Source organism: Mycobacterium yunnanensis (genome assembly GCF_025823185.1).
Lineage (GTDB): Bacteria > Actinomycetota > Actinomycetes > Mycobacteriales > Mycobacteriaceae > Mycobacterium > Mycobacterium yunnanensis.
In genome coordinates, this window is the sequence record NZ_JACKVK010000010.1 from 1 (window position 1) to 41,324 (window position 41,324).

The 41,324-nt window shown below is 68.4% G+C and carries 38 protein-coding genes and 1 pseudogene; 22 read left to right on the forward strand and 17 right to left on the reverse strand.

All coding sequences use genetic code 11. The annotated features are described in order from the left end of the window. Positions 1–233: 233 nt before the first annotated feature. The gene (locus tag H7K45_RS19360) at positions 234–1,085 is read right to left on the reverse strand and encodes a Bax inhibitor-1/YccA family protein (RefSeq protein WP_263997578.1); all 852 of its coding nucleotides are present in this window, start codon (positions 1,083–1,085) and stop codon (positions 234–236) included. A gap of 172 nt (positions 1,086–1,257) precedes the next feature. Between H7K45_RS19360 and H7K45_RS19365 the strand changes: the two genes are divergently transcribed. The 3 genes from H7K45_RS19365 to H7K45_RS19375 are packed head-to-tail and all read left to right on the forward strand — an operon-like array spanning position 1,258 to position 4,781. Beyond that, the gene (locus tag H7K45_RS19365; RefSeq protein WP_263997579.1) at positions 1,258–2,310 is read left to right on the forward strand and encodes an enoyl-CoA hydratase/isomerase family protein; all 1,053 of its coding nucleotides are present in this window, start codon (positions 1,258–1,260) and stop codon (positions 2,308–2,310) included. Next, positions 2,307–3,080: an enoyl-CoA hydratase gene (locus H7K45_RS19370; protein ID WP_263997580.1), complete on the forward strand. Its 774-nt coding sequence runs from the start codon at positions 2,307–2,309 to the stop codon at positions 3,078–3,080. The genes H7K45_RS19365 and H7K45_RS19370 overlap by 4 nt, the downstream gene beginning before the upstream one ends. A gap of 9 nt (positions 3,081–3,089) precedes the next feature. Beyond that, on the forward strand, positions 3,090–4,781 hold the full coding sequence (locus H7K45_RS19375) for an alpha/beta hydrolase (protein ID WP_263997581.1): 1,692 nt from the start codon (positions 3,090–3,092) through the stop codon (positions 4,779–4,781). Here the strand turns inward: H7K45_RS19375 and H7K45_RS19380 are convergent. Both H7K45_RS19380 and H7K45_RS19385 read right to left on the reverse strand, forming a co-directional pair. Beyond that, positions 4,752–5,165 (reverse strand): rhodanese-like domain-containing protein, encoded by a 414-nt coding sequence (locus H7K45_RS19380; protein ID WP_263997582.1) that lies wholly within the window; start codon positions 5,163–5,165, stop codon positions 4,752–4,754. The two genes, H7K45_RS19375 and H7K45_RS19380, sit on opposite strands and share 30 nt — an antisense overlap. Continuing rightward, positions 5,165–5,704, reverse strand: a complete 540-nt coding sequence (locus tag H7K45_RS19385; protein WP_263997583.1) for a cysteine dioxygenase — start codon at positions 5,702–5,704, stop codon at positions 5,165–5,167. Before H7K45_RS19385 ends, H7K45_RS19380 begins: the two co-directional genes overlap by 1 nt. A gap of 117 nt (positions 5,705–5,821) precedes the next feature. Here H7K45_RS19385 and H7K45_RS19390 point away from each other — a divergent pair, with 117 nt between their 5' ends. Together H7K45_RS19390 and H7K45_RS19395 are read left to right on the forward strand one after the other, a co-directional pair. Further along, on the forward strand, positions 5,822–6,262 hold the full coding sequence (locus H7K45_RS19390) for a lipoprotein LpqV (protein ID WP_263997584.1): 441 nt from the start codon (positions 5,822–5,824) through the stop codon (positions 6,260–6,262). Positions 6,263–6,413: 151 nt separating this feature from the next. Further along, the gene (locus tag H7K45_RS19395; protein ID WP_263997585.1) at positions 6,414–6,629 is read left to right on the forward strand and encodes a hypothetical protein; all 216 of its coding nucleotides are present in this window, start codon (positions 6,414–6,416) and stop codon (positions 6,627–6,629) included. 7 nt (positions 6,630–6,636) lie between these two features. Here the strand turns inward: H7K45_RS19395 and H7K45_RS19400 are convergent, their stop codons facing one another. Beyond that, positions 6,637–6,993, reverse strand: a complete 357-nt coding sequence (locus tag H7K45_RS19400) for a VOC family protein (RefSeq protein ID WP_263997586.1) — start codon at positions 6,991–6,993, stop codon at positions 6,637–6,639. A 50-nt stretch (positions 6,994–7,043) separates the two neighbouring features. Here H7K45_RS19400 and H7K45_RS19405 point away from each other — a divergent pair, with 50 nt between their 5' ends. Beyond that, positions 7,044–8,018 (forward strand): patatin-like phospholipase family protein, encoded by a 975-nt coding sequence (locus H7K45_RS19405; RefSeq protein ID WP_263997587.1) that lies wholly within the window; start codon positions 7,044–7,046, stop codon positions 8,016–8,018. Here the strand turns inward: H7K45_RS19405 and H7K45_RS19410 are convergent. Continuing rightward, entirely contained in the window at positions 8,007–8,861 is an 855-nt protein-coding gene (locus H7K45_RS19410; RefSeq protein WP_263997588.1) for a patatin-like phospholipase family protein, read from the reverse strand. The genes H7K45_RS19405 and H7K45_RS19410 overlap by 12 nt on opposite strands. Before the next feature lie 117 nt (positions 8,862–8,978). Between H7K45_RS19410 and H7K45_RS19415 the strand changes: the two genes are divergently transcribed. After that, the gene (locus H7K45_RS19415) at positions 8,979–10,022 is read left to right on the forward strand and encodes a zinc-binding dehydrogenase (protein ID WP_263997589.1); all 1,044 of its coding nucleotides are present in this window, start codon (positions 8,979–8,981) and stop codon (positions 10,020–10,022) included. Between the two features lie 6 nt (positions 10,023–10,028). Here H7K45_RS19415 and H7K45_RS19420 read toward each other — a convergent pair whose 3' ends face one another. Further along, positions 10,029–11,084 carry an NAD(P)H-dependent amine dehydrogenase family protein gene (locus tag H7K45_RS19420; RefSeq protein WP_263997590.1) on the reverse strand — a complete coding sequence of 352 codons (1,056 nt, stop codon included), beginning with the start codon at positions 11,082–11,084 and terminating at the stop codon, positions 10,029–10,031. Positions 11,085–11,265: 181 nt separating this feature from the next. Here H7K45_RS19420 and H7K45_RS19425 point away from each other — a divergent pair, with 181 nt between their 5' ends. Both H7K45_RS19425 and H7K45_RS19430 read left to right on the forward strand, forming a co-directional pair. Next, on the forward strand, positions 11,266–13,014 hold the full coding sequence (locus tag H7K45_RS19425) for a serine/threonine-protein kinase (protein WP_263997591.1): 1,749 nt from the start codon (positions 11,266–11,268) through the stop codon (positions 13,012–13,014). 45 nt (positions 13,015–13,059) lie between these two features. Continuing rightward, the gene (locus H7K45_RS19430) at positions 13,060–14,259 is read left to right on the forward strand and encodes a lipid-transfer protein (RefSeq protein WP_263997592.1); all 1,200 of its coding nucleotides are present in this window, start codon (positions 13,060–13,062) and stop codon (positions 14,257–14,259) included. On the opposite strand, the gene H7K45_RS19435 is transcribed toward H7K45_RS19430, so the two are convergent. Beyond that, entirely contained in the window at positions 14,256–15,890 is a 1,635-nt protein-coding gene (locus H7K45_RS19435) for a fatty acid--CoA ligase (RefSeq protein ID WP_263997593.1), read from the reverse strand. The two genes, H7K45_RS19430 and H7K45_RS19435, sit on opposite strands and share 4 nt — an antisense overlap. Before the next feature lie 123 nt (positions 15,891–16,013). On the opposite strand from H7K45_RS19435, the gene H7K45_RS19440 reads away from it, so the two are divergent. Beyond that, positions 16,014–16,316, forward strand: a complete 303-nt coding sequence (locus H7K45_RS19440; RefSeq protein ID WP_263997594.1) for a hypothetical protein — start codon at positions 16,014–16,016, stop codon at positions 16,314–16,316. 38 nt (positions 16,317–16,354) lie between these two features. Beyond that, positions 16,355–16,663 (forward strand): hypothetical protein, encoded by a 309-nt coding sequence (locus tag H7K45_RS19445; protein ID WP_263997596.1) that lies wholly within the window; start codon positions 16,355–16,357, stop codon positions 16,661–16,663. A gap of 65 nt (positions 16,664–16,728) precedes the next feature. Here H7K45_RS19445 and H7K45_RS19450 read toward each other — a convergent pair whose 3' ends face one another. After that, a complete protein-coding gene (locus H7K45_RS19450; protein WP_263997597.1) occupies positions 16,729–18,096 on the reverse strand; it encodes a cation:dicarboxylate symporter family transporter in 1,368 nt (455 codons plus the stop codon). A gap of 118 nt (positions 18,097–18,214) precedes the next feature. Between H7K45_RS19450 and H7K45_RS19455 the strand changes: the two genes are divergently transcribed. Both H7K45_RS19455 and H7K45_RS19460 read left to right on the forward strand, forming a co-directional pair. Further along, positions 18,215–19,774, forward strand: a complete 1,560-nt coding sequence (locus tag H7K45_RS19455) for a sensor histidine kinase (RefSeq protein WP_263997598.1) — start codon at positions 18,215–18,217, stop codon at positions 19,772–19,774. Continuing rightward, on the forward strand, positions 19,771–20,460 hold the full coding sequence (locus H7K45_RS19460; protein ID WP_263997599.1) for a response regulator: 690 nt from the start codon (positions 19,771–19,773) through the stop codon (positions 20,458–20,460). Before H7K45_RS19455 ends, H7K45_RS19460 begins: the two co-directional genes overlap by 4 nt. A 7-nt stretch (positions 20,461–20,467) precedes the next feature. On the opposite strand, the gene H7K45_RS19465 is transcribed toward H7K45_RS19460, so the two are convergent. The 4 genes from H7K45_RS19465 to H7K45_RS19480 form a co-directional block, all read right to left on the reverse strand. Then, on the reverse strand, positions 20,468–21,478 hold the full coding sequence (locus H7K45_RS19465) for an MmpL3/TtfA transport complex stabilizer (protein ID WP_263997600.1): 1,011 nt from the start codon (positions 21,476–21,478) through the stop codon (positions 20,468–20,470). A 450-nt stretch (positions 21,479–21,928) separates the two neighbouring features. Next, entirely contained in the window at positions 21,929–22,906 is a 978-nt protein-coding gene (locus tag H7K45_RS19470; RefSeq protein ID WP_263997601.1) for a linear amide C-N hydrolase, read from the reverse strand. A 32-nt stretch (positions 22,907–22,938) separates the two neighbouring features. After that, positions 22,939–24,192 carry a sensor domain-containing diguanylate cyclase gene (locus tag H7K45_RS19475; RefSeq protein ID WP_263997602.1) on the reverse strand — a complete coding sequence of 418 codons (1,254 nt, stop codon included), beginning with the start codon at positions 24,190–24,192 and terminating at the stop codon, positions 22,939–22,941. Positions 24,193–24,339: 147 nt separating this feature from the next. Beyond that, positions 24,340–25,119, reverse strand: coding sequence for an SDR family NAD(P)-dependent oxidoreductase (locus H7K45_RS19480; protein ID WP_263997603.1), 780 nt, complete (start codon positions 25,117–25,119; stop codon positions 24,340–24,342). A 64-nt stretch (positions 25,120–25,183) separates the two neighbouring features. On the opposite strand from H7K45_RS19480, the gene H7K45_RS19485 reads away from it, so the two are divergent. Then, positions 25,184–25,957 (forward strand): DUF427 domain-containing protein, encoded by a 774-nt coding sequence (locus H7K45_RS19485; protein ID WP_263997604.1) that lies wholly within the window; start codon positions 25,184–25,186, stop codon positions 25,955–25,957. Here H7K45_RS19485 and H7K45_RS19490 read toward each other — a convergent pair. Then, positions 25,941–26,153: a hypothetical protein gene (locus H7K45_RS19490; RefSeq protein WP_263997605.1), complete on the reverse strand. Its 213-nt coding sequence runs from the start codon at positions 26,151–26,153 to the stop codon at positions 25,941–25,943. The two genes, H7K45_RS19485 and H7K45_RS19490, sit on opposite strands and share 17 nt — an antisense overlap. 295 nt (positions 26,154–26,448) lie before the next feature. Here H7K45_RS19490 and H7K45_RS19495 point away from each other — a divergent pair, with 295 nt between their 5' ends. The 8 genes from H7K45_RS19495 to H7K45_RS19530 all read left to right on the forward strand — a co-directional run bounded on the left by H7K45_RS19495 (position 26,449) and on the right by H7K45_RS19530 (position 34,827). Next, positions 26,449–26,700, forward strand: a complete 252-nt coding sequence (locus H7K45_RS19495; protein WP_263997606.1) for a hypothetical protein — start codon at positions 26,449–26,451, stop codon at positions 26,698–26,700. 111 nt (positions 26,701–26,811) lie between these two features. Next, the gene (locus tag H7K45_RS19500; protein WP_263997607.1) at positions 26,812–27,120 is read left to right on the forward strand and encodes a hypothetical protein; all 309 of its coding nucleotides are present in this window, start codon (positions 26,812–26,814) and stop codon (positions 27,118–27,120) included. Positions 27,121–27,196: 76 nt separating this feature from the next. Continuing rightward, positions 27,197–28,054: an LLM class F420-dependent oxidoreductase gene (locus tag H7K45_RS19505; protein ID WP_263997608.1), complete on the forward strand. Its 858-nt coding sequence runs from the start codon at positions 27,197–27,199 to the stop codon at positions 28,052–28,054. A gap of 54 nt (positions 28,055–28,108) precedes the next feature. Further along, positions 28,109–29,902 (forward strand): penicillin-binding transpeptidase domain-containing protein, encoded by a 1,794-nt coding sequence (locus H7K45_RS19510; protein ID WP_263997609.1) that lies wholly within the window; start codon positions 28,109–28,111, stop codon positions 29,900–29,902. Positions 29,903–29,930: 28 nt separating this feature from the next. Beyond that, complete coding sequence (locus H7K45_RS19515) at positions 29,931–31,256, forward strand: glycosyltransferase (protein WP_263997611.1); 1,326 nt, start codon at positions 29,931–29,933, stop codon at positions 31,254–31,256. Beyond that, complete coding sequence (locus H7K45_RS19520; RefSeq protein ID WP_263997612.1) at positions 31,249–32,436, forward strand: glucosamine kinase; 1,188 nt, start codon at positions 31,249–31,251, stop codon at positions 32,434–32,436. Before H7K45_RS19515 ends, H7K45_RS19520 begins: the two co-directional genes overlap by 8 nt. Further along, positions 32,433–33,395 carry an SIS domain-containing protein gene (locus tag H7K45_RS19525; protein WP_263997613.1) on the forward strand — a complete coding sequence of 321 codons (963 nt, stop codon included), beginning with the start codon at positions 32,433–32,435 and terminating at the stop codon, positions 33,393–33,395. The genes H7K45_RS19520 and H7K45_RS19525 overlap by 4 nt, the downstream gene beginning before the upstream one ends. 79 nt (positions 33,396–33,474) lie before the next feature. After that, positions 33,475–34,827: an HNH endonuclease signature motif containing protein gene (locus H7K45_RS19530; RefSeq protein ID WP_263997614.1), complete on the forward strand. Its 1,353-nt coding sequence runs from the start codon at positions 33,475–33,477 to the stop codon at positions 34,825–34,827. Here H7K45_RS19530 and H7K45_RS19535 read toward each other — a convergent pair. The 4 genes and pseudogenes from H7K45_RS19535 to H7K45_RS19550 all read right to left on the reverse strand — a co-directional run. Further along, positions 34,824–38,342 carry an ATP-binding cassette domain-containing protein gene (locus tag H7K45_RS19535; RefSeq protein WP_263997615.1) on the reverse strand — a complete coding sequence of 1,173 codons (3,519 nt, stop codon included), beginning with the start codon at positions 38,340–38,342 and terminating at the stop codon, positions 34,824–34,826. The genes H7K45_RS19530 and H7K45_RS19535 overlap by 4 nt on opposite strands. Positions 38,343–38,420: 78 nt before the next feature. Continuing rightward, positions 38,421–39,566: a zinc-binding dehydrogenase gene (locus tag H7K45_RS19540; protein WP_263997616.1), complete on the reverse strand. Its 1,146-nt coding sequence runs from the start codon at positions 39,564–39,566 to the stop codon at positions 38,421–38,423. Positions 39,567–39,630: 64 nt separating this feature from the next. Then, the gene (locus H7K45_RS19545; RefSeq protein ID WP_263997617.1) at positions 39,631–39,906 is read right to left on the reverse strand and encodes a DUF732 domain-containing protein; all 276 of its coding nucleotides are present in this window, start codon (positions 39,904–39,906) and stop codon (positions 39,631–39,633) included. Between the two features lie 207 nt (positions 39,907–40,113). Then, positions 40,114–41,324, reverse strand: a pseudogene (locus H7K45_RS19550) (cytochrome b); the annotation flags it as partial.

Below are 41,324 nucleotides of genomic sequence, written 5' to 3' on the forward strand. Positions count from 1 at the left end.
CTCAACGCCTCCAGAAACACCCCGCGCGCCGCCGCGGGAACCGTTTTGCTGCCGTGCTTGCGAAACCCCATCGAACAACACCCCTCAACCAATCAGGTGTTGCAGCGACCACTTGAGTCCGCCGGACGAATCGCGATCTGTGAGCACACTCGACGGGATGTGGGAGTCAGCGCCCCCGAACAAGCAGAAAGCCCGCTCGCAATACGCGAACGGGCTTCCCGGGGTGGCGACTGCTAGTCGTTTTGGAAATAACTGAGCAGGCGCAGGATTTCGAGGTACAGCCACACCAGCGTCACGGTCAGGCCGAGCGCGATGCCCCAGCCCGCCTTCGACGGCACACCGGCGCGGACCATCTGGTCGGCGGCGTCGAAGTCGATGAGGAAGCTGAACGCGGCCAGCGCGATGCACAGCAGCGAGAAGCCGATCGCGATGGGGCCACCGCTGCGCAGGCCGAAGCCCTCGCCACCGCCCACGCCGAAGATCGCGAGGACGAAGTTGAGCAGCATCAGGGCCATCACGCCGAACAGGCCGGCGATGATCATGCGGGTGAGCTTGGGGGTGACGCGGATAGCGCCGGTCTTGTAGACGACCAGCATGCCGAAGAACACGCCGAGCGTGCCGACGATCGCCTGGGCGATCATGCCGGGGCCACCGGACGAGACCAGGTTCGCGAACAGGAACGACGCGGCACCGAGGAACAGGCCCTCGAGCGCGGCGTAGGTCAGCACGATCGCTGGGTTGTCCTGCTTGCGGCCGAACGTGGCAATCATGACCAGCACGAAACCGCCGAGGCCGCCGACGAGTGTGAACGGCATCATCAGACCGAGGTTCTGCGACACCAGGTAGTACGACACCACCGCGACCGCCGATAGCACGGCGAGCGTGATGCCCGTCTTGGTGACGACGTCGTCGATGGTGAGCGGCCGGGAGACCTTGCTCGACTGGTCGGCGTACGGCTGAGCCGCGTACGGATCGGCCTGAACTGTGGCCGCGCCGTAACCGGCGGCTCCGCCACCGAATTGGGCATACCCGCCACCCTGCTGCTTGGGCAGGGAACGGAATACCGGGTTGCTGCTCTCGCGCACCGTCGGTTCCTCTCGTGATGCTTGCCGTCCGTCGGGTGACGAACTGTGCCGAACAATGGGTCAACGTGTGGCGACTCGGACCGGTTCCCGGCCTCGTCGGTGAAACTGTGAACTCCTTGGCAAAGGTTACCCGTGTCGCTTCGAGGTGGGGCCACGATCTAGATTGCTTGACGTGCCCGAAAACGAGGACCTCCTAGTAAAAGTCGAGAACGGCGTGGGTGTCATCACCCTGAACAGGCCAAAGGCCATCAACTCCCTCACCCATTCGATGGTGACCCAGGTTGAGAACGCTCTCAGGAAATGGGCCGACGACGACGCCGTGCACACCGTTCTGCTCACCGGAGCCGGCGAGCGCGGGCTCTGCGCGGGTGGCGACGTCATCGCGATCCACGACAGCGCGAAAGGCGACGGCTCCGAGGCGCGTTCGTTCTGGCACGACGAGTACGTCGTCAACGCCTACATCTCCCGCTACCCGAAGCCCTACGTCGCGATCATGGACGGCATCGTGATGGGCGGCGGCGTCGGCGTGGCGGCCCACGGCAGCGTGCGCGTCGTCACCGACACCACCAAGATGGGCATGCCCGAGGTGGGCATCGGCTTCGTCCCCGACGTCGGGGGCACCTATCTGCTGGCCAGGACGCCCGGTCTTCTCGGCGTGCACGCCGCGATCACGGGGGCACCGTTCACCGGAGCCGACGCCATCGCCATGGGCTTCGCCGACCACTACGTTCCCCACGACCGGTTGGCCGACTTCACCGACGCGATCATCGCCGACGGCGTCGGGAAGGCCCTGTCCACGTTCGCCGTCGAGCCACCACCCAGCGCCCTTCTGGCACAGCGCAGTTGGATCGACGAGTGCTATGCCGGCGACACCGCCGCCGACGTGGTCGACGCGCTTCGCGCCAAGGGCCCCGGCCCGGCCGAGGAGGCCGCGAACCTCATCGAGAGGCGGTCCCCCATCTCGGTGGCCGTCACCCTCGAGGCCGTCCGCCGGGCCGCGCACCTCGACACCCTTGAAGATGCTCTGCGACAGGAATTCCGGATGGCGACCCGGGCCCTGCGGTCCCACGACCTGGTCGAGGGCATCCGCGCGCAGCTGATCGACAAGGACCGAAACCCCAAGTGGTCGCCGGCCTCCCTGGCAGAGTGCACCCCAGACGACGTCGCGGCGTACTTCGCCCCGGCCGATCCCGACCTGACGTTCCCCGAAGGAGTCGAGCAATGACTTACCAGACCATCCTGGCCACCCGCGAAGGCCGGGTCGGGACCATCACCCTCAACCGCCCGAAGGCGCTCAACGCCCTCAACAGCGAGGTGATGGTCGAACTGACCACCGCCGCAGCGGAATTCGATGCGGACCCCGGCATCGGCGCCATCGTCGTCACCGGCAACGAGAAGGCCTTCGCCGCCGGCGCCGACATCAAGGAAATGGCCGACCTGTCGTTCGCCGACGTCTTCGCCGCCGACTTCTTCTCAGCGTGGTCGAAGTTCGCCGCCACCCGCACACCCACCATCGCCGCGGTCGCCGGATACGCCCTTGGCGGCGGCTGCGAACTGGCCATGATGTGCGATCTGCTGATCGCCGCCGACACCGCCAAGTTCGGCCAGCCGGAAATCAAGCTTGGCGTGCTGCCGGGCATGGGCGGCTCGCAGCGGCTCACCCGCGCCATCGGCAAGGCGAAGGCCATGGACCTGATCCTCACCGGCCGCACCATCGACGCCGCCGAGGCCGAACGCAGCGGCCTCGTGTCGCGGGTCGTCCCAGCCGACGCACTGCTGGAGGAGGCCAACTCCGCCGCCGTCACCATTGCCGGCATGTCGCTGTCGGCTGCCCGGATGGCCAAGGAGGCCGTCAACCGCGCCTTCGAATCCTCGTTGGCCGAAGGACTGCTCTACGAGCGCCGACTGTTCCACTCCGCCTTCGCCACCGACGACCAAACGGAGGGCATGGCGGCCTTCACCGAGAAGCGCGCACCGAACTTCACGCACCGCTAAGGTGCGGTGGTGACCGACACCCAAATCAAGATCGACGAGCCTGCGGGCGGCCCGGAGGCCGCCCCCAAGCCCGACTGGTGGGTGCGGCACTACACGTTCTTCGGCACCGCGTTCGGCCTGGTGTTCATCTGGTTGTCGCTGACGCCGTCGCTGCTGCCCCGTGGGCCGCTCTTTCAAGGTCTGGTCAGCGGCGCGGCTGGCGGCATCGGTTACGGCCTCGGCGTGTTCAGCGTGTGGCTGGTCCGCTACCTGCGGTCGGTGAACACCAGTCCGCGGGCGCCGCGGTGGGCGTGGATCGCCCTCGTCGTCGTCGGGTTGATCGGACAAACGCTCGCGGTCATCGGGTTTCACGTCTGGCAGGACGACGTGCGCGACTACATGGGCGTGCCCCGGCTGGACTTCTGGGACCATCCGCTGACCGCGGTCCTCTCGATCGTCTTCCTCTTCGTCTTCGTCGAGCTCGGTCAGCTGGTCGGGCGACTGGTCCGATTCCTGGTGAGGCTGCTCGATCGCGTTGCGCCGCCGCGTGTTTCGGCCGTGGTGGTGGTCACGCTGCTGCTCGTCCTGACCGTCGCACTGCTCAACGGCATCGTCGTGCGATTCGCCATGAGCACGCTCAACGACACCTTCGAATCGGCGAACAACGAGGAGGATCCCGACTTCGCCGCACCGACCACGCCTCTGCGGTCCGGTGGGCCGGGGTCGCTGGTCAGCTGGTCGTCCCTCGGGCACCAGGGCCGCATGTTCATGGCCGGTGGCCCGTCGGTGGACGACCTGACGAAGTTCAACGGCGCACCGGCGGTCGAGCCGATTCGGGTCTACGCCGGACTCAACTCCGCGGCGAACTTCAAGGCCGACGCCGAGCTCGCCGCACGTGAGCTGTTGCGCACCGGCGGGTTGGACCGCGCGGTCGTCGCGGTGGCCAACACGACCGGTACCGGGTGGATCAACGAAGCCGAGGCGGCGTCCCTGGAGTACATGTACAACGGCAACACCGCGATCGTGTCGATGCAGTATTCGTTCCTGCCGAGCTGGCTGTCGTTCCTCGTCGACAAGGAGAACGCGCGCCAGTCGAGCCAAGCGCTCTTCGAAGCCGTCGACGCCTTGGTGCGCACGATGCCCGAGGCCCGTCGTCCCAAATTGGTGGTGTTCGGCGAGAGCCTGGGTTCCTTTGGCGGCGAGGCGCCGTTCCTGTCGCTGAACAATCTGATCGCCCGCACCGACGGTGCGTTGTTCTCCGGCCCGACGTTCAACAACACCATCTGGACCACCCTGACCGCCGAGCGTGACGAGGGGTCACCGCAATGGCTGCCGATCTACGACCGGGGCGAGAACGTCAGGTTCGCCGCCGATCCCACGAATCTTCAACGGCCCCAGTCGCCCTGGGGTCAGCCGCGGGTGGTGTACCTGCAGCACGCCTCCGATCCCATCGCGTGGTGGAACCCCGACCTGCTGTTCTCCAAACCCGACTGGTTGCGAGAACCCCGGGGTGACGACGTCTCACCGGAGATGGAGTGGATCCCCGTGGTGACGTTCCTTCAGGTGTCCGCCGACATGGCGGTGGCGGTCGACGTTCCCGACGGCCACGGCCACGTCTACGTCCGCGACGTCGCCAACGCATGGGCGGCCGTCATGCAGCCACCGAACTGGACGTCGGAGAAGACCGAACGGCTACGGCCGCTGCTGCGCTCCGACGAATGACTCGTCGAGCCGGTCGAGCACCCCGGCTGCCTTCAGCGCGTGATAGCCGCCGATGACGTCGGTCGCCCGGTGCAGGCCGAGGTCGACGAGTGCCGCTGCGGCAAGGCTGGATGTGTAGCCCTCCGAGCACAGCACGATCCACTCGACGTCGTCACCCACTGCCTCGGGCAGCCTGGCCTCGCTGGTGGGGTCGCATCGCCACTCGAGGACGTTGCGTTCGATGAGCCGGGCGGCGGGCACGTCCCCTTCGGCGGCGCGCTGAGCGGCGGGCCGAATGTCGACGAGCAGCGCGCCGCGTTCGAGGGCGGCCGGGACGTCGGCGGCGTGGATTCTGGTCAGCTTCTCGCGCGCGGACTCCAGTACGGCGTCGATTCGGCTGGGCATCAGTCTCCCTCGGGTTTGTCCGTCAACTCGGTCCGTTCCCGACGAAGCGTATTGCGATCGGTGACCTCGTAGTAGGACATCGCGGTCAGCGGCGGAGAGTAGGCGTGCACGCTCAGGGTAGGCGCCGGCTTGGGACCAGCGAGTCGAACGGGCTGCGAAGGCGCCCAGACGACGTCGTGCACCCAGCCGAGCGGAAAGCCTGCCTGGTCCCCGGCCTCGAGTCGACGTTGCCGCAACGCGTCACCGTCCCAACGGGTTTCGACCAGCGCACCGGACACCACCGTGACCGCTCCCAGGGAGCCGCCGTGGTCGTGGAGTTCGGTGGACCGCTCGGGCACCCAGCTGATGAGCCAGACGTCGAGTTCGTCGTCGCCATGCAGACGGGTGAACCAGCGCTCGTCGGTGGGTGGGCCACCGACGGGCAGGACGTGGTCGTAACGACCCGAGAGCACGTGGTCGGCGGCGACGTCGGTGGCCTGCAGCAGATCGGGGATGCGCAGGCGGGTGGGGGCGACAGCGGACGTGAAGGCTAGAGACATGTGAGGAAACTCCAGGGTGAACCGGATAGTGGGGTCAGGGGCGGGCGTCAAGCCCGACAACACTCCCGACGACTGGTCCGTTCCAACACGCTGGCGAGTGTTGCATAGATTGGCAGCATGCGCAGCTACCCGATCCTGGCCACGGCTGCCGTCGCGGCCCTCCTCGCCGGCTGCTCGTCGGGGTCCGGCGGCGGCGACTCGACGCCGCCGTCGACGTCGTCGAGCACCGCGGCCGCGACCACCACGACGACCCTGCAGACCCACACCGCCGAGCCCGGGGCGACGGGGGTGTCGCCGAACGGGGTGACGACCGCGGTCGGTGAGCCGGCCCAGTCGACCGAGGACGAATACTTCCAGGCCTGCCACGCTGCGAAGGTGTGGATGCAGCAGCGCGGCGGTGACCAGAAGGCACAGTTCGAGCCGTACCTGGAGAGCCTGCAGAAGTCGGACTCCGCCGGGCCCGGCACGTTCGGCACACCGTGGTCCAAGTTGCCCGCGGCCCGGCAGTCGGCAGTCATCGTGGCGGCGGACGCGGCCGCCGACGACCTGTGCGGCTGAGTTCGCCACCGCCCGCGCCGGGACTTTAAATCACGCGGGTCTGAAGGTCCGCCCGAATACCAAGGCGCGCAAACAATTAGACCGGCTACTCGTTTGTGGCGCGCATCACATTATTCGGTACTATGTGTCCCTCATCACTTTGGGAGGGCACATGATCGGACCCGACGACGGCACCAAGCAGACCGCGTTGCCGCGGGCCGCCGGTGGCTCGATCAACGGCACGCGGATCCTCATGGGACTGCTGTTGTTCGCCATCCTGGTCGGCTCGATCATGGGCGTCGTCGTGGCCCTGTCCAGCGGACAGCCCACCGTCGCCCTGATCATCGGCTTGATCGCAGCAGCCTTCTTCACCAGGGTGGGGTGTTAGCCCGCCGTCACCACACCAGGCAGAACGTGTGTCCTGCCGGATCGCGGTAGACCCTGACGTCACCGCCGTCGACGCCGTCACCCACCCGAGACGCGCCGTGGGCCAACACCTTTGGCTCGGCCTCGTCGACGTCGGCGACCTCGATGTCGAGGTGGAACTGCTGTGAGCCGCGCGGGTCCGGAAAGCGCGGCGGTTCGTGCTCCGGCGCCAGCTGGAACGCCAGCCGTCGTCCGGTCGAGTTGGTGAGGACCACGAACGTGCCGTCACCGGCGTCGACGTCACCCCCCAGCACCGCTTGGTAGAACGACGCCAAACCGCTGGGATCGCGGGTGTCGAGGACCACGGAGCGCAACGAGCCGATCATGGGACGGGGGTTGCCCCTTTCGCGGGAAATTACGCAGCGACAATGGACCGATGCGAGTGGCGCTCAGTCTGGGCAGCGGTGGCGCCCGGGGGTACGCGCACATCGGGGTGATCAACGAGTTGCGCGACCGCGGGCACGACGTCGTCGGTATCGCGGGATCGTCGATGGGAGCGCTCGTCGGCGGGCTGGCCGCCGCCGACAAGCTCGACGACTACACCTCCTGGGCGACGTCGTTGACCCAGCGGGCCGTGCTGCGCCTCCTCGACCCGTCGCTCACGTCGGCGGGCGTGCTGCGTGCCGACAAGATCCTCGACGCGGTGCGCGAGATCCTCGGCGACGAGGTCATCGAGCATCTGCCCATCCCGTTCACCGCGGTCGCCACCGATCTCATCGCGGGCAAGTCGGTGTGGCTGCAGCGCGGGCCGGTCGACGCGGCCATCCGGGCGTCGATCGCGATTCCAGGGGTGATCAAGCCGCACGTGCTCGACGGCCGGCTGCTGGCCGACGGTGGCATTCTCGATCCCTTGCCGATGGCACCGCTGGCCGCGGTCAACGCCGACCTCATCATCGCGGTGAGCCTGGGTGGCGACGATCCCACCCGGACCTCCCAAGTCCCCGCGCCCGGCCCCGGAGCGACCACCGAACGCCTGAGCCGGATGTGGCGCAACACCACGGCCCTGCTGGACACGACGACCGCCCGCGCGCTGCTCGACACCCCCGCCGCGAAGACGGTCCTGAGCAGATTCGCCAACGACGGGGTCGACGTCGACGATCACGACGACCACACCGAGACGGTGGTCCCCCGGCTCGGCGGTTTCGAGGTGCTCAACCGCGCCATCGACATCGCGCAGGCCGCGCTGATGCGGCACACCCTGGCGGCCTACCCGCCGGATCTGCTGATCGAGGTGCCCCGCACGGTTGCGCGGAGCCTGGAGTTCCACCGCGCCGAGGAGGTCATCGACATCGGTCAGGAATTGGCCGCGGTCGCGTTGGACACGCTGACGCCACCGTCGTCACACGCCTAGGAACCGGCCGACCCGTTCGGCGTTGCGCCGCCCCTGGACTCGCCCGGCGTTGGCCGCCGGGATCCGGCAGGCCGGATCGAGTGGATTGGGGCCGAACGCGGCGATGGCCTCGTCGTCGGCGAAGAGGGCGAGGGCGTCCCCCGGGAAGGCGTCGATCTCGGCGGCCGCTCCGTCGCCGAACGGCGTCGGCGCCGTCTCGCTCGCCGGTATCAGGGCGACGATCGCGTCGCAGTCCGTCGCGGCGCTCGTGTTGACCGAGCTCGCGACTCCGCCGTCCATGAAGTGGCGGTTCCCGACGGTGACCGTCGGCCAGACTCCGGGTACCGCGCAGCTCGCCGCCACGGCGTCGACCAGGGCGACGCCCGAGTCGCGGTCCAGCACGACCAGCTCGCCGGTGTGGACGTCGACGGCGGTGACCCGCAGGATCCGTTCCGGCCACTCCCGCGAGGGCAGCCGGTGCCCGATGACGGCGCGGCGCACCGGTTCGGGGACGGTGTCGGCACTTTCGGCGACGGCGCCGATGCGGATCAGCTTCTCCGTCAGCGTGGCCCCGGGGTCACCCATCGCACCGGCGAAGAGCTCCATCACCTCGTCGATGCTTGCCTTCGGCGCGAGCTCGTGGGTCTCGGCGGCGACCTGAGCGGCGAAGAGCTCCTCGAGGCCGATGCCGCTGCCCAGCTGCGCTGCCACCGTCGAGCCTGCGGAGGTGCCGAGCAACACGTCGGCGCCGACCAGGGCACGCGCGACTTCGGGTGCTTCGTCGGCGATGCCGGTCAGCACCCCGGTCTCCCAGGCGATGCCCGCCAATCCCCCGCCGGCCAGTACGAGTCCACGTGTGGTCACGGGTGCCGAGTGTGCCAGGTGACCGGGACGACGACGGTGGTTGCCCCGCGCCCGCTCACTGCGCCATGATGTCGATGCGGTACCGTCGGGTACCACACGCCCGACGAAGGGATCGACATGGCCGAGACGATGAGGGCGCAGCGCTTCTACGCCGACACCAAGAAGATTGCGGTGGAAGACGTTCCGATCCCAGAGCTGGGTCGCGGCGAGGTTCTCGTCAAGGTCGCCTTCTGCGGAATCTGCCACTCGGATCTCAGCTTGATCAACGGCACGTTCCCCTCGCAGCGCGCCGTGGTCACCCAGGGTCACGAAGCCTCGGGTACCGTCGCCGCCGTCGGCCCGGACGTCACCGGCTGGGCCGAGGGCGACCGCGTGGTGGTCGCCGCCGGTCGCCCGTGCCTCGCGTGCGCCAACTGCCGTCGCGGCGACGTGTCGAACTGCCTTCACATTCAGCTGATGGCGTTCGCCTACGACGGCGCCTGGGCCGAGTACACGGTCGCCCAGGCGTTCGGGCTCACCAGGATTCCCGACAACGTGTCGCTGGAACACGCCGCGATCCTGGCCGACGCGGTGTCCACCCCGTTCGGCGCGGTGGTGCGGACCGGGAACGTCGGAATCGGAGAATCGGTCGGCGTGTGGGGCGTCGGCGGTCTGGGCACGCACGTGGTGCAGTTGGCCCGGCTGGTCGGCGCGACCCCGATCATCGCGGTGGACGTCAAACCCGCCGTGCTCGACCGCGCGCTGGCCGTCGGCGCGGACTACGCGTTCGACGCCCGCGACGACGCGCTCCATGACAAGATCCTCCAGGCCACCGGCGGCCGCCAACTCGACGTGGCATTCGACGCCGTGGGCATCTCGTCCACCTTCGAGCAAGCGCTCGGCAACCTGACCGTGGGCGGGCGGGTCGTCGGAATCGGCATGAGCGCCGACACCCCGTCGATCGGCTCGACGGCAATGTTCAACCTGTTCAAGTGGCAGGCGCTGGGACACCTCGGGTATCAGAACGCCGACATCGGCACGCTGGCCGCCCTGGTCTCGACGGGGCGCTTGGACCTGTCGCGGTCGATCAGCGACGTCGTGCCGCTGGCGGACGTCGCCAAGGGCATCGAGAAGCTCGAGACCGGTGAGGGGGACCCGATCCGGATCCTCGTCCAGCCCTGACCCGTTCTAGCGAAGGCGCGGCGCCGCCTTGCCGCTGATCAGCGGCAGGTCCAGATAGGTGGCGATGCCGGGGTCGGCGGCGCACACCGCGGGAATGGAGTTCACGCAGTGCGCCGCCGTCGCGACGATGCCGTTGTTGCGCTCCAGCCCCTCCTCGACACTGTCGGGTTGAAAGCCCTTGACGGTGACGGTGAAGTCGGGATTCCCCCTTACTTCCATCTCGTAGCGCTCGCCGGCCGGCCCGAACGTCCATGCCGGGTCGAGGTGTTCTTGACCCATGAACCAGTTCACCGTCACCCGGACCACCACCTCGTCGCCAACGAGGGCTTCCCAGTGGAACTTTCGGCCCGCGACCTGCCCGGGCTGGATGGCGCCCATCGGTGACTCGATGGGCGCGGTGGCCACCGCGATCTCCTGGGTGGCGCGAATCCGGGAGTCCGCGGCGAAGCCCATCTGGTCGACGCACATGCGGACCGACTGGATGAACCCGCCGTCGAGCAGCTTCTGCATGGGACCGGTCAGCGCCTTCTCCGGCGTGTCGCCGAAACCCATCACGTACCGCAGCACGTCGGGTGCATCGTAGGTGCGAAGATCCGAGAACTCCTCGGCGCGAACGAATGTCACCCCGGTCGACATGGTGGACAGCAGTAGTGGGAACTTCTCACTGATGCCGCCGGGCGCGATTCCGGTGCCGTGCAGGGTGACCCCACCGGCCAGGGCCGCCTCGCGCATCGGGCCCGCCTCCTTCTCCCCCGGGTAGAACCACCCCACGGGGGTGACGACGTTCTTGCCCGAGCGCAACAGGGCGCTCACCTCGTCGGGGTTCGGCAGGAGCGGCGAATAGATCACGGCGTCGGCGTCGAGGGCGAGGATGGCGTCGACGTCGGAGGTGGCCGCGACGCCCACCGGATCCATGCCGACGAGTTCGCCGACATCCTTGCCGCTCTTGGCTTCCGAGTGCACCCAACACCCGACCAGTTCGAGATCGGGGTGCTCCAGGACGCCCTTGATCGCGGCGACGCCGACCCCGCCGGTCGCCCACTGCACCACTCGCAACGTCATCGCCACTCCCGTCGCCGCCAGAACTGGAACACGTTCTACTTAGGTGTACACCACCGAGCCCCGGCGGATTGCCCGTTTGCCCGCGACCGCTAGACATACGATTCCGCGTCGGTGCCCTCACCAGGCATTAAGGTGACTCCTGGCACGCGGGGTGCCGCGCCGTGGCACGAGGGGACAGCAGATGACCGACCCGAAGTCACGCGAGGGCACGATGTTTGGCCACTACCGCCTGCTGCGCCTCATCGGCAAGGGCGGGATGGGCGAGGTCTACGAGGCCGAGGACACCCAGAAGGACCGCATCGTCGCCCTCAAACTGCTGCCCGAGAGCGTCTCCCACGACCCGGTGTTCCGCGCACGCCTGCAGCGGGAGGCGCATTCCGCTGGTCGGCTGCAGGAGCCGCACGTGGTGCCGATCCACGACTACGGCGAGATCGACGGCGTGCTCTTCGTCGACATGCGCATGATCAACGGCTCCGATCTACGCAAGCTGCTCAGGGACTTCGGCCCGATGCCGCCTGCCCGTGCGGTGGCGATCGTGCGACAGGTCGCCTCGGCCATCGACGCCGCCCACGAGAACGGCCTCGTGCACCGTGACGTCAAGCCCGAGAACATCTTGATCACCAGGGACGACTTCGCGTACCTGGTCGACTTTGGCATCGCCAACGCCAAGAGCGACGAGAAGCTCACCGAACTGGGCACCGCGGTCGGCACCTACGCCTACATGGCGCCGGAGCGGTTCTCCGGCGAGGAGGTGACTTCCCGGGCCGACGTGTATGCCCTGGCCTGCGTGCTCTACGAATGCCTCGCCGGCTCGCCGCCGTATGCCGGAGACAGCGTCAGCGTCGTCATCACCGCCCATCTGATGCAGCCGATCCCGCGGCCCAGCCTGCAGCGGCCGGGCATCCCCCCGGCCTTCGACCAGGTGATCGCTCGCGGCATGGCGAAGAAGGCCGCCGAGAGATTCGCCACCGCAGGCGATCTCGCGGCCGCGGCCACCGACGCGCTGACACCTCCCGAACAGGACCAGGCCGCGACGATCGTTCGACGCGGTGAGGCGGCCGCCGCCGCGCCAAGCGGCCCGACGCCGGGCCAGGGTCCGACGATGGCCGCCCCCATCCCACCGCCACCGCCGGCCTACCTGCCGGGCTACGGCACGGTGCCGCCGTCCTACCCGACCATGCCGCCGCCGGGTCCGATGGGGGCTCCGCAGGGTCCGATGGGTGCTCCGCCGGGCTACCCGCCACCGCCTCCGTACGGCTACCCCGGCGGTCCACCGCCACCGGGATCGGGCCCACAGACGTTGGGCGGCAAGAAGACTCCGTGGGTGCCGATCATCGTGGTCCTCGCCGTGCTGATCCTCGCCCTCGGCGCCATCGGCACGTTCGTGCTGACCCGCTCCGACGATGCGGCCGGGCCGACCCCCACCACCTCCACGAGGGCGTCGACCGCACGCGAGCGTCCGTCGACCAGCCGAACCACTGCGCCTAGGACGACCGACACCGGCCCCAGCGGCTTCGACGCCCAACTGATGGCGCTGATCCCGTCCAGTTACCCGACGAGCGCGTGCGAGAAGGCCATCCCGCCGGCGCCGGGCGCGTTGGCCACCGTCGACTGTCGCGAGTCCGCGCAACCCGGCGGTCCCGCGGCCGCCCGGTATTCGCTGTTCCCCAACGCCAATTCACTGAGTCAACAGTTCCAGTCGGCCATCGCCGAGAACGAGGAACTGCTGCGCTGTCCTGGCGCCGACGCCGACTCCCCCATCACGTGGCACTACCAGGCCACGCCCGACGCGGTGGCGGGATCGGTCGCGTGCGGCACCTACCAGGGCAACGCCGACATCGTGTGGACCCAAGACGACGACCTGCTGCTGGCCGACGTGCAAAGCGCCGACATGGACGCCCTGCACGATTGGTGGCTCAACTACAGCTGAGCTCCGCTATGTTTCGACCAACGCAGCGTCGCGAAGGAGCAGACCATGGCCAGAAGTGCCGAGAAGGTGTTCGTCGTCGGAGTCGGGATGACGAAGTTCGAGAAGCCGGGCTCCCGTGAGGGGTGGGACTACCCGCAGATGGCCAAGGAGTCGGGCACCAAGGCGCTCGACGACGCCGGCATCGCCTACGACGCCGTCGAGCAGGGCTACGTCGGGTACTGCTCGGGCGACTCCACGTCGGGCCAGCGCGCGCTCTACGAACTGGGCATGACGGGCATCCCGATCGTCAACGTCAACAACAACTGCTCCACGGGGTCGACCGCGTTGTACCTTGCCGCGCAATCCATCCGGGGCGGGCTGGCCGACTGCGTCCTCGCGCTGGGCTTCGAGAAGATGCAACCCGGCTCCCTCGGCGGCGGCGCCCAGGACCGCGAGTCGCCGCTGGGCAACCACGTCAAGGCACTCGCGGCGATCGACGAGTTCGCCTTTCCGGTGGCGCCGTGGATGTTCGGGGCCGCGGGTCGCGAGCACATGAAGAAGTACGGAAGCACCGCCGAACACTTCGCCAAGATCGGCTACAAGAACCACAAGCACTCGGTGAACAACCCGTACGCGCAGTTCCAGCAGGAGTACACCCTCGACGACGTCCTCGCCGCGAAGATGATCTCCGACCCGCTGACCAAGCTGCAGTGCTCGCCGACGTCGGACGGCTCGGGGGCCGCGGTGGTGGTGAGCGAACGGTTCGTCGACGAGCACGGGTTGGCCGGCCAAGCCGTCGAGATCGTCGGACAGTCGATGACGACGGACTTCGCGAGCACCTTCGACGGCAGCGCGGCCAACGTCATCGGCTACGACATGAACGTCCAAGCCGCCCGCCAGGTCTACGACCAGTCGGGGCTCGGTCCCGAGGACTTTCAGGTGATCGAGCTGCACGACTGCTTCAGCGCCAACGAGCTACTGCTCTACGAGGCGCTGGGGCTCTGCGGTGAGGGCGAGGCACCCCGACTGGTCGACGACGGTGAGACCACCTACGGCGGCCGCTGGGTCGTCAACCCCTCGGGCGGGTTGATCTCCAAGGGTCATCCGCTGGGCGCCACCGGGTTGGCGCAGTGTGCCGAGTTGACGTGGCAGTTGCGCGGCACCGCCGACGCGCGTCAGGTCGACGGCGTCACCGCCGCGCTGCAGCACAACATCGGCCTTGGTGGCGCGGCCGTCGTCACGGCCTACCAGCGCGCCGAGCGCTAGTCGCGTACGGTCACCACCTCGTAGGCCCCGTCGGCGTGGCGGGCCCGGATGGTCTTCTTGTCGTACTTGCCGACGCTGGTCCGGGGCACGGCGTCGACGAAGGTCCACCGTTCGGGTAGCCACCACCGAACCACCTTGTCGGCGAGGAACTCTCGAAGTTCTGCGGCGGTGACCTCGGCGCCGTCGTCGAGCACCACCGTCGCCAGTGGGCGCTCCTGCCACCGCTCGTCGGGCACGCCAACCACGGCGGCCTCCAGCACGGCGGGATGGGCGATGAGGTGGTTCTCCAATTCGACCGAGGAGATCCACTCGCCACCGGACTTGATGACGTCCTTGGCGCGGTCGGTCAGGGTGACGTAGCTCAGCGGGTCGATGCGGCCGACGTCGCCGGTACGCAACCATCCGCTGGCGAACTTGGACTCGTCGTGGGCGAGATAGTACGAACCGGTGATCCACGGCCCGCGCACCTCCAGTTCACCGACGGCCTTGCCGTCGTTGGGCACCGGCTCACCGGAGTCGTCGACGATGCGCACCTCGACGCCGCACATCGGCCTGCCCTGCGTGGCACGCAACGCCCAATGTTCGTCGTCGGAGGTGCCGGGCGGTGGCCATGCCATCGTCGCCACCGGCGAGGTCTCCGTCATCCCCCACAACTGGCGGATCTGCACGTCGAACTTCGCCTCGAAGGCCTTCATCAGCGACACCGGGACCGCCGATCCGCCGCACGACACCAACCGGAGTGACGAGATGTCATGTCCCGGTGCACTTTCCAGGAAGTGCATGACGTCGTTCCAGATCGTCGGGACGGCGCCCGCCACGGTGGGTCGCCGCGTCTCGATGACGTCGACGACCGACTTCGCGTCGAGGAAGCGATCGGTCAGGACCAAGTCGGCACCCGCCATCAACGCGGCATATGGCAGACCCCACGCGTTGGCGTGGAACATCGGCACGATCGGCAGCACCGAGTCCTCGGCACCGATGCCCAGGGTGTTGGCCGAGCACGTGCTCATCGCGTGTAGGTAGCTCGAACGGTGGCTGTAGACAACGCCTTTCGGGTTGCCCGTGGTCCCGCTCGTGTAGCACATCGCGGCGGCGTCGGTCTCGACGATCGCCGGCCAGTCCACATGCGAAGACTGCCGCGCCAACACCTCGTCGAAGCGGACCACCGCGGGACCGTGCCCCACGAGCACGTCGAGGTCACCGTCACCGACCGCGATCACCGTGTGCACGGTGTCCAGCAGCGGCAGCACGGTCGCGAGCTGCTCGGCCAGCGAGAGGTCGGCGATGACGACCGCGTCCTGTGCCTCGTTGGCGACGAAGGCGATCTGCTCCGGGGAGAGCCGAATGTTGAGCGTGTGCAGCACGGCGCCCATCGACGGCACCGCGAGGTAGGCGGCGAGGTGTTCGGCGTTGTTCCACATGAACGTGCCGACTCTCTGGTCTCCGGTGATGCCCAACTCCCGCAACGCGTTGGCGAGCCGGCCAACCTGCTCACCGAGCTCCCGGTACGTGGCGGTGCGGTAGCGGCCGTCGCCCTGAGCGGTGGTGACGGTGCGGTCGCCGTTGACCTCGCAGGCGTAACGCATGATCGTGGTGACGGTCAGCGGGACGTCCTGCATCGTGCTCTGCATGTCGATCTCCGAAGTGGTTGGCCCGGCGCGTGCAACGAACGGGTGGCGCGCGGCGATATGGAGGTGAAGGATTTCCTCCAAAGATAGGGGGCGCCGATGCGTCCATCATCGATTCTTTCCACATTGGTTACGTCTGCCGCACTGGTCGGCACGTCGCTCACCACCTCGGCCGCCGCGAGTGCCGACCAGACCGCCCGGGAGAAGATCGACCAGCTGCAGTCGGAGGGCTTCACGGTCAACGTCGACCGGGTCGGCAGCGGTCCCGTCGACGGCTGCGTCGTCACCGGCGTCCGCAACCCACAGACCCAGACCCGCAACGTCCGGGACTACTACGGCCCGCGCGACGCCAACGGCGACCGCAAGTACCGCATAATCGAGGTCGTCGTCAGCCGGTCGATCTCGGTATCACTGGACTGCACCAACTGAGCCGTATGATTGCCAGCAACCTGACAGGAAGGCGTGTCATGCGCATGAATTGGACGATCGCCGCGGCAGCCGTCGGAGTATGCGGTGCCGCGTTGGCGCCGGCGGTTCTCGCCAGTGCCGAGACGGCGCAGGAGACCATCAGCCGCCTGCAGTCGCAGGGCTACACCGTGACCATCGACAAGCTGGGCACGGCGCCGATCTCGCAGTGCCAGGTCACCAGCGTGCGCAACCCGCAGAGCACGTCACAGCTGGTGCCCTACGTCGGACCCGGCAACGGCGGTGAGCGCATCCTCGTTCAGCAGCAGACCAGCCAGACGATCTCCGTGTCGTTGGACTGCACCCGCTAACGGCACCCCAACGCACGGAAGAGCCCGGCCGGAGAAATCCGACCGGGCTCTTCTCGCGGTGCGCCCTATGCCGGTGCAGGGAGCTTCGCCTGCGCCGGCTCTTCGGCGCGCGAATCGTGGTCGTCGACCATCGTGAGCTCGTTGAAGGGGTCCTTGCCGCTGAGCACCCGGTTGACCTGAGCGCTGTCTACGGTCTTGGTCCACGAGCCGACGAGCATCGTCGCGACGGCGTTGCCGGAGAAGTTGGTCACCGCGCGGGCCTCGGACATGAACCGGTCGATGCCGACGATCAAGCCGACGCCGTCAAGCAGGTCGGGGCGGTGGCTCTGCAGTCCGCCGGCCAGGGTGGCCAGACCGGCGCCGCTGACGCCCGCTGCGCCCTTGGAGGCGACGATCATGAACACCAGCAGCGAGATCTGCTCGCCGAGCGCCAACGGCTTGCCCATCGCGTCGGCGACGAACAGCGAGGCCATGGTCAGGTAGATGGCCGTGCCGTCCAGGTTGAACGAGTAGCCCGTGGGGACCACGACGCCGACGGTGGTCTTCTCGACACCGAGGTGCTCCATCTTGGCGATCAGACGCGGCAGGGCGGACTCCGAGGACGACGTCGCGAAGATCAGCAGGTACTCGCGGGCCAGGTAGCGCACCAGCTTGAAGATCGACACACCGGCGACGGCCCGCAGCAGCACGCCGAGCACGCCGAAGACGAACAGCACGCAGGTGACGTAGAACCCGAGCATCAACGTCAGCAGCTGGGTGACGGCACTCCAGCCGGTCTGACCGACGACGTTGGCGATCGCGCCGAAGGCGCCGATCGGGGCCAGCCACAGAATCATCGCCAGCACCTTGAACACCAGCTTCTGGACGGCTTCGATGCCGCGCAGAATGCCTTCACCGGCGGAACCCATCGACTGCAGCGCGAAGCCGACCAGCAGCGCGACGAACAGTGCCTGCAGGACGTTGCCTTCGGTCAGCGAGGAGAACAGCGACGTCGGGATGATGTGCTGGATGAACTCCATCAGTCCGCCCGCCTTCTCGGCGGTCTCTGCCAGCGCAGTGCCCTTGCTTGAGGTGCTCTCGATGTTGAGGCCCGTTCCTGGGCTCAACAGGTTGCCGACGACAAGACCGATGGCCAGGGCGACGGTGGACATGGCGAGGAAGTACACGAACGCCAACCCGCCGACCTTGCCGACGGTGGCGGCGGCGCGCACCTTGCCGATGCCCAGCACGATGGTGCAGAAGATGACCGGGACGATCATCATCTTGATCAGGCTGACGAACATCGTGCCGAGGACGCCGACGCTCTTGCCGACGTCGGGGGCGAGGATGCCGACGGCGACACCGGCGACGACGGCGACGATGACCGCGATGTACAGCCAGTGCGTCCGATCGCGTTTCTTGGGTGGAGACGTGGTCTCCGGTTCGGTGGTCATGGTGGGCGCTCCTTGGTGCGGTCGGCCGGGAAGGGGTCTGCAAGGATGATGTTCCTCCACGTGACCCAGGTCACGCTTTAGTTCATTGTGTTCAGCTTCGAGAAGATCCGGAGATTCGATGCGCCTGTGGTGGCCACGCTCGTTGGCCGGCCAGGCGATCGCCCTCCAGGTCGGCGTGATCGCCGTCGTCGTCCTCGTCGGAAGCGTCTTGGCCGTGTTCGACGCCCGGCGCGACGGGGACGACGCCGCCAGGCAACAGGTGGTCAGCATCGCGACCGCACTGGCGGACTCCCCGTCGACGGCGCAGGCCATCGAGTCGGGCCGGGCCACCGAAATCCTGCAACCGGTGACCGAGGCGGTGCGCACCAACACCCAGATCGCCTTCATCACCATCATGTCGACGGGTGGCACGCGGTTCACCCACACCGACCCCAGCCAGATCGGCGGCCACTACCTCGGCACCATCGAGCCTGCGCTGCGCGGGGAGACGTTCACCGAGATCTACACCGGCACCCTCGGGCCGTCGATCCGGGCGGTCGCACCCGTGCGCGACTCCGCGGGCCGGGTGGTCGGGCTGGTCTCCGCGGGCATCACTCAGCAGACGCTCGCGCAGCGCTGGCGCGAGCAGTGGCCCAAGATCGCCGCGGTCGGCGTCGGAGCATTGGTGCTTTCGATGTTCGGCGTCTGGGCGATCCGGCGGCGTCTGCTGCGTCAGACGCACGGCTTGCGCCCCGACGAGCTGCGGGTGATGTACGAGCACCACGACGCGATCCTGCATTCGGTGTCCGAGGGTCTCGTCGTGCTCGACCGCGACCGCGTCGTCGTGGTCAACGACGAGGCACGCCGCCTGCTCGGGCTTCCGCCCGGGCGTGTCACGCAAGCGGATCTGCCGGAGTTCTTGCGCGCGTACGCTCCCGGCGCGCGCGACGAGGTGCACGTCACCGAGGATCGGGTGCTGGTGGTCAACCGGTCCCGCGTGGCCGACTCCTCGCACTCGGAGGTGGTGACCGTGCGTGACCGCACCGAATTGCAGGGCGCGCTCGGCGAGCTGAGTTCGCTTCAGGTGCTTACCGATTCGTTGCGGGCTCAGGCCCACGAGGCGGCCAACAAGCTGCACACGGTCATCACGATGGTCGAGATGGGCAAGCCCGATGACGCCGTCCGCTTCGCCACCGAGGAGCTGGCCCTGTCACAACGCCTGGTGGACCGGCTCTCTCACGACGTCGGCGAGCCGGCGCTGGTCGCGTTGCTGCTCGGTAAGACCGCACAGGCCGACGAGCGGGGTATCGCGTTGACCGTCACCGAGGACACCCACCTGCCGTCGGACACCGACGACGTGCCGCTCTCGGCGCAGGAGATGATCACCGTGCTGGGCAACCTGGTCGACAACGCGATGGACGCTTGCGACCGGGACGACCCGTGGGTGGAGGTGACCGTGGCGCTGGAGCAGGCGGAGCTGTTGATGCGCGTGGCCGACAGCGGTGCCGGCATGGAGGGCGAAACCTTCGACCGCGCCATGCAGCGCGGCTACTCGACCAAGGCCGACACCGAACCAGGACAGCACGGTCTGGGGCTGGCGCTCGTCGCGCAGGTGGTGCGACGACACGGCGGCACCCTGACCGCCGACGTGACCTACGGCTCGGTGGTCACCGTTCGCGTTCCGGGGCGTGGCCAATGATCTCGGTGCTGATCGTCGAGGACGATCCGCTGATCGCGGCGGCCCATCACACGTATCTCGAACGCCTGGAGGGCTTTTCGACGGTGGCGGTGGTGCACACCGCGCGGGAGGCCATGCAGACCGCGGCCACGGCGGCGGCGACCGACTCGCCGGTGGACCTGGTGCTGCTCGATCTGGGATTGCCCGACGCCAGCGGCATCAGCCTCGCGTCGGCACTGGCCGGTTTGCGTCCCGCCCCCGACATCATCGCGATCACCTCCGAACGCGACCTCGAGATGGTGCGGGCCGCGGTGGCCCACGGTGCGCTCGCGTATCTGCTCAAGCCGTTTACCTTCGCGGCCTTTCGCGACCGCCTCGAGCGCTACCGCCGCTACCGGTCGGCGCTGCCTGCGGGGGTCGACGCCGCCAGCCAAGAAGAGGTGGACCGCGCATTGTCCGAACTGCGCGTGGCCACCGACAAGTCCGTGGCACCGAAGGGCGCCGCTCCGCAGACCAACGACGACATCGCCAGGGTGGTGCGCGACGACGCCGCGGGCGTAACCGCGGACGAGGTCGCCAAACGCGTTGGGGTGTCGCGGGTTACCGCGTGGCGCTACCTGGAGCGCTTGGCCGACGAGGGGACGGTGAACCGCACCACCGACTACGGCGGCGCCGGGCGACCCAAGACGCGCTATCAGTGGCGCTAGCGAACCGTCAGACCGCGGGCTCGAGTTCGCGCGGTGCGGGCAGAGCGTCGACGAAGGGCGCGTACAGCATCGGTGCCGTCGCCGCGACGGTGTAGGTGGTGACCCCTCCGTCGTAGTCGGCCACGAAGAGACGCTCGTCGCTCAGGGCGATCGCCGACGGGCGGGCGCCGACCGATACCTCGCCGACGACCGTGCGGTGCTCCACGTCGACGACCGCGACGTGGTCGTAGTCGACGACGTAGGCGCGCGCGCCGTCCTGGCTGAGCACCATCTGCGTGGGTGTGGCGGCGACGGAGACGTCGGCGGTGATGTGGTTGGCGACCAAGTCGACGACGTAGAGAACACCGCCGTGGGCGATGTCGGAGGTCAGGACGTAGGCGGTGCTGTCCATGCCGAGGGCAAGGCCGCGGATGGGCGCTCCGATTTCGAGGGCCCGCCGGACGCGGGCGGTCTCGACGTCGACGGTGAGCAGTCGGCTGCTGCGCGAATCCGAGACGCCGACGTACAGTCGGCGCCCCGTGGCATCGAGGCACAGGGCGTCGATGGTGGCGTCGGCGTCCTTCGTGACGAAGATCGTGCCGACGCGTTCGGCGTGCACGTCGATGACGGCGACGTCGACGCCCTCTTCACCTGCGCGCCCCGCGTAGACCCGCTTGCCGTCCACGCTGGTCGCGATGGCCGTGACGTTGAACGACAGCGCGTACTCCTTGAGCACGTCGCCGCTGGTGGTGTCGATCACGACGACGGCGTCGTAGCTGGCCGACGACACGGCCGCGAAGGCACGATCGCCGACGACCGCGACGGCGGTGGGCTGACCCGCAACGATCCCCCCGCGCAGCGCGAGGGTGTCGGCTCCGAGGACGGCGACCGAATCGTCACCGAAATTGGTCGTGACGACGGTGTCGCCGTCGACGGCGAGATCCGAGATCGGGCCGCGTCCCGTGGTTACGGACTTCAGCAGGGCGACGTCTTGGTTTCCCACCGTGACGTTGGTCGAGCGCGTTCGTGTGTTGGCCATGTATTCGGCACCTCCGCCGGCATCACGAGGGCCGGCAATAGATTCGAGCTGGTGACGTTCCCGCTGGGAACGTGGTCGAAATTGATTGTAGCGACGAAATGATGTGCCTCCGGGGGCCGAAAAAAGCGGCTCTACGCCACCCCTAGGATCCTCTCAGGACACACTTAAGAAACATTCTGTTATCGCATCGTTATGTTTCGAGCGCAACCCCAAAAGGGCCCCCCATGTGCGGTTTCGATTCGGTGGCAACGTCGCCGAGCGCCCCCCGAGAAGTTGCTCAGGTCACGGTTTCTTAGCTTTGCGGCCGAAAGTGAGCGGCAGATCACAGGCGACACGACAGCAAAGTCCGCTTCGACGGCGTAACGCGACGGACGCACGTGGTTCACGAGGCGGACGAGGGCAGCGAGACGTCGGTGGTACGCGTACCCGTCGCCGGCGGACGCGCCGGCGTCAGCTGGCGAGGGTGAGGAACTGCATCGGCGCGGAGTCGACGAACTCGGTGGTGACGTTGCCGACGAAGTCACCACCGGAGACCAGGTCGAGCCGGCGCGCAGACGCCCCCTCGGCGAGGTCGGCGGAGCCGAGGTCGACCCAAATCACGTTGGGTCTGGTGGTCGAGGCGAACACGTAGCGAAGGTTGGTCAGGTCGGTGACGGTCTGCCATATCGTCTGCGACACCTCGGGTTTGCCGTCCTCGGGGATGCGGAACGGCTGGGCGGCGTTGCGGATGACGCTGAACATGCCGGCGACGGCGTCGACCGGACTCGCTGCCGGCGGAAGCCTTTCGCCGTAATACGTTGCGCGCGCGAATCTGTCGGCGGCCAGCGTCGTCCCCGGCAGCACGTCGGCACCACCCAGCCCGGCGAAGCGCTTCACTAGCTCCAGTTGCTCACCGTAGGGCGGAGAATTGGTCATCACGGCGTACCCCCGGTCATGCCACACGCGGGCCTTGCCGTCGAGGTACTCGACGATCGCCGAGTCGCCCGTGGCGTCGTCGAGGGCCAGGTGCACGGCCGGAACGCGTCCCGTTCCCGGATCCGCCAAGGGCACCACCTGCACGTCGGTCGCCTCGATCCACGCCACGGCCTCGGCCACGGTCGCGCAGGTGTCCAGGAAGTACTGCAGCCAGACCGCCATGCTCAGCGCTGGTCTGGCGGCGTCATAGGTGCCGTAGTCGGATTCGGTCAGCCACAGTATGTGACCCGCCAGACCGGCTTCGTTAAGACCGTCGACCGACATCAGGTCATATCCGCTGGCGATCAGACTGCCGTACTTCGCCGTCCACGCCAGCGAGCCGCCCACGCCGTCGGTGCGGTCGACACCTCGAGGCAGGACCCACAGATTGGTACCGGTGTCGCAGTGGTAGTCCATGTTTCGGCCAACCACGATCGGTTCGCCAGGAACGGACCTCATCACTCGCGTGCACATGTTCGCCCCTTTCGATCGTCGAGTCGGACGCGTCAGCCGTCTGCCACGGCTCGCCGACGGCGCGCCTTATCGCGGTACATGTCGGCGTCGGCCTCTCGGATCAGCTCGCCGATGTCGGCTGTGACGCTGCACGTCCACCCCACCGACGCGGTCAGCGTCACGTCGGTGCCTTCGACCCGGTGACCGCCGCTCATCACCGCGCCGACTCGCTCGGCCAACCGGGCGACGGCATCCTCGGTGACCGCGTCCACGGCCAGCACCACGAATTCGTCACCGCCGAGCCGGTAGACCGAGTTTGGCGGCTCGATCTCCTCGGCAAGGCGACTGGCGACGGCCTGCAGCACCGCGTCTCCAGCGGCGTGGCCGTAGACGTCGTTGACGTCCTTGAAACCGTCGAGGTCGGCGAACACGATGCCGACGTAGGCCGAGGGTTCGGCGGCGCGGTGCTCGGCGAGCCGAGTGACCAACGAATGCCGGTTGTGGAGCCCGGTGAGGGGATCGGTGACCGCGAGCCGGGCGAACTCCGCCTCGGCGGTCTTGCGCTCGGTGACGTCCTGGAATTGCGTCAGCACGACGTCGGCGCTGCCGCGCGAGCCAGGCACGAACACCGAGTGCCGCTGCACCCAGATGGTGGTGTCGTCACGGCGGCAATACCGCGATTCGGCGAACACCTGCAACACCGAGCCCTCGACGAGCTGGCGCCACTCGCGCTGCGCGGCGTCGCGATCGTCGGGATGCACGCCGTCGAGATAGTGCAATCCCTCCGCGTCCTCGCGGCGTTGGCCAAGCATCAGACACAACGACGGGTTGACGTAGAGCGCTCGTCCCGCCGTCGAGAACATGGCCTCGCCAAACGGGGCGTTCTCCCTGCTGATGTGAAGCAATCTCTGCGCATCGTCACGGGCGCGTTCGGCCTCCACCCGGCCGGTGACGTCGGCCACCTGCACGTACAGACCGCCAACCTTGCCGCCGACGACTTCGGGCATGTAGCACGCCTGCACGTGCCGGGTGACGCCGTGATGGTCGACCAGGGTCTTCTCGAAGATCTGGTCCCGGCCCCCCATGGCGGCCTCGACGTAGGGCCGGCTGGCCTCACCGAGCTCCCCGACCAGCAACTCGAAGATGTGTCGGCCCCGAATCTCCTCGGGGGTCTTGCCGAAGAAGTCGCAATGCGCTTGGTTGGCGACGACGTTGCGAAGGTCGGCGTCCCAGTAGGCAACCATCGCCGGCAGACGGTCGACGAGAGCCCGGAGCCTGTCTCGGTCGGCCAGCTCGTCGTCCGACATGCGCAGACCCTTTCGGTGACGCCGAGCCAGCGGGGCTCGGCTCTGCGAGGTAGTCGCGAGCATAGACACCACGCTCGAGATCGCCGGTAACGACTCGACGTTTGGGGACCGCGGCGTACACGGAAGTCGGCGGGTCGAGCGAGGCGGCTAGTTGGCCTTCAGCAGTCGTTGCGACACCTCGAGCATCACCCGACGAGGGGTGAACCGGTAGCCGGTGGCCAGCAGCGTGTTGGCCAGGCCGGACACCACGGTGGGGGTGGACTTGTCGAGAGCCGCCATCGCCACGTCGACGACCTGCTTGGAGGTCTGGCGGCCGCTGGTGAGGAACTCCTCGCCGGTCCGCTCGAAGAATTCGGTGTCGGTCGCACCCGGGCACAGGGCGAGCACGCGGACGCCGCTGCCCTTGGTCTCCTTCCAGATCGCCTCGGTGAAGGACAGCACGAACGCCTTGGTGGCGCCGTACACGGCCATGCCAGGGGTCGGCTGAAACGATGCGGTGGAGGCGACGTTGAGGACCACCCCGTGACGCGCTGCGGTCATCGCCGGCAGGAAGTGCCCGGTCAGCTCGACGAGGGTCACGCAGTTGAGCTGGATCTGAGCGGCGTTGGCGGCGACGTCCTGCGTGACGAAGTCTCCATGCAGACCGACCCCGGCGTTGTTGACCAGGACGTCGACCCGGTGCCCGAGTTCATTTACCTTGGCGGCGAGTTCGGCGGCCGAACCGGGCAGGGACAGATCGGCGGCGACGACGTCGACCCGTATGCCTGGCGTCGTCTCGAGCAACCGCTCGCGCAGCGCGGACAGCTTCTCGGCGCGACGCGCCACGAGGACCAGATTGACTCCGCGCCTGGCGAATTGGACAGCGAACTCCTCGCCGATGCCTCCGCTGGAGCCGGTGATCAACGCGGTGTCGTTCTTCAGGTCCACAGGTGGCCTCCACGGGCAACGGGTCAGATGGAGCGTCCGGTCTGGCCGATCATATGGTGGAGGCATGACATCGGCACCAACTTCGAACCATCCGCAGATGGCGGCCGTGCGCGGTCGAGTCGAGCCGGCACCGCGGCGGGTGCGTGGTCTGGTCGGGAACCAGGTGCTGTTCGACACGACGGCGGCCCGATACGTCTGGGAGGTGCCCTACTACCCCCAGTACTACGTGCCGGTGGCCGACGTAGACCTCAGCATGCTGACCGACGAGAATCATTCTCAGCGAGTGCAATTCGGACCGTCGAAGCTGTACTCGATCACGGACGTGCCACGGGAGAAGCCGACGGTGCGCATCTTCGACGCCGACGGCGACGGCCCAGTCGCGGGCTTGGTCAGGGTCGAATGGGACTGCGTGCAGTGGTTCGAGGAGGAGGAACGGATCGTCGGTCACCCTCGCAACCCCTACGTCCGGGTCGACGCGGTGCGCTCGCACCGGCACGTCCGGGTGGAGCTGGACGGCGTCGTGCTCGCCGACACCCACAGTCCCGTCCTCGTCTTCGAAACGGGTTTGCCGACGAGGTATTACGTGGACCGCACCGACGTTCGCTTCGACGCGTTGGTGCCCAGTGACACCGAGACGCTGTGCCCGTACAAGGGCACCACCTCTCAGTACTGGTCGGTGCGAACGGGTGAGGACGTACACCCGGACTTGGCGTGGACCTACGACTATCCGCTGCCCGCCGTGTCAGCCATCGCGGGGCTGGTCGCGTTCTACGACGAGAAGGTCGACGTCGTCCTCGACGGCGTTCGCCAGGATCGCCCGGTCACCCACTTCGGCTGACCGGCCACGCCGGCGACACCCCGTCGGGGCCACCCACCTGCGAGACGCTGAAGCTGGGGACGGCGGTGAGAAAGCGGTCGGCGTCGGCGCGCGCGGGCGCCGGAGTGGCGCTGGCCGCGACGACGATGCCGATGGACAGGGCCATGGCGCTGGACGCCTTCGCCGATACGTCGATCAGTCCTGCGATGACCGCCATGAGTGCTCCTCGGTTGATCACGGTCGCAAATCACTGCCGCAACAGCTGGAACACTGCTCTACTTCTGTAACATTTGGACCACGACGCGGCCACGGTTCACACCTGGCGCGTTTCGCACACCGTCCCCGTGCCATCTCGATGCGACACTGCCCCGCTCGAAACAGCCGCTGCCTGCCACGCAAACCGTTTCTCGGCCAACGACATTGACCCGTGGGCAGTGTGACCTACGCCTCACTCGGCATCCTTTCGGACACCCGCCCGGGCGCACATTAGAAAACGATGAGAGGATCCGGCGGTGGACGACGACGCGCAGACCGCCCAGGCGCTGGCGCTGTTGCGAGAGTTGCACGGTCACGTCGCCGGCCTCTCGCACAAGCTCGAGGCGGCCGAGGCCCGCAGCAGGCGCGCCCGGGCGCGCGGCAACATCCGCAAGGATCCCGCCACCCTTGCGCTACGCCGCGATCTCCACGAGGCGCACCGCCTGATCGACGGGCTGCACGCGCGGTACCCGAAGCTCACCCGCGAGCGGTCCACGATCTCCACCTGATCTCCACACGACCTCCAAGCTCGGGGGTACCGCTGAGCCGCACCATCTATTCGAGTCACGAAGCACCACCGTCGGAAGATCTCCGAAGTGACCCGAACGAGAGGAACGGTCATGCGTACCGCATCGATCATCACCGCCGCCGCCGCTGCCGCAGCCATCGGAACCCTTGCGCTGCCGCCCATCTCGGCCAACGCCGCCGACTCCGCCATCGTCACCATCGGTCAGCTCGAGGCCCAGGGATTCGACGTGCGGGTGGACCGGATCGGGAGCGCGCCACTGTCGCAGTGCGTGGTCACCGACGTCCGCAACCCCCAGGAGCGCACCCAGTTCGTCGACGTCGACCGGATTGGCCGCGACCGCGTGATCCCCATCGTGGTCGCCAGGACCATCACGGTGTCGTTGGACTGCTCCGCGCGATAGGCCGGGGAATGCGGCAGGCCCGTTCGACGTCGTTGTTCGCAGATGTCGAGCAGGTCGCCAAGGAAGAGGAGTGCACGTGCGCGTTGGAGTGGTCTTTCCCCAGACGGAGCTCGGCGGCGACGCCGGCGCGGTGCGGGCCTACGGCCAGCGTGTCGAGGAGCTGGGGTTCACCCACCTGCTGGCCTACGACCACGTCGTCGGCGCCGACCCCGCGGTCCACACCGGGTGGAACGGCCCGTATGACGTCCGCACGACCTTTCACGAGCCGCTGGTGGCGTTCGGATTCCTCGCCGGCATCACGCAGACCCTCGAGCTGGTCACCGGCGTGATCATCGCGCCCCAACGTCAGACCGCGCTGCTGGCCAAGCAAGCCGCCGAGGTCGACCTGCTCAGCGGCGGTCGCCTCCGGCTGGGAGTCGGAATCGGTTGGAACGCAGTCGAATACGAGGCGCTCGGTCAGGACTTCGGCACCCGCGGCAAGCGCTCTGCCGAGCAGATCGAGCTGCTGCGGCGACTGTGGACCGAGCCGTCGGTCACCTTCGACGGCACATTCGACACGGTGACCGGCGCCGGACTGGCCCCGCTACCCGAGCAGCGCCCGATTCCCATCTGGATCGGCGCCGCCTCCACCGCCGGGTATCGCCGGATCGGCCAACTGGCCGACGGCTGGTTTCCCATGATGGAGCCCGGGCCACGACTCGACGAGGCACTCGCCGAGATAGCTCGCGGCGCGGCGGAGGCAGGACGCGATCCCGCCACCATCGGCATGGAGGGCCGGGCCCGGTGGACTGGCGACGACGAGGCCGTCGCCCGCCAGATCGCGGCCTGGTCGGACGCGGGTGCGACGCACCTGTCCGTCGACACCATGGGTGCCGGCCTGACCCATGTCGACCGACATCTCGACGTGCTGGCCAGGATCGCCGAGTCGGAGTAGCCCGGGCGCGGTTGCACGTTCCCGGCAGCCGTCGCGGTTAGGCTCTGCGACGACATGACGAGACGTTGCGTGACGTGGATCCTGCTCTGCGCCCTGCTCTTCGGCACGACCGGCTGTTCGTTGTTCTCGAGCGCCGGCCCCCAAGACGCACTGCGCGGGTTTGCCGAGGCACTCGCGCGGAAGGACGCTTCAGCGGCCGGGGCGAGCACCGACGACCAGGGCGCCGCCACCGCCGCCATCACCTCGATGCTGGACGGCATGGGCAAGGACGCGACACTGAAGGTCGCCGTCTCTCAGCCCGGTGACGACGACAAGACGGGGACACTGGCGTACTCGTGGTCGTTCGGACCCAACAAGGCCCTGACCTACGACGCCACGGCCACGGCCACCCAATCCGGTGACGACTGGCGGGTGCACTGGGACACCAAGGCGCTCAACCCCCAGCTGCAACCCGGGATGACCTTCCAATACAGCGACGACAAGAACTACCTCACCCCGGTCACCGACCGGGACGGACAACCGTTGCTGACGTGGCAGACGATCGGCGTCGTCGGCCTGACGCGCGAGCACGCCGACTCCGCGGCGGCTCTCGCCGACGTCCTGCGGCCGTTCGACGACACCATCACCGCCGACACGATCGCGGGACAGTTCGCCGCAACCCGCGACGACCGGATCACCGTCATCAAATTGCGCCAGGACGACCTGGCGACGGTCGCCGATCAGCTAACGCGGATCTCCGGGGTGTCGGTCGTCGAGCAGGGCGCGTTGCTCACGGCCAACCGCGATCTCGCCTCCCCCGCCCTCGACGGCCTGCCCGCGCTGTGGCAGAAGGCCATCGACGACGGCGCGGGATGGTCGGTCACCTTGGTCTCCACCCAGGGGCCCGACAAGGGGCAGCCGACTGCGCAGCTGGCCAAGACACCGCCGGTCGACACCCCGCCGATTCGCACCACACTCGACCTCCGGCTGCAGTCGCTGGCGCAGCAGGCCGTCGCCACGGAAGCGCGGCCCACCGTGCTGGTGGCCATCTCCCCGTCGACCGGCGGGATCCTGGCCGCCGCGCAGAACGCCGCCGCCAACGCCCAGGGTCCCATCGCGTTCTCCGGTGCCTACCCTCCTGGCTCGACGTTCAAGACCGTCACCACGGCGGCGGCCATCCAGGCGGGCCTCGCCACGCCGGACACCCCCGAGGCCTGCCCCGGCACCGTGACCGTCGAGAACCGCACCATCCCCAACGAGGACGAATTCGATCTCGGCACCGTGCCGCTGTCGACGGCATTCGCCAAGTCCTGCAACACGACGATGGCGGCGCTGGCCGACCAGCTTCCCGCCGATGCATTGCCGAAGATGGCGCGCCTCTTCGGCATTGGCGTCGACTACGTGATACCCGGCCTCACCACCATCACCGGCAGTGTGCCCAATGCCGACACGCCCGCCCAGAAGGTCGAGAACGGCATCGGTCAAGGCACCGTGACCGTCAGCCCGTTCGGCCTGGCCGTCGCCGAGGCCAGCCTGGGCCACGGCTCGACCATCACGCCCACGCTCGTGGTCGGCGCGAACACGACGGCCGACACGCCCAGCCAACCCGTGCCCGCTGCCGTCGCCGCCGATCTGCGCACGATGATGCTGCAGACGGTCTCCGACGGCACGGCAACTGCGCTGCAGGACGTTCCGGGTCTCGGCGGCAAGACGGGTACCGCCGAATTCGGCGACAACACCCACTCGCACGGCTGGTTCGCGGGCATCGCCGGCGACATCGCCTTCGCGACCCTGGTGGTCGGCGGTGACACCTCGACCCCCGCCGTCACGGTGTCGGGCGACTTCCTGCGTCCCGCCCTCGCGGGCTGACCGACCCGGTCGGCAGTATCGTCCGAGTATGGCCGACCCCCAGACGACACCCCTGACGATCATGTTCTGGCCCGAGTCGGCCTACGGTCCGACGAACCAATGCATAGGACTGGCGGCCATCCTGCGCGACCGTGGCCACACCATCGTCTTCGCAGCGGAGAGTTCATGGGCGGGCAAGCTGTCGCCCCTGGGCTTCGTCGAGGAACTCGTCGACCTGGCCGAGCCCGCCGCCGATGCGGGCACCGAGGACGCCGGGAAGTTCTGGACCGACTTCATCGCCGAGACAGCCCCGGAGTTCCGCAAGCCCACCGTCGAACAGCTGGAGTCGTTCGTCGCGCCGACCTACCAGGCGTTGATCGACGGGGCGAAGTACTGCGAGCCCCGCTTGCGCGACATCATCGCCACTCACCATCCCGACGTGATCGTCGAGGACAACGTGGTGCTCTTTCCCGCGCTGGTGACCGCAGGAGCACCCTTCGTGCGCATCGTGTCGTGCAGCCCGCTAGAAGTCCCGGGTCCCGGTGTCCCACCGCCCTTCTCGGGGCTGCCGAGCGCCGACCCCTCGAAGTGGGACGCCTATCGTGCCGAGTTCGACCGGACCCATCGCGCCATGTGGGCGGACTTCGACGCGTGGGTTCAGGCCCAGGGCGCCCCGCCGCTGCCGGACTTGGAGTTCATGCCGCGTGCCAACGCCGCCAGCCTGTACGTCTACCCCGCCGAGGCCGACTACCTCGACGCCCGCCCGCTCGACGAGACCTGGACGCGGATGGACTCGAGCGTGCGTGAGACCGACGGCGACTTTGCGCTGCCCGCCGAAGTGGCGGACCGTCCGCACGACAGCGCGCTGATCTACCTCTCACTCGGCTCCCTCGGCGGGGCCGACGTCGACCTCATGCGACGACTGGTGGCGATTCTGGGCACCACCCGGCACCGCTTCATCGTCAGCAAGGGACCCCAGGCCGATCAGATCACGTTGCCCGACAACATGGTCGGCGCTCAGATGCTGCCGCAGACCAAGGTCATCCCCCAGGTCGACCTGGTGATCTCCCACGGTGGAAACAACACCACCACCGAGGCTCTGCACTTCGGCAAGCCACTCGTGGTTCTTCCGTTGTTCTGGGATCAGTACGAAAACGCCCAGCGCGTCGACGAACTGGGATTCGGAGTGCGGTTGGGCACGTACTCCTTCGCCGACGCCGAGCTGGTCGACGCCGTCGAACGCCTCCTCGCCGACACCGACCTGCGGGCGCGGCTGGACACGATGGGCGCGGCGATCCGGGACCGCGACGGACTGCGCGTCGGCGCCGACGTCATCGAGAGGGTCGGCGCGCGGCACCGACATTCGGGTGCCTGAGCACCTCGACGCCCTCTTGCTCGGCGAGGACCACCGGATAGCCGTCGTCGACGACGGTGGGGATCTCGCCGCCGTTCCTCAGGTGCGTGACGCCGACGGCCGATGGCGTCGCGCCCGTCCCGGCGACGGCGCCGCGTCGGCTCTGCTGACACTCTTGGCGGCGGGCTCGGCCACCCGCGGCGCGTTCAGCGTGCTGTCTTGGACGACCCGGACGGCATTGAGCGAGACGCCCATTGGCGTCGACCAGACGAATGAGTCGGTGATCGTCGGCGACGCCGCGGTCGTCAAGTGGGCGACACACCTGCAGGACGGCCCGCACCCGGCGCCACCGCGGATCGAAGCGCTTCGCGAGGCCGGGTTCGACGGCACGCCCACGCCATGGGGTTTGGTCACCTGGCGGACGTCGACTGGCGAGGACACCGTCGTGGCCTACGTCGACGACTACCTCCCCGGTGCGGTTGACGGCTGGACCTGGGCCGTGGACTTGATCACCGCGGCGGCGCGAGACGGGCGCATCGAGGAGTTCTGCACCGCCGCCGCCGACGTGGGGACCGTCGTCGCCAACGTGCATGCGGCGCTCTCGTTAACCACCACCGTGGCAACCACCGCCGATGCGCAGCGGTGGCACGACGGCGCGCTGGAGACCCTCGACAGCGCGTGCCGGCTGGGGCACCCCGGTGCGGTCGCCCGTCGCCACGACGTGGAGGTCCTGCTGGCCGACCTCGACGAGCTGGCCGGCACCCCTGTGATCCTCGGGCACGGCGATCTGCACGTCGGTCAAGTACTGTGCAGCCGTGGCCGTTTCGTCGTCACCGACTTCGACGGCAACCCGGTGCTCACGGCGTCGGAGCGGGCGTTGCCGATACCAGCGGTACTCGACGTCGCCGGGATGACGCAGTCGCTGGCACACGCAGGCATCGTCGCCGCCAAGTACACCGCCCTCGACACCGCCACCCTGGCCGCAGTCGACCGCAACGGTCGCACCGCCTTCCTCGACGCCTACGGCCGACGCCTCGAGGAGCTCGGGCACGCCGACCTGTTCGACTCGACGCCGCTTCGCGCCTTCCGCGCCCAGCAAATATTGCGTGAGATCGTCTACGCCGCACGCCATCTTCCCCGCTGGATGTACGTTCCCGACGCGGCGCTGCCCGCACTACTCGACGAAGGATGCTCGACGTGAAACCCGACGGATTCGCCGCCGACCTACGGCTCAAGCCCGAGGTGCTCGATCGCCTCGCCACGGTTCTGGCGGCGGGCAACCCGTGGGCTCGGGTCGTGCCGCCGGACGTGCAACGCGTCGTGCTGCTCGGAATGGGATCCTCGGCGTACGCGGCCGGAGTCGCCGCAGCGCGGATGCGGGCCACGGGGTTGACGGTCACATCCGAGCTGGCGTCGTCGGCGCTGCTCCCCCATTGGGGGGCAGGCACTCTCGTCGTCGCCACCTCGGCCAGCGGCGGTTCGGTGGAGACGCTCGACGCGTTGGATCGACTGCCGGCCGCCGCCCACGTGATCGCACTGACCAACACGCCCGCGTCGGCAATCGGGGAGCGATGCCGCGACGTGGTCGAACTGGCCGCCGACCCCGAGGTCGGCGGGGTTGCCTGCCGCAGCTATCAGCACACGTTGGCCCTGTTGATGGCACTCGAATGCCATCTGCTCGGCGCGGGTTTGGCTCCGCTGGCGACGACGGTCACCGCGGCGGCCGGCGCCTCCGCCCACCTCCTGGAGACCGAAGAGGATTGGCTGCCAGAGGTTTCCGAGCTGTTGCTCGGACCGGCCGGCACCCACTTCGCCGCACCCGCGCATCGATTCTGTTCGGCGCAGCAGGCCGCACTCATGCTCCGCGAAGGCCCTCGCCTCCCGGCGGTCGGATGCGAGACCGGCGACTGGAGCCACGTCGACGTCTACCTGACGAAGACCACCGACTACCGGCTCGGGGTGTTCGCGGGCTCGCCATGGGAGGACCAGATGGCGGAGTGGACGACCGCTCGTGGCAGCACCGTCGTCGGCATTGGTGGGGACGTTCCTGGCGCCCGGTACCGGTTGCGCTACCCGGGCGACGACGAGGACGATGTCCGACTGCTGACCGAGGTACTGGTCGCCGAGCTCATCGCCTCCGCCGCCTGGGGTGACATCTAGTTCAAAACTCCTGTGCCACATTGGTTTCAGCAGTCACATCGTCGGATGTCTTGTCGGTGGGTCAAACTAGTGTTCGAGTATGAGTTCGGATCGGGTCACCGCAGCAGTCGCGGGGATCCGCGCTGCGGTGGCCGAGCTCATCGCCCTCGATTGCGATCAATTCACCCACCTCGAATTGGTAGAGCTGCTGGGGGAATTGGAGACCGCCACCTGGCAACTGCCCACGGTGGGGCACCGGGTCATCGCCCGGCTGCACCGCGAAGCATCCTTCATGGAGTTGGGCGCCAAGTCGTTGGGCAGCGTGCTGACCCAACGGTTGCGCATCTCAAGCAAGGAAGTCCGGAAGCGGCTCTGCGAAGCAGAGGATTTGGGGCCGCGGACCACGCTGAGCGGGCAAGCGCTGACACCGAAGCTCGCACCGACCGCCGACGCCCAAGCCGACGGGGTGCTGGGACCCGAACACGTGTCGGTGATTCGAGGCTTCCTCGACAAGCTGCCCGCATGGGTGGACCCCGAAGTGCGGGAACTCTCGGAGAAGACGCTGGTGCACATCGGGTCCGGCACCGGCCCAGAAGAACTGGGCAACACGGCCAAGAAACTCATGACCACCATCGACCAGGACGGCCCCAAACCCGACGACGTCGAACGAGCCCGCAAGCGGTTCTTCCGATTGGGCAAGCAACAGGCCGACGGGATGACCCCCTTCACCGGGCTCCTCGACCCCGAAGCCCGAGCCACCATCGAACCGATCCTGTCCAAGTACGCGGCCCCCGGGATGTGCAACCCCGCCGACCACGAACCGAGAACCTCCGGCACACCATCCCAACAGCAGATCGACACTGACGACCGCACCGCGACCCAACGCAACCACGACGCGTTGATCGCGATCGGCCGAAGCGTGCTGTCCTCGGGTGAGTTGGGTCAGCACAACGGGTTACCCGTCACCGTCATCGTCTCGACGACGTTGCAGGATCTGGAATCCGCGAGCGGCAGCGGAGTCACCGGTGGTGGTTCCCTGCTGCCGATGGCCGATCTGATCCGGATGGCGTCGCACGCTCACCACTACTTGGCGGTGTTCGACAAGCACACCAACGAAGCCCTCTATTTAGGCCGGACGAAGCGGTTGGCCTCAGTCGGGCAGCGGATCGTCCTACACGCCCGCGACCGCGGCTGCACCAAACCCGGGTGCACCGTCCCCGGCTACGGCGCCCAGGTGCACCACATGACCGGATGGGCCAAGAACGGGCTGACCGACGTCGACGACGTCACCCTGGCCTGCGGCGGGGACAACCGCCTGGCCGAAAACGGCTGGACCGTGCAACTCCAAGACGGGGTCGTGCAGTGGATCCCACCACCAGAACTCGACGTGGGCCAAGCCCGCGTCAACTACCTCCACCACCCCGAACGACTCCTCGCGGAGTCGGGGAGCTAGGCCGCGAGGTGGCCCCACCGCGACGACAGTTCCTCCCATGGACCGTCGTCGGCGATCGCGCCGTCGACCAGCACGACCACCCGGTCCGCCCTGGCCAGCGCCGCCCGCTTGGAGGTGGCGCCCAGCACCGTCGTCCCCCGCGCCCGAAGGCTGGCCCACAGCTCCACCTCGGTGGCGGCGTCCAGTGCGCTGGAGATGTCGTCGGCCAGAAGCAGTTCCGGCTCCGTTGCCAGAGCGCGGGCCAATGCCAGGCGCTGGACCTGACCACCGGACAGGCGCACCCCGCGGTGGCCCACGACGGCGTCGACCCCGCCGGCGTCGGCGACGTCCGGACCGAGCCGGGCGTCGGCCACGGCCCGCTCGACGTCACGGTCGTGGTCGAGGCGCACGTTATCGGCGAACGTGCCCGAGAGCACCAGCGGCACCTGGGCGACGTGCGCCACCCGACCGGGCCGAAGGAATGTCTGCGCGTCGGTGACCTCCGCACCGTTCCACCTGATCCGCCCGGTGTGGCCCACCAGACCGCACAGCACCGACAGCAGACTCGACTTGCCCGCGCCCACCTGCCCGAGCAGCAGCACCAGCTCACCCGCCTCGACACTCAGGTGCACGCCCGTCACACCCCGGGTCCCGTCGTCGTGCACGGCTGTGACGTCGACCAACTCCAAGCGCCGCAACGGTGTTCGCGTGACCGGCGCCGGGCGGGGTGCGGTACCGGCCCGTAGGTCCACACCCGCGGGAACGTCCATGAGGTCGGCTCCGCCCGCCAGGCGAGTGGTGGCCCGCTGCCAGGCGCGGACGCCCGGTGCGTCGGTGACCACCGCCCCGGCGACGCTGCCGAAGTAGTCGAAGCCGGCGACGGCGCTGGAGACCAGCAGCGCGGTGGCCAAATTCCATCCGCCCACCAGGTACACCACCCACGCCGCGACGACGCCGAGTTGCACCATCACCACGGGCACCCCGAACAAGATCGACTGGATGCGGTGTTCGCGCACCGCCGCGCCCACCCGGCCGCCGTCGACGCGGTCCAGATACGCCCGAATGTCCGCCGTCGCGGCAGCGAGCTTGACGGTCCGGACGCATTCGAGCACCGACACCAGGGAGCGCCCGAACTCGGCGCGGGTGGCCGAGGCGGCCGCCGACGAGCGGCCCGCGACGGGTCGACCCGCCACCGACGTCACGGCGGCGGCCACCATCACCGCAAGCAGGATCGCGCCGGCGACGGGTGTTCCGCCGAGCAACGACGCGATGACGACGATCACCAGACCGCCGACGACGTCGTTCCACCGGTCGGCGTAGTGCAGGAAGCGGTCCGAGTCGAGCACGCGCGAGACCACCTCGCCGGGCGGCGTACCCGGCAGCCGGTCTTGCCGAGTCTGCGCGTCCAGCACCGTCATTCGGATCCGCAGCGCACACGCCGACCACCACGGCAGGAACCGCCGCAGCGCCACCGCCAGCAGCAGCGGTTCGACGAGGATGCACAGCACCATCGCCACGGCGATGAGCGTCGGGGTCCTGCCCTCGCTCAGAGCTTGGACGACGTGCCCCCACGCGAAGCCGCTGACCGCGCCGGTCGCCCCGACCAGTCCGGTCAACACGAACAAGGACGCGCCCAACAGGCCCCAGGTGGGATGGGTGCAGACCATGCGGATGATGCCGCGGGCCAGACTCGGCCCGCCGTCGACGTCGGGCGGTTTGGGGGCGTCTCCGTGCCTGCGGACCCCACCGACGGCGGCCCCGTCGTCGACGGCCGGCGGTGGCGCGTCCGCGCCAATCCCGCTGGCCTCGAGCAGGTTCAGGAAGGGCCCGGGCCGGTCGGCGAGTTCGGCGCGCGGACCCTGCTCGACGACGCGGCCGTGGTCGAGCACGGCGACGAGGTCGGCACGGGTCACGGTCGAAAGGCGGTGGGCGATCAGCATTCCGGTGCGGTCGGCCAGCAGGCGATCGGCCGCTCGCACCACTCTGGCCTCGGTCAGAGGATCCATCCTCGCGGTGGCCTCGTCGAGTACGACCACGCGCACCTCGCGGACCAGGAGCCGCGCGAAGGCGACGAGTTGCTCCTCCCCCGCCGACAGCGTGGTGCCACCGGGACCCAGGAGGGTGTCGACGCCGTCGGGCAGGCTCTCGACCCAATCGGTCAGCTCGAGTTCGGCGACGGCGTCGAGCACTCGCTGCCGGGGTACGTCGGCGAACAGCGTGACGTTCTCGGCGAGCGTGCCCGCGAGGATCTCGGTGCGCTGGGTCACCACGCCGACCGCGGCTCTCAGGCGGTGCACGTCGAGGTCGAGGACGTCGACGCCGCCGAGGAACACCGACCCCCGATGGGGGTCCACCGCCCGGGAGACCAGCGACGCGAGAGTCGACTTGCCCGAACCGGTTCGGCCGACCAACGCACACGTGGTGCCCGCCGGGATCGTCAGGTCGACCCCGCGCAGCACCGGTGGCCCGTCGGCGTAGGAGAACGTCAGCCCACGCATCTCGACACCAACCGCGTCGGCCGGAAGATCCACTCCGCCAACGGGTTCTGACTCCGCGACGATCAGTTGCCGAAGCCGGATGATCGCACCCATGCCCGCCTGCAGTTCGGGCAGTTGCCGGGTCAGCTGCGCGATCTCGCCGACCAAGGTGGCGCTGACCAGGAACAGCGTGATCAATTGGGCGACGTCGAGATCGCCGTCCGCGACGAGCGCGACACCGGCAACGACGACGCCGGCGAGCAACGCGTGCAGGAGCCCGCCGGCCCACAGGGTGATGCGCGACTCGACCGCCACCACCGCGCGAAAGCACCGCTGAATGGTGGCCGACAGTTCGGCGCACCGCCGCAGGACGAAGGCCTGGCCAAGGCTGGTGCGCACGTCGTCGCGCGCGGCGACGCCCTCCTCCATCGCTGCCGCGTGGTCGGTCCAGGCGATCTCCTCGACGACCTTGCGCCGGCCGAGCTCGCGCAGCAGGGGTCGAATCGCCATGGTGATGAGCAGGACGACGACCGGGAAGACGATCCAGGCGGGCCACCAGGTCAGCCCGGCGACGACCCACATCGGCACCGCGGACACGACGGTGCGCAGGGCCTCCCACATCTGCGACCGCACCAGCGACCCGACTTCGTGGGTGTCGTCGTCCACGCGGTCGAGGATCTCGCCGACGGCCTGCTCGGACAGTCGGTCCAGCGGTTGGCCGAGTGCCGCGGTGAGCAAATCGGCCCGCAGACGGCCCTCGGCCCTGTCGGCGATGCGGGCCCAGACGGTGCGACCCACGGTGTCGAGGACGGCGGCGCCCAGCAAGCACGCCGCGAGCACCCACACCGTCGTCCAGACGGGGTTGGTCGCGAGGCGGCCGATCACGACGGTGCCCAAGGATTGCAGCACCGCCGCGACCGTCATCGTCAGCAGGGCGACCACGACACCGGGGCTCTTGAGGCGCCGCCATCCGACGGTGCGGTCGAGGTGATCCGCCAAATCCCGGTGGCCCATGGTCGGCGCCGACGGGGTGGTGTCAGGCCGGGTCGTGGTGGTCATCGCGACGTGGACGCTACACATCGCCGGCGCCACGATGCACCTTCTTTTCGGGGGCGGCCAATCCTCGACCGCCGCGGGTCAGGCGGTGACCTGCGGTGTGATCAGGAACTTCTCACCGGTGGCGCGCTTGAGGTAGGCGGTGAACGCCTCGGGCGCGAGCATGCCGGCCAGGGAGACCTCGCGGTTGTAGGAGCTGGCGAAGGTCGTGGTCAGTTCGTTGGCCACCCGCGAGCGCAACCGCCCGATGGTGTCGGCGCCGGCGTTCTGCAGGAACGGGGTCAGCAGCCACCCGCCGATGCCCCACGCCATGCCGAACTTCCTGGTGAGCGTCGTCGGTCCGCTGTCGAGCGCGCCGTAGACGTAGACCTGCTTGTGCACGGTGGAGCCGTAGCGTGAATAGGCCTCACCGGTCGTGTTGGCGGCGCGTTCCATTGCGTTGAGGATGTCGCCGGCGATGGTTCCGCCGCCGATCGCGTCGAAGGCCAGCGTCGCGTTGGTGGCCACCAGCGCGTCGAAGAGGTCGGTGGCGAACGTCGGCGAGGTCGAGTCGACCACGTGCACCGCACCGATCGACCTCAACAGCTCCTCCTGCTCGGGCTTGCGGACCACGTTGACCAGCGGGATGTCGTCCTCGAGGCAGATCTTCACCAGCATCTGCCCGAGGTTCGACGCCGCGGCGGTGTGCACCAAACCCGAATGTCCTTCGCGCTCCATGGTTTCCACCATGCCGAGCGCGGTCAACGGGTTGACGAACGAGGAAGCACCGTCGCGAGCCGGTGTCCCGTCGGGTAGCACCAGGCACGCCGCGGCCTTCGCCACGCGGTACTGCGCGTACATTCCGCCGCCAGCCAGCCCGACCGTCTTGCCGAGCAGCGCCTGGGCGCCGGCCGATTCACCGGCGGCGACGACGGTCCCCGCCCCCTCGTTGCCGACGGGCAGCGAATCGTCGAGGCGCGCGGTCAGAGCGTCGAGCGACTCGGGTGGGATCGGTGCAGTCACGACGGGACGCTCTTGCGTGCCGCCGACGGTGGCGGCGGCCATGTCGGCAGACGCGACGAGGAGACCGATGTCGGACGGATTGATCGGCGCGGCCTCCACCCGGACGAGCACCTCGTCGGCGGCTGGCGTCGGGACTGGGACCTCGTGCAGCGACAGTTCGAGCGTGCCCTGCGACGTCACCAACGATCGCAGTTCCAGGGCGGTCTCCGGAAGGTCGTGCGTCATGGATGGTGCCTCGTTCCTGTGGTGGGGTCTGCCGTCCACCTTAGGAACCGGCGCCGGTGGGGCGTCAGCAGAGTTCGCGCATGGAGGCCGAGATGATGTACATCGCGCCCGCCACCGTGGTCTTCAGATCGTTCATCACCATGGGAATGGCGTCGGCGGTCGGCCGTCCGGCGCCGACGTATCGGCAGACCTTGTGCCCCTCCGCGCTGAGCTGCTGCGGGCTCAGCGACGTGAGCCGCGGTGCCAGTTCCGTGAGGTAGCCAGACTCGTCGGCGGCCGCCGGTGCCGCAACCCCGATCGCCATGCCTGCCGCAAGCACTGCTCCGAACACGACCTTCACGTCACACCTCCTGGTCGACGCCACCGTAGAACACGGTGTGGTCTTTGCTGACCGTTTTGGTGCAACTCGTAATAGTCTTCGCCGTGCCACCACTGGGCGACCGCGCGCGGGCCTCGGATACTGCGTCAGGAGCCGGAATTAGATGACTCACGGGCCACGGGGGACGACGACGACCATTGCCGTCGTCGCCACCCCCGGCGCAGTGCCCTAGTGGCTACCGTTGCTGCCGTTGCCGTTTCCGTTGGTGTGCTGACGCTCCTTGAGTGCCAGCATCGCCCGGTGTTCGGCGGCGTGCGCGGCTTGAACCAGCGCAGCCTGCTCACCCTCGGGATCCGGGAACAAGAAGTTGCCCGAGCCGGGGGCGCCGGCAGAGCCCAGCTTGTTCATCTTCTTGGGCAGCGGGGCGCCCTGGTACTCCAGCGGGATCGGGTGACCGTGCTCGTCGACCGGCCCCAGCGGCTGGTGCAGCTCGACGTAGGCCCCGTGCGGCAGCCGCTTGAGGATGCCGGTCTCGATGCCGTGCTCGAGCACCGCCCGGTCACTGCGCTGCAAGCTGATCGCCCACCGGTAGGTGACGTAGTAGACGATCGCGGGCAGCACGACCATCCCGATGCGGCCGATCCACGTCGTCGCGTTGAGCGAGATGTGGAACTTCAGCGAGATGATGTCGTTCATCGCACTGAAGGTCAGCACGATGTACAGCGCGATGGCCATCGCACCGATGGCGGTGCGCACCGGGGCGTCCCGGGGGCGCTGCAACAGGTTGTGGTGCGCGGTGTCCTTGGAGAACCGCTTCTCCAGGAACGGGTAGATCGTCAGCAGGATGAAGACGAGCCCCATCAGCAACGCCACCGCCACGGCTGCAGGAACGGTGTGCCCCAACGGATACAGCTCCCACGGCGGCCAGATTCTCGCCAGGCCGTCGGTCCACATCATGTAGAAGTCGGGCTGTGAACCGGCCGAGATCTGGGAGGGCTTGTACGGCCCGAGCTGCCAGATCGGGTTGATCTGAAGAAGACCGCCCATCAACCCCAACACGCCGACGGTCATGGCGAAGAAGGCGCCGGACTTCACCGCGAACACCGGCATGACCCGCACGCCGACCACGTTGTGCTCGGTACGGCCCGGACCGGGGAACTGGGTGTGCTTCTGGAACCACACCATCGCCAGGTGCACCCCGATCAACGCCAGGATGATCCCCGGAATCAACAGGATGTGCAGCGCGTAGAGCCGCGGGATGATGATCGACCCCGGGAAGTCCCCACCGAAGAGCGCCCAGTGCAACCACGTCCCAATCAGGGGCATCCCCAACGTGATCGAGGAGAACGCCGCCCGCAACCCGGTCCCGGAGAGCAGATCGTCGGGCAGCGAATACCCGAAGTACCCCTCGAACATCGCCAAGATCAGCAGCAGCGACC

Coding starts and splice junctions, on each gene's coding strand:
- H7K45_RS19400 (WP_263997586.1), bottom strand. CDS start 6,993: ATGATCGGCTCGTTGCGCTCCGTGGTCCTCGACACCCGCGATCCCAGC.
- H7K45_RS19445 (WP_263997596.1), top strand. CDS start 16,355: ATGCGCATGAATTGGACGATCGCCGCGGCAGCCGTCGGAGTATGCGGT.
- H7K45_RS19460 (WP_263997599.1), top strand. CDS start 19,771: ATGATCTCGGTGCTGATCGTCGAGGACGATCCGCTGATCGCGGCGGCC.
- H7K45_RS19540 (WP_263997616.1), bottom strand. CDS start 39,566: ATGACGCACGACCTTCCGGAGACCGCCCTGGAACTGCGATCGTTGGTG.
- H7K45_RS19455 (WP_263997598.1), top strand. CDS start 18,215: ATGCGCCTGTGGTGGCCACGCTCGTTGGCCGGCCAGGCGATCGCCCTC.
- H7K45_RS19415 (WP_263997589.1), top strand. CDS start 8,979: ATGGCCGAGACGATGAGGGCGCAGCGCTTCTACGCCGACACCAAGAAG.
- H7K45_RS19395 (WP_263997585.1), top strand. CDS start 6,414: ATGATCGGACCCGACGACGGCACCAAGCAGACCGCGTTGCCGCGGGCC.
- H7K45_RS19425 (WP_263997591.1), top strand. CDS start 11,266: ATGACCGACCCGAAGTCACGCGAGGGCACGATGTTTGGCCACTACCGC.
- H7K45_RS19435 (WP_263997593.1), bottom strand. CDS start 15,890: ATGCAGAGCACGATGCAGGACGTCCCGCTGACCGTCACCACGATCATG.
- H7K45_RS19500 (WP_263997607.1), top strand. CDS start 26,812: ATGCGTACCGCATCGATCATCACCGCCGCCGCCGCTGCCGCAGCCATC.
- H7K45_RS19470 (WP_263997601.1), bottom strand. CDS start 22,906: ATGTGCACGCGAGTGATGAGGTCCGTTCCTGGCGAACCGATCGTGGTT.
- H7K45_RS19515 (WP_263997611.1), top strand. CDS start 29,931: ATGGCCGACCCCCAGACGACACCCCTGACGATCATGTTCTGGCCCGAG.
- H7K45_RS19430 (WP_263997592.1), top strand. CDS start 13,060: ATGGCCAGAAGTGCCGAGAAGGTGTTCGTCGTCGGAGTCGGGATGACG.
- H7K45_RS19485 (WP_263997604.1), top strand. CDS start 25,184: ATGACATCGGCACCAACTTCGAACCATCCGCAGATGGCGGCCGTGCGC.
- H7K45_RS19390 (WP_263997584.1), top strand. CDS start 5,822: ATGCGCAGCTACCCGATCCTGGCCACGGCTGCCGTCGCGGCCCTCCTC.
- H7K45_RS19535 (WP_263997615.1), bottom strand. CDS start 38,342: ATGACCACCACGACCCGGCCTGACACCACCCCGTCGGCGCCGACCATG.
- H7K45_RS19420 (WP_263997590.1), bottom strand. CDS start 11,084: ATGACGTTGCGAGTGGTGCAGTGGGCGACCGGCGGGGTCGGCGTCGCC.
- H7K45_RS19465 (WP_263997600.1), bottom strand. CDS start 21,478: ATGGCCAACACACGAACGCGCTCGACCAACGTCACGGTGGGAAACCAA.
- H7K45_RS19405 (WP_263997587.1), top strand. CDS start 7,044: ATGCGAGTGGCGCTCAGTCTGGGCAGCGGTGGCGCCCGGGGGTACGCG.
- H7K45_RS19370 (WP_263997580.1), top strand. CDS start 2,307: ATGACTTACCAGACCATCCTGGCCACCCGCGAAGGCCGGGTCGGGACC.
- H7K45_RS19450 (WP_263997597.1), bottom strand. CDS start 18,096: ATGACCACCGAACCGGAGACCACGTCTCCACCCAAGAAACGCGATCGG.
- H7K45_RS19530 (WP_263997614.1), top strand. CDS start 33,475: ATGAGTTCGGATCGGGTCACCGCAGCAGTCGCGGGGATCCGCGCTGCG.
- H7K45_RS19510 (WP_263997609.1), top strand. CDS start 28,109: ATGACGAGACGTTGCGTGACGTGGATCCTGCTCTGCGCCCTGCTCTTC.
- H7K45_RS19380 (WP_263997582.1), bottom strand. CDS start 5,165: ATGCCCAGCCGAATCGACGCCGTACTGGAGTCCGCGCGCGAGAAGCTG.
- H7K45_RS19385 (WP_263997583.1), bottom strand. CDS start 5,704: ATGTCTCTAGCCTTCACGTCCGCTGTCGCCCCCACCCGCCTGCGCATC.
- H7K45_RS19475 (WP_263997602.1), bottom strand. CDS start 24,192: ATGTCGGACGACGAGCTGGCCGACCGAGACAGGCTCCGGGCTCTCGTC.
- H7K45_RS19490 (WP_263997605.1), bottom strand. CDS start 26,153: ATGGCGGTCATCGCAGGACTGATCGACGTATCGGCGAAGGCGTCCAGC.